The sequence below is a fragment of the Rheinheimera sp. KL1 genome, assembly GCF_001275035.1.
Lineage (GTDB): Bacteria > Pseudomonadota > Gammaproteobacteria > Enterobacterales > Alteromonadaceae > Pararheinheimera > Pararheinheimera tangshanensis.
In genome coordinates this window covers 57,672-115,342 of the sequence record NZ_LAMX01000018.1, presented here as the reverse complement: position 1 = coordinate 115,342, position 57,671 = coordinate 57,672, and the positions used below count along the sequence as shown (strand labels likewise).

50 protein-coding genes and 2 pseudogenes (2 of these 52 cut by a window edge) are annotated in these 57,671 nt (G+C 46.9%); 27 read left to right on the top strand and 25 right to left on the bottom strand.

The genetic code is table 11. From position 1 onward, the window contains the following. The 4 genes from ppk1 to WH43_RS09290 form a co-directional block, all read left to right on the top strand. Positions 1–1,925: the 3' portion of a polyphosphate kinase 1 gene (ppk1, locus tag WH43_RS09305; RefSeq protein WP_053424338.1), read on the top strand. 184 nt of this gene lie to the left of the window's left edge; 1,925 of the gene's 2,109 nt are visible here — the last part of the coding sequence; the start codon falls outside the window, past its left edge; it ends in the stop codon at positions 1,923–1,925. 8 nt (positions 1,926–1,933) lie between these two features. Next, positions 1,934–3,517: a Ppx/GppA phosphatase family protein gene (locus WH43_RS09300; protein WP_053424337.1), complete on the top strand. Its 1,584-nt coding sequence runs from the start codon at positions 1,934–1,936 to the stop codon at positions 3,515–3,517. A gap of 35 nt (positions 3,518–3,552) precedes the next feature. Beyond that, entirely contained in the window at positions 3,553–4,650 is a 1,098-nt protein-coding gene (locus WH43_RS09295) for an AI-2E family transporter (protein WP_053424336.1), read from the top strand. Between the two features lie 90 nt (positions 4,651–4,740). Then, on the top strand, positions 4,741–6,051 hold the full coding sequence (locus WH43_RS09290; protein ID WP_053424335.1) for an amidohydrolase: 1,311 nt from the start codon (positions 4,741–4,743) through the stop codon (positions 6,049–6,051). Here the strand turns inward: WH43_RS09290 and WH43_RS09285 are convergent. Beyond that, entirely contained in the window at positions 6,020–6,979 is a 960-nt protein-coding gene (locus WH43_RS09285) for a YeiH family protein (RefSeq protein ID WP_053424334.1), read from the bottom strand. The genes WH43_RS09290 and WH43_RS09285 overlap by 32 nt on opposite strands. A 95-nt stretch (positions 6,980–7,074) precedes the next feature. Between WH43_RS09285 and WH43_RS09280 the strand changes: the two genes are divergently transcribed. After that, a complete protein-coding gene (locus tag WH43_RS09280; RefSeq protein ID WP_053424411.1) occupies positions 7,075–7,929 on the top strand; it encodes a LysR family transcriptional regulator in 855 nt (284 codons plus the stop codon). Positions 7,930–7,933: 4 nt separating this feature from the next. Here WH43_RS09280 and phoR read toward each other — a convergent pair whose 3' ends face one another. The 3 genes from phoR to phoB are packed head-to-tail and all read right to left on the bottom strand — an operon-like array spanning position 7,934 to position 9,959. Then, positions 7,934–8,968, bottom strand: coding sequence for a phosphate regulon sensor histidine kinase PhoR (gene phoR, locus WH43_RS09275; RefSeq protein WP_286049618.1), 1,035 nt, complete (start codon positions 8,966–8,968; stop codon positions 7,934–7,936). A gap of 13 nt (positions 8,969–8,981) precedes the next feature. Beyond that, on the bottom strand, positions 8,982–9,254 hold the full coding sequence (locus tag WH43_RS20595) for a DUF3329 domain-containing protein (protein ID WP_286049617.1): 273 nt from the start codon (positions 9,252–9,254) through the stop codon (positions 8,982–8,984). 18 nt (positions 9,255–9,272) lie between these two features. Next, positions 9,273–9,959 (bottom strand): phosphate regulon transcriptional regulator PhoB, encoded by a 687-nt coding sequence (phoB, locus tag WH43_RS09270; protein WP_046518572.1) that lies wholly within the window; start codon positions 9,957–9,959, stop codon positions 9,273–9,275. A 390-nt stretch (positions 9,960–10,349) separates the two neighbouring features. Here phoB and WH43_RS20590 point away from each other — a divergent pair, with 390 nt between their 5' ends. From WH43_RS20590 to WH43_RS20570, 5 genes are all read left to right on the top strand, one after another. Then, positions 10,350–11,744 (top strand): beta-helix domain-containing protein, encoded by a 1,395-nt coding sequence (locus tag WH43_RS20590; RefSeq protein WP_286049616.1) that lies wholly within the window; start codon positions 10,350–10,352, stop codon positions 11,742–11,744. Between the two features lie 119 nt (positions 11,745–11,863). Further along, on the top strand, positions 11,864–13,030 hold the full coding sequence (locus WH43_RS20585) for a beta-helix domain-containing protein (protein ID WP_286049615.1): 1,167 nt from the start codon (positions 11,864–11,866) through the stop codon (positions 13,028–13,030). Between the two features lie 111 nt (positions 13,031–13,141). Continuing rightward, positions 13,142–13,693, top strand: coding sequence for a TonB-dependent receptor plug domain-containing protein (locus WH43_RS20580; RefSeq protein ID WP_286049614.1), 552 nt, complete (start codon positions 13,142–13,144; stop codon positions 13,691–13,693). Between the two features lie 92 nt (positions 13,694–13,785). Then, positions 13,786–14,595: a hypothetical protein gene (locus WH43_RS20575; RefSeq protein WP_286049613.1), complete on the top strand. Its 810-nt coding sequence runs from the start codon at positions 13,786–13,788 to the stop codon at positions 14,593–14,595. Further along, entirely contained in the window at positions 14,541–15,791 is a 1,251-nt protein-coding gene (locus WH43_RS20570; RefSeq protein ID WP_286049612.1) for a TonB-dependent receptor domain-containing protein, read from the top strand. Before WH43_RS20575 ends, WH43_RS20570 begins: the two co-directional genes overlap by 55 nt. Before the next feature lie 53 nt (positions 15,792–15,844). Here WH43_RS20570 and WH43_RS09255 read toward each other — a convergent pair whose 3' ends face one another. Continuing rightward, positions 15,845–17,320 carry a SulP family inorganic anion transporter gene (locus WH43_RS09255; protein ID WP_053424333.1) on the bottom strand — a complete coding sequence of 492 codons (1,476 nt, stop codon included), beginning with the start codon at positions 17,318–17,320 and terminating at the stop codon, positions 15,845–15,847. 277 nt (positions 17,321–17,597) lie between these two features. On the opposite strand from WH43_RS09255, the gene WH43_RS09250 reads away from it, so the two are divergent. After that, positions 17,598–18,305 carry a glutathione S-transferase family protein gene (locus WH43_RS09250; RefSeq protein WP_053424332.1) on the top strand — a complete coding sequence of 236 codons (708 nt, stop codon included), beginning with the start codon at positions 17,598–17,600 and terminating at the stop codon, positions 18,303–18,305. Here WH43_RS09250 and soxR read toward each other — a convergent pair. Then, on the bottom strand, positions 18,266–18,748 hold the full coding sequence (soxR, locus tag WH43_RS09245; protein ID WP_053424331.1) for a redox-sensitive transcriptional activator SoxR: 483 nt from the start codon (positions 18,746–18,748) through the stop codon (positions 18,266–18,268). The genes WH43_RS09250 and soxR overlap by 40 nt on opposite strands. Before the next feature lie 70 nt (positions 18,749–18,818). On the opposite strand from soxR, the gene WH43_RS09240 reads away from it, so the two are divergent. Next, positions 18,819–19,229, top strand: a complete 411-nt coding sequence (locus tag WH43_RS09240; protein WP_053424330.1) for a nuclear transport factor 2 family protein — start codon at positions 18,819–18,821, stop codon at positions 19,227–19,229. Here WH43_RS09240 and WH43_RS09235 read toward each other — a convergent pair. From WH43_RS09235 to WH43_RS09225, 3 genes are all read right to left on the bottom strand, one after another. Next, a complete protein-coding gene (locus tag WH43_RS09235; protein WP_053424329.1) occupies positions 19,226–19,963 on the bottom strand; it encodes a substrate-binding periplasmic protein in 738 nt (245 codons plus the stop codon). The genes WH43_RS09240 and WH43_RS09235 overlap by 4 nt on opposite strands. 168 nt (positions 19,964–20,131) lie before the next feature. Next, positions 20,132–21,037: a porin gene (locus tag WH43_RS09230; protein WP_082335731.1), complete on the bottom strand. Its 906-nt coding sequence runs from the start codon at positions 21,035–21,037 to the stop codon at positions 20,132–20,134. 215 nt (positions 21,038–21,252) lie between these two features. Then, on the bottom strand, positions 21,253–22,983 hold the full coding sequence (locus WH43_RS09225) for a phosphoethanolamine transferase family protein (RefSeq protein WP_053424327.1): 1,731 nt from the start codon (positions 22,981–22,983) through the stop codon (positions 21,253–21,255). Between the two features lie 335 nt (positions 22,984–23,318). On the opposite strand from WH43_RS09225, the gene WH43_RS09220 reads away from it, so the two are divergent. Continuing rightward, entirely contained in the window at positions 23,319–25,916 is a 2,598-nt protein-coding gene (locus tag WH43_RS09220) for a TonB-dependent receptor (protein ID WP_053424326.1), read from the top strand. 33 nt (positions 25,917–25,949) lie between these two features. Here WH43_RS09220 and WH43_RS09215 read toward each other — a convergent pair whose 3' ends face one another. Both WH43_RS09215 and WH43_RS09210 read right to left on the bottom strand, forming a co-directional pair. Further along, positions 25,950–26,882, bottom strand: coding sequence for a sensor domain-containing diguanylate cyclase (locus tag WH43_RS09215; protein WP_053424325.1), 933 nt, complete (start codon positions 26,880–26,882; stop codon positions 25,950–25,952). A gap of 137 nt (positions 26,883–27,019) precedes the next feature. Beyond that, complete coding sequence (locus WH43_RS09210; RefSeq protein ID WP_053424324.1) at positions 27,020–27,643, bottom strand: TetR/AcrR family transcriptional regulator; 624 nt, start codon at positions 27,641–27,643, stop codon at positions 27,020–27,022. Between the two features lie 466 nt (positions 27,644–28,109). On the opposite strand from WH43_RS09210, the gene WH43_RS09205 reads away from it, so the two are divergent. From WH43_RS09205 to WH43_RS09175, 7 genes and pseudogenes are all read left to right on the top strand, one after another. Further along, positions 28,110–29,354: an efflux RND transporter periplasmic adaptor subunit gene (locus WH43_RS09205; RefSeq protein ID WP_053424323.1), complete on the top strand. Its 1,245-nt coding sequence runs from the start codon at positions 28,110–28,112 to the stop codon at positions 29,352–29,354. Between the two features lie 9 nt (positions 29,355–29,363). Then, positions 29,364–32,542: pseudogene (locus tag WH43_RS09200) on the top strand (efflux RND transporter permease subunit). Next, complete coding sequence (locus WH43_RS09195) at positions 32,535–33,959, top strand: efflux transporter outer membrane subunit (protein WP_053424322.1); 1,425 nt, start codon at positions 32,535–32,537, stop codon at positions 33,957–33,959. The pseudogene WH43_RS09200 and the gene WH43_RS09195 overlap by 8 nt, the downstream one beginning before the upstream one ends. Before the next feature lie 196 nt (positions 33,960–34,155). Continuing rightward, positions 34,156–35,307 (top strand): PepSY-associated TM helix domain-containing protein, encoded by a 1,152-nt coding sequence (locus tag WH43_RS09190; RefSeq protein WP_053424410.1) that lies wholly within the window; start codon positions 34,156–34,158, stop codon positions 35,305–35,307. Next, entirely contained in the window at positions 35,307–35,765 is a 459-nt protein-coding gene (locus WH43_RS09185; RefSeq protein WP_053424321.1) for a PA2404 family protein, read from the top strand. Before WH43_RS09190 ends, WH43_RS09185 begins: the two co-directional genes overlap by 1 nt. 135 nt (positions 35,766–35,900) lie before the next feature. After that, positions 35,901–36,071, top strand: a complete 171-nt coding sequence (locus WH43_RS20560; protein ID WP_286049608.1) for a hypothetical protein — start codon at positions 35,901–35,903, stop codon at positions 36,069–36,071. 62 nt (positions 36,072–36,133) lie between these two features. Further along, positions 36,134–36,913 carry an alpha/beta hydrolase family protein gene (locus WH43_RS09175; RefSeq protein ID WP_286049607.1) on the top strand — a complete coding sequence of 260 codons (780 nt, stop codon included), beginning with the start codon at positions 36,134–36,136 and terminating at the stop codon, positions 36,911–36,913. On the opposite strand, the gene WH43_RS09170 is transcribed toward WH43_RS09175, so the two are convergent. Further along, positions 36,910–37,926 carry a GGDEF domain-containing protein gene (locus WH43_RS09170; RefSeq protein ID WP_053424318.1) on the bottom strand — a complete coding sequence of 339 codons (1,017 nt, stop codon included), beginning with the start codon at positions 37,924–37,926 and terminating at the stop codon, positions 36,910–36,912. The genes WH43_RS09175 and WH43_RS09170 overlap by 4 nt on opposite strands. A gap of 180 nt (positions 37,927–38,106) precedes the next feature. Here WH43_RS09170 and WH43_RS09165 point away from each other — a divergent pair, with 180 nt between their 5' ends. The 7 genes from WH43_RS09165 (at position 38,107) to WH43_RS09135 (ending at position 43,092) form a co-directional block, all read left to right on the top strand. Then, positions 38,107–38,535: a YybH family protein gene (locus tag WH43_RS09165; protein ID WP_053424317.1), complete on the top strand. Its 429-nt coding sequence runs from the start codon at positions 38,107–38,109 to the stop codon at positions 38,533–38,535. A gap of 9 nt (positions 38,536–38,544) precedes the next feature. Then, positions 38,545–38,889 (top strand): YciI family protein, encoded by a 345-nt coding sequence (locus WH43_RS09160; RefSeq protein ID WP_053424316.1) that lies wholly within the window; start codon positions 38,545–38,547, stop codon positions 38,887–38,889. Positions 38,890–38,966: 77 nt separating this feature from the next. Next, a complete protein-coding gene (locus WH43_RS09155) occupies positions 38,967–39,374 on the top strand; it encodes a YciI family protein (protein WP_053424315.1) in 408 nt (135 codons plus the stop codon). A gap of 1 nt (position 39,375) precedes the next feature. Next, on the top strand, positions 39,376–40,626 hold the full coding sequence (locus tag WH43_RS09150; RefSeq protein WP_286049605.1) for an RNA polymerase sigma factor: 1,251 nt from the start codon (positions 39,376–39,378) through the stop codon (positions 40,624–40,626). A 52-nt stretch (positions 40,627–40,678) separates the two neighbouring features. After that, positions 40,679–42,163 (top strand): NAD-dependent succinate-semialdehyde dehydrogenase, encoded by a 1,485-nt coding sequence (locus WH43_RS09145; RefSeq protein ID WP_053424314.1) that lies wholly within the window; start codon positions 40,679–40,681, stop codon positions 42,161–42,163. Between the two features lie 73 nt (positions 42,164–42,236). Further along, positions 42,237–42,530 (top strand): hypothetical protein, encoded by a 294-nt coding sequence (locus WH43_RS09140; protein ID WP_053424313.1) that lies wholly within the window; start codon positions 42,237–42,239, stop codon positions 42,528–42,530. Between the two features lie 82 nt (positions 42,531–42,612). Continuing rightward, positions 42,613–43,092 (top strand): hypothetical protein, encoded by a 480-nt coding sequence (locus tag WH43_RS09135; RefSeq protein ID WP_053424312.1) that lies wholly within the window; start codon positions 42,613–42,615, stop codon positions 43,090–43,092. Between the two features lie 174 nt (positions 43,093–43,266). Here WH43_RS09135 and WH43_RS09130 read toward each other — a convergent pair. The 13 genes and pseudogenes from WH43_RS09130 to WH43_RS09075 all read right to left on the bottom strand — a co-directional run. After that, positions 43,267–43,997, bottom strand: a pseudogene (locus WH43_RS09130) (substrate-binding domain-containing protein). After that, positions 43,997–44,275, bottom strand: coding sequence for a LacI family DNA-binding transcriptional regulator (locus tag WH43_RS20555; RefSeq protein WP_286049604.1), 279 nt, complete (start codon positions 44,273–44,275; stop codon positions 43,997–43,999). Before WH43_RS20555 ends, WH43_RS09130 begins: the two are co-directional and overlap by 1 nt. 35 nt (positions 44,276–44,310) lie before the next feature. Beyond that, on the bottom strand, positions 44,311–45,690 hold the full coding sequence (locus tag WH43_RS09125) for an MFS transporter (RefSeq protein ID WP_286049602.1): 1,380 nt from the start codon (positions 45,688–45,690) through the stop codon (positions 44,311–44,313). A 137-nt stretch (positions 45,691–45,827) separates the two neighbouring features. Next, on the bottom strand, positions 45,828–47,111 hold the full coding sequence (locus WH43_RS20015; RefSeq protein WP_053424310.1) for a hypothetical protein: 1,284 nt from the start codon (positions 47,109–47,111) through the stop codon (positions 45,828–45,830). A gap of 29 nt (positions 47,112–47,140) precedes the next feature. Then, entirely contained in the window at positions 47,141–48,394 is a 1,254-nt protein-coding gene (locus WH43_RS20010; RefSeq protein ID WP_286049601.1) for a cellulase family glycosylhydrolase, read from the bottom strand. Positions 48,395–48,411: 17 nt separating this feature from the next. Then, positions 48,412–49,974 carry a sodium/sugar symporter gene (locus WH43_RS09110; RefSeq protein ID WP_053424308.1) on the bottom strand — a complete coding sequence of 521 codons (1,563 nt, stop codon included), beginning with the start codon at positions 49,972–49,974 and terminating at the stop codon, positions 48,412–48,414. A gap of 96 nt (positions 49,975–50,070) precedes the next feature. Further along, complete coding sequence (locus WH43_RS09105; RefSeq protein WP_053424307.1) at positions 50,071–51,030, bottom strand: aldose epimerase family protein; 960 nt, start codon at positions 51,028–51,030, stop codon at positions 50,071–50,073. Continuing rightward, positions 51,027–52,181 carry a galactokinase gene (galK, locus tag WH43_RS09100; protein ID WP_053424306.1) on the bottom strand — a complete coding sequence of 385 codons (1,155 nt, stop codon included), beginning with the start codon at positions 52,179–52,181 and terminating at the stop codon, positions 51,027–51,029. The genes WH43_RS09105 and galK overlap by 4 nt, the downstream gene beginning before the upstream one ends. 5 nt (positions 52,182–52,186) lie before the next feature. Beyond that, positions 52,187–53,257, bottom strand: a complete 1,071-nt coding sequence (locus WH43_RS09095; protein WP_053424305.1) for a UDP-glucose--hexose-1-phosphate uridylyltransferase — start codon at positions 53,255–53,257, stop codon at positions 52,187–52,189. A 146-nt stretch (positions 53,258–53,403) separates the two neighbouring features. Continuing rightward, positions 53,404–54,423: a UDP-glucose 4-epimerase GalE gene (galE, locus tag WH43_RS09090; RefSeq protein ID WP_053424304.1), complete on the bottom strand. Its 1,020-nt coding sequence runs from the start codon at positions 54,421–54,423 to the stop codon at positions 53,404–53,406. 4 nt (positions 54,424–54,427) lie between these two features. Beyond that, positions 54,428–56,794, bottom strand: coding sequence for a glycoside hydrolase family 2 protein (locus tag WH43_RS09085; protein WP_053424303.1), 2,367 nt, complete (start codon positions 56,792–56,794; stop codon positions 54,428–54,430). Between the two features lie 41 nt (positions 56,795–56,835). After that, the gene (locus WH43_RS09080) at positions 56,836–57,543 is read right to left on the bottom strand and encodes an SDR family NAD(P)-dependent oxidoreductase (RefSeq protein ID WP_053424302.1); all 708 of its coding nucleotides are present in this window, start codon (positions 57,541–57,543) and stop codon (positions 56,836–56,838) included. A gap of 80 nt (positions 57,544–57,623) precedes the next feature. Beyond that, positions 57,624–57,671, bottom strand: partial view of a TonB-dependent receptor gene (locus WH43_RS09075; RefSeq protein ID WP_053424301.1) — the 3' portion only. 2,601 nt of this gene lie beyond the right edge of the window; 48 of the gene's 2,649 nt are visible here — the last part of the coding sequence; its start codon lies beyond the right edge, outside the window; the stop codon is at positions 57,624–57,626.

The following is a 57,671-nucleotide window of genomic DNA, read 5'->3' as shown; positions in this document are numbered from 1 at the left end:
TCGCGGATGTCAAACGCCGTATCCTGCTAAAAAAATACCATGCTGACGAGCAGGAAGACGCTGAACAGTTACTGCACGATATTCAGAATATAGTGCTGCATATGGGTGAGCGTTTTAACAAAATTTATGACGACTTACAGCAGGAACTGCGTAAACACAATATTGAGTTAATTGATAACTTTAAACTGACCGATGCTCAGGCGCAGTGGGCCAGAAGTTTCTATCGCAGCGAAATACAGCGGCATTTATCACCCATTATTTTATCAGCGGAAGAAGTCAAACTCGCCAAGCATTTAGAAGATAACGCCACCTATCTGATGGTCGAGATGACGGGAGCCAACAAAGCCGAATACGCCATAGTGCAGGTGCCTACCGATGCGATGTCACGTTTTGTTGAACTGCCGCTGCATTTAAACAAAAGCAAAAAGAAAGGCCGCTATCGCCGGCAGATTATTTTGCTCGACGACATCATAGTGCACTGCTTAAAAGATTTGTTTATTGGCTTTTTTGACTTCTGTGAAATTCAGGCCTTCTCACTGAAGCTGACCCGTGACGCCGAATACAATATCAGTGACACACTGGATCAGTCTTTGATTGACAAGATGTCCAAAGGCATTAAACAACGCTTAAAGTCTGAGCCTGTTCGTATGGTGTATGACAGCCATATGCCAGAACATATGCTGAAAATGTTGAAAAAGCTGCTCGGCTACAGCTCTTACGATTCCTTAATTCCAGGTGGTAAATACCGCAACTTTAAAGACTTTATCGGCTTTCCAAATATTGGCCATCCGTCTTTAGAATTTCCGCCTATGCCGGTATTAAAAAGCCCGGAATTTGAACGCCACACCACCAGTTTTGAAGCGATCCGTACTTCAGATATCTTGTTGTACTACCCTTATCACAGTTTTGGTTATTTCACGGAATGGGTGCGTCAGGCTTCTTTTGACCCCAAAGTCACCAGTATTAAAATGACCATGTACCGTGTCGCTAAAAACTCCCGGGTGATCCACTCTTTGCTGGATGCAGTGCGCAACGGCAAACAGGTCACAGTGGTCGTCGAGTTAAAAGCCCGTTTTGATGAAGAAAACAACATCAACTGGGCACGACGCATGACAGAAGCAGGTATTGAAGTGATCTTTGGTCTGCAGACCTTAAAAATTCACTCCAAGCTGTGTTTAATCACCCGGCAGGAAAAAGGCAAAACTCAGAAGTTTGCTCATGTAGGCACAGGTAACTTTAACGAAAAAACAGCACGTATTTATACAGATATGAGCTTGTTCACCTGCCATAGCGAAATTTGTGACGAAGTGGATCAGGTGTTTGAGTTTATTCAGTACAGCTACAAGCCGTTCCAATTTAACCATTTGATTGTCTCTCCAACCTGGAGCCGGCCTAAACTGAGTGCCTTGATAGAACGTGAAACCAGTTTTGCTACTTCTGGTCGAAAAGCCGAAATTACGCTGAAAATCAATAATCTGGTGGATAACCAGATCATAGATTTACTCTATAAAGCCAGTATGGCAGGAGTGAAGATCCGTATTATGGTGCGCGGTATGTGTTCGCTGATCCCTGGTATTAAAGGCTTGAGCGACAATATTCATGTCACAAGTGTCCTGGACAGATTCCTTGAGCATGCCCGGGTTTATGTATTTAACAATGGCGGCGAAACGGACTTGTATATCTCCTCCGCCGACTGGATGACACGAAATCTGGATCAACGGGTCGAAGTGGGTGTGCCTATTTACGATGCAGCTATTAAGCAGCAAATTCTGACCACACTGGATATCCAGTGGCATGACAACGTCAAGGCGCGGATTATTGATAAAGATCAAAGCAACCACTATGTAAAAAGAGGCAATAAGCGTAGCATTCGCTCCCAACAGGAAATCTATGACTACTTTGCTGTGTTGCAGCAATCCACTTAGGCCGGAACATGACCCATTGGACTAGCGCGGACTCCAGCGCAGATACCTCAAACGCCAACTATATGGCAGCTGTTGATTTAGGTTCCAACAGTTTTCATATGGTCATAGCCCGTGTTGTCGACGGTGCTTTACAACTACTACACCGCGAAAAACAAAAAGTGCAGCTGGCAGAGGGTTTAACAGAGGATTTACTGCTGACCGAAGAAGCCATGTTGCGTGGTCTTGCTGTGCTGACTCAGTTTGCCGACACTTTAAAGCCTGTCCCCACTGAATCAGTGCGGGTGATTGCCACTTATACCTTAAGACGGGCTAAAAACAGCGCTATGTTTTTACGCCGGGCTCAGGCGATATTCCCCTTCCCTATTGAAGTGATTTCAGGTCAGGAAGAAGCACGTTTTATTTATCAGGGTGTGGCGCATTTTGAACATTATCAGGGCAGGCGTCTGGTGATGGATATAGGCGGCGGTAGCACTGAGTTTGCGATAGGCGAAGGTTTTCAGCCATTGAAACTGGCCAGTCGCAATATGGGCTGTGTCAGCTATGCGCAACTGCATTTCCCCAATGGCCGGATCAGTAATAAGAAGTTTGAACGGGCTATTCTGCAAGCTGAGCAGGAACTGGAGCCTATAGTCTCGGCCTACCGTGAAACCGGCTGGCAACAAGTCGTCGGTACATCCGGCACGATAAAAACCATCCGCGATATTATTGTGGGGTTAGGCTGGCATCCGGTCTGTATTGAGCTTGAACACCTGTTGCAATTAAAAGACTTATTAGTCGCTCAGGAAAATAGTCTGCAGCTGGATTTACCTGGTTTAGCCGACGATCGTAAGTTATTGATTTGCTCAGGCTTAGCTATTCTGATCGCGGCTTTTAATATGCTTGGTATCTTGCAAATGTATTATGTCGATGCCGCACTTCGTGAAGGTGTGCTGTATGAGATGAGCGATCGTCTGCATCATCACGATATTCGCGAGCATACCATTCAAAGCCTCATCAAAAGATATAGCATAGACACAGCTCAGGCCGATAGAGTGCGCAGGACCGCACTGGAATTGTTTGCTCAGTTACGCACCAGCTGGAACTTAACAGATGAAATGGCCGATTTACTCAGTTGGGCTGCCACTGTTTATGAAATTGGTTTACACATCAATTCCTCCAGCGTGCAGCGTCACTCGTCTTATATTTTAAAAAATGCCAATTTGCCCGGCTTTAACCAGGAACAGCAGCAGTTGCTTGCGACCTTAGTCCGCTCTCACCGCCGCAAAATTAAAAGCGAAGATTTGTCGCAATTTTATTTGTACAACACAAGCACAGTCGTGTCCTTACTGGTGCTGCTGCGGCTGGCCGTTTTACTGAATCAAAAACGCCGTGACGATTTTTTACCCGAGCTCAAAGCTCAAGGCCAAAATCAACAGTTGTGCCTGCAACTACCCAAAGCATGGCTGGAACAACAGCCATTATTGGTCGCTGATCTCCAGCAGGAGCAATTGCATCTGAAAAAGATTGCCTTTGTGCTCGACTGCCCCTATTTAATAGAGTGCAGTTTGCAAAGCCCGGGGGTCGACCCAGCCAACCCAGAAGACGACTCGTAGTAAAAAGCCATAACAGGCGAAAGGAAAAGTTACAGATGCCACAAATTTTTAGTAACGACGCCATTAGCAGAGCCTTATTGCTGGTAATACTAGGTGCAGGAGTATTCTTTTTTATCGGTTTTCTGGTGCCTGTGCTGGCAGCTCTGATTATCTGCTTTGCCAGTTGGCCTTTGTATCGCCACTTACTGAACTATTGCCGCAACAATTCCACCTTAGCAGCTAGCGTCGCTATTGTTGCTATCGTATTAGGTCTGGTGATCCCGCTGGCTCTGGTATTCAGCTATGCGATGGAAGAGATCAAAGCCTGGATAGAATGGCTGAAATATGCCAATGAACATGGCGCTGCAGTACCTGAATGGCTTAAAGCCTTGCCCGGTATCGGTGACACCTTAGCTGGCTATTGGCAAATCTACTTAGGCGAGCCTCACCAGTTGGGACAAGTGGTCAGTCTGGTCAGCGGTGAACAAATAGGTGGCATTTCTAAATGGGTGCTGAATTTTGGCTGGACCACAGCAGGCTTTATGCTAACGCTGTTATTTATGTTAATCACGCTGTTTTTTCTGTACAAAGACGGTGAAAGGTTAGCCTGGCAGCTGGATACTGTCGGCGAACGTATATTACCAGACCGCTGGAACCGTTTTTCCCGCGTTGTGCCTGCGACGGTCAGCTCCACTGTTATAGGTATGACCATTATCGCTATAGGCGAAGGAGTTGTGTTAGGTGTTGCCTACTGGATTGCCGGCGTCCCTTCCCCTGTGGCTTTTGGCGTGTTAACTGGTTTTATGGCCCTTATTCCGGGCGGTGCGCCCTTGTCATTTAGCTTGATTTCGATTTATCTGATTGGCACCGGCGATTTAACCGCAGGCGTTGGCTTGTTTTTATGGGGCAGCATTGAGCTTTTTATTGTCGACAAAACCATTCGGCCTACACTAGTGGGTGGCCCAGTCAAATTGCCCTTTTTACCCACTTTTTTTGGTTTAATAGGTGGAGTGAAAACTATGGGTATGGTGGGTTTATTTGTCGGCCCTGTATTAATGGCGTTGCTGGTCGCGATTTGGCGCGAATGGCTCAGGGAACCAAAAATCATAGCGGACCCCACTCAAATAGCATCAACTTCTGCTAAGCACGAATAGTAGTGAAGTTGTCGAGCGCAGAGCTTCTGACGCTTTGCTTTTTTAACGACAAGCAGTATGGTAAGGCTCAAAGACCTTAAGGACCTTACCATGCTCAGAACTTTAGTTTCATTGCTGGTTGCCAGTGCGTTTTCAGCCCAGGCAGCTATTGATTTAAAACCTCAAACCGAACCAGCTATTAAAACCATTCAGCCACAAATGCTGCAATGGCGCCGCCACTTTCATCAATACCCTGAACTGTCGAACCGGGAAGTCAACACAGCGAAAAAAGTGGCGGAACATTTGAAGTCGCTTGGTTTGGAAGTTCAAAGCGGTATTGCCCATCATGGTGTACTGGGCGTATTAAAAGGTGCTAAACCAGGTCCGACGGTCGCACTGCGGGCAGATATGGACGCCCTGCCCGTCACAGAGCAAGTCGATTTACCTTTTGCCTCTAAAGTCCGCAGTACCTTTAACGGTCAGGAGGTCGGTGTGATGCATGCCTGCGGTCATGACGCTCACACAGCCATGTTGATGGCGACAGCTTCTGTGCTGACTCAGCTCAAATCACAAATTGCCGGTACTATTTTATTTGTATTCCAGCCGGCTGAAGAAGGCCCACCAGCAGGTGAGGAAGGGGGGGCCAAGCTGATGCTCAAAGAAGGTGTCTTTGCTCAATACAAGCCGGACGCTATTTTTGGTCTGCATGTGTGGCCAGGCCCTGCCGGACAGTTGCAGGTGAAAAGCGAAGGAATTATGGCAGCCGCTGACAGTTTTAACATCACAGTCAAAGGCAAACAAGTGCATGGCTCCAGCCCATGGCGTGGTGTTGACCCTATAGCAGTCACTGGCCAACTTATTACCGCCTTACATCAGATACCGGCCCGACAGTTGGATGTAACTCAAGCTCCGGCTGTGCTCTCTGTAGGTCAGGTGCATGGTGGCGTGCGCTGGAACATTATTCCGGATGAAGTGAAATTAGAAGGCACAGTCCGTACTTTTGACCCACAAATGCGCGAGCAGTTATTACAAAAAATGCAGCACACCTCAGAACATATAGCGGCCGCCAGTGGCGCTAAGGCAGAATTTCATCATCATGGTTTTGCAGCTGTGACCTGGAATGACGCCACACTGACAGAGTGGGCAATGCCAACTTTACAATGGGCTGCCGGCAAGGCTGGGGTCGCACCAATCAAACCCATTACCGCCTCTGAAGACTTTTCATTTTTCCAACAAGAGGTACCAGGCGTATTTTTCTTTTTGGGTATAGCACCGGACAATACCCCGGTCGACCAAACCGCCCCTAACCATTCCCCCTATTTTCAGGTCAATGAAAAGGCATTGGAAAATGGAGTCCGGGCTTTAACTGGTCTGGCGCTGGATTATTTAGCTAACCCGGCAAAAACAGATAAGAAAAGCTAAAGAGTAAAACCATCACCACAGCGGCAAAGCCAAAGACTTTGCCGCTACACTGCTTTAAATCCTGCCAGCAGGTTAAAAGCCCAGTCACTAACATCGCAAAAATCAGGCAGCTTTGTGAGAGCACTAAAGCGCCCTGACTGAACCAGACAGGTACTGTCAAACCAAGATTGATCCCCAATACCGCAATAAACCCCAGCACAAACCACGGAAATACAAAGCCCTCTTTGTTTTTGTTGTTAAAACTCAGCAGAAGTAAAAAAGGTACTAATAAACAAACCCGGAATAATTTGGCAATGACAGCTTGAGGTGCGGCATCGCCCAATTGACTGCCGGCAGCTACGGCTTGTGAGACTTCAGGTGCCGTGCTGCCAATCAGCCAGGCCAGTTGGTCTTCAGGCATAACACCAGCGTGCATCAACACGGAGTAACTCAGTAAGGCCAGCAAGCCCATCAACAACACCATAGCCAGACTTTGAGTTAAAGTCGCTTCATCACTTTTGCGCACAGACCAGGTAGCAAAAATAGCGGAAGTACCGCAAAAACTTAAACCACAGCTGACTAAAAGTACCAGTTCTTTCGGCAGTTTAAAGACTTTGAACCCAAGCCATAAGGCTGCGGCCAGCACCAGCAATACCAAAGCTGCCAGCTGCAATAAAGCCAGCGGGCTGGTTTGCAGTACCAGTTCAGAATCAACACTAAAGGCAAATAAAACGATGCCAAAACGCAGTGCTTTTTGCTGCAACATCGCCAGTTTATCCAGTTGGGAAGCCAGCAACTCACGGGGTTGAACTGAACATAAAGGCAATACAAAAGCGGCTGATAATCCCAAAAGCAAAGCCACAAACACAGGGCTGACAAACTGATGCAACACAGGCACCGCCAGATAACAGAGCTGTAACAGCAAACTAAGCAGAAGTAATACCAACATAATGATGCCATCTTTGTTGTAGAAACGGCGCTATTGTAATGGCCAATAAAAATAAGAATAATGGATTTATCTTATATCTCAGATTAGATAAACAAATGAATTATCCTAGTCCACGCCATTGGTTGTTATTAGATGCGATTTGCCGTCAGCATAGCCTGACCAAAGCCGCCGATCTTTTGGCGTTAAGTCAATCGGCAGCCAGTCAAGCATTAAAAGAACTGGAACAACGCTTAGGTCAGCCATTGTTTTTACGACAAGGCCGACAACTGATCCCCACTCAACATACATTGGACCTGTTACCAAAACTGCAGGTGTTTCTTGATTTACAGCAAGAGCTGGTGAGTTCAGAGCCTGATAAAGGTGAATTACGGCTGGTGGCCAGTGAAACTGTAGGTTGTTATTTATTGCCGGCTTTACTGGCACAGTTCACCAGGCTGTATCCACAGATTGATTTTAAATTGCGGCTTTGCAACAGCAGCGAAGTCTTGCAACTGATGCACCAGCAGCAGGCTCAGCTTGGATTCGTCGAAGGACCGGTTTTAAGTGCGGAATTTGATATTCAGCATTGGCGCCAGGATCTGACCGTACTATTTGGTCACACCAAATTGCATCAACATTTATCAACAGAGCAATTATTAGCCCAGCGCTGGATAGTACGTGAACCTGGTTCAGGCACCCGTGCAGTGCTGGAACATGAATTGGCACGCTTACAGTGGACTCCCCAACATCTGCTGGAACTGGAGCGACCTGAAGCTATTAAACAGGCCGTTAAACAAGGATTGGGTATTGGCTGTTTGCCTTTACTGGCCGTGCAGGATGAAATAAACGCAGGTCAGCTGGTGCAGCTGCAAAGCCCTTTGCAACTGCAGCGGCATTTCAGACTGATACAACATAAAAATTATCAGCCACCTGTGCTGCAGAAGTTTTTACACTTTCTGCAGCAAGAGTAGCCAGTTAACGGGCTTGAATAGCTTTACGCTTAGGTTGAGATTCGGCAGGCAAACTAAAAGAAAAACTACTGCCTTTTTTCGGTTCACTAAAAATCATCAGCTTGCTGTTATGGCGTTGCAGTACATGTTTTACTATAGCTAAACCTAAGCCTGTGCCACCAGTAGCGCGGGCTCTGGCTTGATCAACACGATAAAAACGTTCAGTCAGCCGTTTTACATGCTGTGGCGCTATACCTTCACCGTTGTCGCTGACACTAAATATAGCTTTTTGATGCTGTCTTAACCAACTGACCTGAATTTGACCGCCATTCGGCGTGTATTTAATTGCATTGGTGATCAGGTTAGAAAAGGCACTGCGTAACTCTTCACGAATACCAGACACCACTAAATCAGGATCCACTGAAAAACTGATCTGATGCTGTTTATCGCGATTCAGTGTCTGAGACTCCTGCTCCAGCATCGCTAACATAGCGGGCACGTCTATATGCTCTTCAAACTGTACTTTGGCTGCGGCCTCGATACGGGACAAAGTTAAAAGCTGTTGCACCAGCGCATCCATACGTTTGGTCTGCTCCAACATCACCGTATGAGCTTTTTGCCAGATGCCGGCATTAGGCAAATTATCAGCATCCATCACTTCCAGATAACCTTGCAGCACAGTCAAAGGTGTACGCAGTTCATGGGAGACGTTAGCGACAAAGTCTTTACGCACTTGTTCCAGTAGTTTTAATTGTGTGATGTCCCGCACTATCAATAAATGCTGATCCTCACCGTACTGCAGCATACGGTACTCCAGCACCAGATCTTCATTAACCGGAGAAGATAGCTCCAGTGGTTGGTCAAATTGTTTTTGCTGGATATAGGTCTGAAATTCAGGGTTACGGATCAGGTTATCAATGCGCTGACGTTCGTCCTGTGGCCAGCGCAGTCCCACCAGTTGCTGTGCCAGTTTATTGCACCAAATAATGGTCCAGTCGTTATTCAACACCACTATGGCGTCAGGCAAGGCTTCAGCGCCGTCGCGAAAACGCCGGATCAAGCCACGTAATTCCTTATTTTTTTTTTCGGGCTTTGCGCTGACGATAGTAAATACCATCAAACACTTGCTGCCAGCTACCATCGCCGGCCGGAGGTGTCAGCTTTTTATCGCGCCAAAGCCACTTGTCCAGGATAAAAATATGCCTGTAGTTCCAGCCCAGCAGAAGTAAAGAGGTGGCAAACAAAGCAGGAAACAGCAGGTCAAGCAACCAGCCCATCAATGCAACGACAAAAAACAAGAGGAAGATTTTGCTAAAAATCTTCCTCTTCGATAATAACAAACGCATAGTACTCACTTTTATCGGTCATTTAGCTGAGAAACGATAACCTGAACCCCGTACAGTTTGCACTAAACGGTCATGTCCAGCCAGTGAAATAGCTTTACGTAACCGGCGGATATGCACATCTACTGTTCTGTCTTCCACATACACATTAGTGCCCCAGACGTGGTCCAGCAATTGCTCACGACTATAGACCCGTTCCGGGTGCGTCATAAAAAAGTGCAGTAAACGGAATTCTGTAGGTCCCATATCTACGGCTTGCTCAGACGCAGTAACGCGATGAGACACAGGGTCAAGTTTTAAGCCCTGCACTTCAATCACATCATCCAGACTGGTGGGGGCAACACGACGGATCACAGCTTTAATACGCGCCATCAACTCTTTGGGTGAAAAAGGTTTAGTCACGTAGTCATCCGCACCTACTTCCAAACCACGAACTTTATCTTCTTCTTCGCCACGAGCGGTAATCATAATAATAGGGATGCTGCGGGTTAGCTCATGCCCTTTCATTTTTTTGGCAAACTGAATACCGCTGCCGCCAGGCAGCATCCAGTCCAATAAAACTAAATCAGGATATGGTTCGACCAGCATGTTTACAGCAGAATCAAAATCTTCTGCCGTGCTGGCTTGATAACCATTTTGTTCGAGCACAAAACATAACATGTCACGGATCGGTGCTTCGTCTTCTACGACCAGGATTTTTCTAGACATAACCCTCTACCAATTCAAGCTAATTTATTGATTGTGACCAGTATGGCGCTAGTTTATGACATTTTTATGAAAGCAAAACAAGCAATCTGCCCCTAAATGACTCACAGACAGGTTCAGCAACACAACGACAATTGAATCTAAATCTGCTACCACAACCGCTCTAACAGCCAGCAATTTAGTTACATTTTTTTAATAAAGACAAAAGTCTTTCAGATGACAATTTAGTGAACCTTTTTTGACACGCTCTCTGCAATGCCACGCCAGTCGCGGTCTGCTCTTTAAGTTCCGTCACATGCGCATTCACTGTAATAAAACAGTCATTAAGCCTGAGTATGGTTGGCCCCAGCTTTTTATAACAACAGCATTCATGTGATTATTGGAGATTAAGTGATGGCTTTACGTAACTTTTTAAAATTGAGCGCAATTGCCTCAGCTTTAGTTCTGGCTGGTTGCGGCGGTGGCGATATTAATATCGACACTGGCTCTGGCGGCAACGACGGCGGTAATGGCGGTGTAACTCCTCCTGTCAGCTCTTGCCCGGCTTTTGCTACTGAAGCAACAGCTTTAGCAGGCGTCACTACTCCGGTCTGTGAAATTAAAGGAGTGATCACCAGCGATGTCACTTTAACAGCGGACAGAGCATGGGCTTTATCAGGCAAAGTGACAGTAGGCAATGATAACGCCAATAGCGCAACCATAACTATTCAGCCTGGCACTAAAGTCTTCGGTAAAAGTGGCGCTGACTATTTAGTTATTGCCCGTGGTTCTAAAATTCAGGCAGTGGGTACTGCAACTAATCCTATCGTCATGACCTCAGTCAATGACATGTTAGGCTTGTCCGACGAAGAGTCCTCAGGCCAATGGGGTGGTTTAGTCTTATTAGGAAAAGCTCCAAGTAATAAGTGTGATCAGGCAAATTTAGCCAATTGCGCCCCTCAAGCAGAAGGGGAAGCTGGTCCTTACGGTGGTGCTGATCCGGAAGATAACAGCGGTGCTTTAAAATACGTACAAGTACGCTACGCTGGTTTTGAAGTGCTGCCAGGTAACGAGTTAAACGGTATTACCTTTGCCGGTGTAGGCCGTGGCACTACGGTAGATTACATTCAGGTTCACAATAATGTGGATGACGGTGTCGAATTTTTTGGTGGCACTGTGGACTTAAAACACGTGGTGTTAACTGGTAACCGCGATGATTCGTTAGACTGGGCAGATGGCTGGACTGGCCGTATGCAGCACGTGTTAATTCGTCATAATCCCAATAATACTAAGGCGAACCGGGCCATAGAAGCGGACAACAATCCAGATATTTTAGGCGCAACCCCTATCAGTAAACCTCGTATTTCAAACCTGACCATTATTGGTAATAACTTTGACGGTGATGAGGACTCAGAAGGTATTTTATTACGTGCCGGTACTTCTGCTGAACTGTACAACGTCATAGTGACCGGGCCAGAAAAAATGGGCGAGTGCTTTGAAATCAATACCACTGAGACGGCTAACTTCGCCAATAGTGGTGACTTAATATTCCGTAACTCCATCATCGACTGCGCAGAACCTTTTGCAAACATTAAAGATGCCAATGGTAATGTTACTTTTGATGCCAATGCCTGGTTTACGGCTCAGCCAAATAACTTAGTGGGCGATGCTTTATTGGGTGGTTATATCCCTGCACCTAACTCTCCTGCCATAGCAAATGGTTTTGATGTAGGTAATATCGACGGTTGGTTTGATGATGTGAACTATATTGGTGCTTTTGATGGCACGACAGACTGGACTAAAGGCTGACCATAAGCCTGCATCCTGAAACCGGCTCAGGCTTAGCATCTTGCCCAACAGGCACCACTGAAGTTGCCAGCTTAACTGGTAAGCTCAACTGCCAGTTAACAGGTGATATTACAACCAACGTGACTTTAGCTGCAGGTGCAGACTATGTGTTAAGTGGCCGCGTTCGAGTAGGTGTGGATAACACCACCAGCGCTACGTTGACTGTAGCCCCGGGTGTAACTATTTACGGCAAATCAGGTGCTGATTTCCTGGTAGTGACCCGTGGTTCAAAAATTGTTGCCGAAGGTACTGCAGCTAACCCTATCACTATGACTTCTGTACAGGACGTGATTGGTTCACCAACAGCCGAAGGTCAATGGGGTGGTTTAGTGCTGCTGGGTAAAGCACCTACCAGTGCTTGTCCGGATCTGAACAATTGTGGACCTTTATCTGAAGGTGATGCAGGCCCATACGGTGGTCCAGATGCAGCAGACAGCAGTGGCTCTCTGAACTATGTCATCGTAAAACATGCTGGTTACGAAGTTCTGCCAGGCAATGAATTAAATGGCATTACCTTCGCTGGCGTAGGTTCAGGCACTAAATGTTCAAATATTCAGGTCCACCAAAACCTGGATGACGGTATAGAGTTTTTCGGTGGTAGTGTGAACTGTAAAAACGTGGTCCTGACCTCAAACGGTGACGACTCAGTCGACTGGACTGATGGCTATAACGGTAAATTACAGTTTGTATTGGTTAAACATGCTGCTGATAACACGAAAGCGAACCGTGGTATTGAAGGTGATAACAATTCAGACAATCTGACAATAACGCCTGTATCTAACCCAACCATCGCCAATATGACCATCATAGGCAACACCTTCACTTCAGCTGACGCTGATTCAGAAGGAGTATTGTTGCGTGCAGGCACGAACGCTCAACTGGCGAACTTCGTGATTGCAGGACCTACAGGTATGGGTGAGTGCCTTGAGATTGAATCTGCTCCGTCTCAGGCATTAGCTACGTCTGGCGCTTTAACCATGACCAACTCTGTGATTGCCTGCCCTACTCAAGCTGTCAAAGGCAATGTCGCTACTGGTGTAACAACTGAATCATGGTTCCTAGGACAAACAGCCAACAAGCTGGCTGCGACTCAAGCAGACGTCTTAAAAGGTATCTTCACTATTGACGCTACTCCGGCAAAAGACATGAAAACTGTGGATGCTTTCTTCGATGCCACTAACTTTGTTGGTGCTGTTTCAGAAAGCAATAACTGGACTGCTGGTTGGGCTGTGGGCCTTAACGACTAAGCATCCATAAACTGCCAGCTTGCTGGCAGTTATGCATTCACTTAGTGCCGGGCCTCCGTAGGATAAGCCCGGCACATTGATGTACGAATTAGCTGATAGGACCAAGTTCAAATGAGCAGCAAGCAAAGTTTTAAAATCAGTCAGGTTGGTCGTAGCGTGCTGCTGGCTTTAGCAGCAACAGCCAGCATGATGCCTGTATTAGCCCAGGAAACTCTCGCCAAAACGACAGAAGACAACAAAGAAGTAGAGCGAATTGAAGTCTCTGGCCGTCTGATGAGTTCAGCCGCCTCAGCTGCCGCAGAACGTCGTGAACAACCTTATGTCGCAGAATTATTGGGCATGGAGCAAATCTCCAGAGCCGGCGACAGCAATGCAGCAACGGCTTTACGCCGGGTTACAGGTTTAACTTTAGTCAAAGACAAGTTTATTTATGTGCGTGGTTTAGGGGAGCGTTATTCCAGCACCTTATTAAACGGCGCTATGGTACCAAGCCCGGATCCTACTCGTAACGTGATCCCATTGGATATGTTCCCTGCCGGCATTATCGAAAGTTTAGTGGTACAAAAAGCCTATTCACCTGAACTACCAGCCGCTTTTGGTGGTGGTAGCGTCAATATCCGTACCTCCTCTATTCCATTACAACGCAGTTTAATCTGTCTGTAGGTACTGGTTATAACAGTCTGAGCAGCGATGATGCATACAGCTACAACGGTGGTGGTGATGACTGGAAAGGCAGCGACGATGGCACTCGCACTATGTCGCCTGAATTACGTGCAGCTTTGGATCAATATGGCACTATTAACCAGATCAATATCGCAGAAGCTCTGGGAGGAGTGAATCAGAGTAATCTGGCTCAGGCTGCCACTATAGTGCGGGAATTAGGTTTAAGTTTTAATCGTGATGTTGATGTACAGCGTGAAAATATCAAACCCGACTTTGATGGTAGTGTATCTTTTGGTGACAAATTTGATATTGGTTCCACAGTCTTTGGTGTGATGGCAGGTGTTAGCTACGACAGATCGACTCAGAATATTGAAGAGCAGGAACGCTACTTTTCTATCTCTGGTGACGGCTTAGTACCTTTGAATATTTATGATGATATTAAAGGTACAGAACATCAGGTGAAGCTATCTGGCATGCTAAACTTTGGTTTAGAGCTGGATGAGAACCACAGATTCGAAACCGCCTCTATTTATCTGCGTGATACCAAGGATGAAATCAAAGTTAAAAACGGTGACGGCATAGACACTGTGAATGAAACTGACCGTTTTAATACCGATACTTCTATTCGTTATGAAGAACGTTCCATGTTAAGCAATCAAATTCGTGGACGTCATAATTTACCCTGGTTGTATGATATCAGTGTGGATTGGCAATACACAGACGCCAAAGCCGAACGTGACGCTCCGGGCGAAATCGAATATCGCAAGGTCAATGAGCTTCAGGCCGATGGTTCTTTCACCTCCTTCCTGCGTCGTAACCAAAATGCGGTGAACTACAGCTCGGTAACATGGAAGACAATACCGAAAACGGCAGCTGGAATGCCAAACTACCTTTTACCTTAGGCAAAGCTGAAATGGTACTGAACGGTGGTTACTCTTATTTTGAGCGTACCCGTGACTCGGAAACCAACCTGTTTAACTTTAGCACTGTCGGTTATAGCCTGGAGCAGTTAAGTCAAAGTTTCTCAGATATATTCTCCGATGAAAGTATTCTTAACACAGCCAACGGTTTCCAAATCTCTAACGTCACGACGCAGGCCGATGATTACATAGCGGCGCAGCAAATTGACGCAGCCTATGTCGGTATGGAGATGAACTACGACTATCTGTATCGCTTAAACTTTGGCGTACGTTACGAGGATTTCCGTCAGATTTCTGTACCATTAAATGCTGACGGAGAGATTAGCGGTAATATCGAAGAATTCCCTTTACTCGAAGATGGGTTTTATCCTTCTTTATCCTTCACCTGGTTTGTCAGTGAAGAACTACAGGCTCGTTTTGGTTACAGCAGCACAGTGGTTCGCCCAGACCTACGTGAAGTAACACCAGTTCTGTTTATCGACCCTCTCACTGACTTTAAAATCACGGGTTTTTCTGGCCTTAAAAGCACTGATGTCACCAGTTATGATGCCCGTTTAGAGTGGTATTACGACGAAAGTAACTACAGTATCGGTGTCTTTTACAAAGATTTAGAAAACCCGATTGAATCCATTGAGCTGCAAGGTTCAGACGGCAACTTGCTGATGTCATTCCGTAACGCCGACGCTGGTGAAGTCTACGGTGTGGAGGCTGAATTCCTGCAACAGCTGAATATGTTTGAAGGTCAAAGCTACAACTGGTTGGATAACTTCTTTGTTGCAGGTAACTTCACCTACAGCGAGTCAGAAATTACCATCCAGCAATTTGCTGGCACCAACCTGACTAACTTAACACGTCCACTGAATGGTCACTCCAAACATGTCGTAAACTTCCAGTTAGGTTTCGACTCAGATAACGACGAGCACAATGCAACTCTGACGTATAACGTGTTCGGTAAACGTATCGCCTTTGCTGGTGTAAACGACAAAGACGATGCCTACGAGCAACCGTTTAACTCGTTAGACTTTGTCTATTCCTACACGCCTTTTGAATCGACATCAGTCAAGCTGTCGATGAAAAACTTGCTGAATGAAGATGTGGAAATTATGCAACAAGGCGAGTTATTACAACGCCGCGTTGAAGGCCAAAGCTATGGTGTAAGTTTTAGCTACAAATACTAAGTAAGTATTTGTCTACAAGGGTCAGAACTTTGGTTCTGACCCTTTTTTATTTTCTAGTGCATCAGCTGTTCTATAGCTTCCGGCTTGTTATGAATGGCAAACTTGTCGACTAAAGTGGCACTAGCCTGATTCAGCCCTATCACTTCAACTTCCGCTCCAGCCTTTCGGAATTTCAAAATCACTTTATCCAGTGAGCTGACGGCTGTGATATCCCAGAAATGCGCATGAGTTAAATCAATCTGCACCGTGCTCAGTCGTTCCTTAAAATCAAAAGCTGCGACAAAAGGTTCCGCAGAGGTAAAAAACACTTGGCCTGTCACCAGATAACGGCGACTTCTGCCATCGGCAGAGAGTTGTGACTGTATCGCCAGCAACTGCCCTACTTTGTTAGCAAAAAATAACGCACTCATCAGTACACCCACAAAGACGCCATACGCCAGATTGTGAGTAAAAACTACCACCAGCACAGTGATCATCATCACCAGGCTAGAGCTTTTAGGATGAGTCGTTAAATCCCGCACGGACTGCCAGTTAAAGGTGCCAATGGACACCATAATCATCACGGCCACCAAAGCGGCCATAGGGATCATACCGACCCACTCACCTAAAAACACTGCAAAAATAAGCAGCAAAATACCTGCCAGTAAGGTCGATAAACGAGTACGACCACCGGATTTAACGTTAATCACCGACTGACCAATCATGGCACAACCGGCCATACCGCCCAATAAACCTGAACCTATATTGGCGATACCCTGCCCTATACATTCACGGTTTTTGTTGCTGTTGGTATCTGTCATATCATCGACAATAGTGGCCGTCATTAACGACTCCAGAATACCGACTAAGGCCAGGCCCAACGCATAAGGGAAAATAATTTGCAGAGTGTTCAGGGTAAGAGGCACATCTGGCCATAAGAAGATTGGCAAGCTATCCGGTAATTCGCCCATGTCCGACACAGTACGCACATCAATCTGGAAATACAGTGCTATGGAGGTTAACACCACAATACAGACCAAAGGCGAAGGCACTGTTTTAGTGACATAAGGAAACAAATAAATAATAGCTAAACCCGCAGCTGTCATCGCATAGACATGCCAGGTGACATTAGTTAGTTCAGGCAGCTGCGCCATAAATATCAGAATAGCCAACGCATTAACAAAGCCCGTCACCACGGAACGAGACACAAACCTCATCAGCTCACCGAGTTTGCATAAACCAAACACAATTTGCAGTAAACCTGTGAGCAAAGTAGCCAGCAACAAATACTGCAAACCATGTTCTTTCACCAGGGTGATCATCAAAAGCGCCATAGCACCAGTGGCAGCAGAAATCATCGCAGGACGACCACCGGCAAAAGCTGTGATCACAGCAATAGCAAAGGATGCATATAAACCGACTTTAGGGTCAACACCAGCGATAATAGAAAAGGCGATAGCTTCTGGAATAAGCGCCAGAGCTACCACTATGGCGGATAACACATCGCCACGAATATTGGACAGCCACTGCTGTCGTATCGATTGAAACATCAGGAATTCCTTTGTGACAGAGTCTTTTTAAACGCATTTTTTCAGGCATAAAAGTTGTAACGCCCAAAATCGCATTTTCACTTTTATAAATGGAAAAAACGGCTTAAACACTACATCGGCGAGAAAGTTCCTTGCATCAATGGGAAGAGGTTGGGGCAAAAACGGCGCGCAGTATAACGCAAAAATCTGGCTGAAAAAACCACAGACACCATATCCGGTTTCTCTGATACAGTATTCAGGACTTAGATGACTCATTCCCACTGCAGCGGAGGCTTTGATGTACCAGCTTTATATTGCCAATAAAAACTACTCGTCCTGGTCGTTGCGCCCCTGGGTACTCATGCACGCTTTAGCTATACCTTTTGAAGAAAAGCAGGTGCAGTTTCAGTCCAATGACAATAGCGCACAATTTAAAGCTTTTGCGCCCAATGCCAAGGTGCCATGTCTGCATCATGACAACTGGGTGGTCTGGGATTCGCTGGCTATAGTAGAGTATTTAGCTGAGCGTCATAGCGGAGTCTGGCCAACAGATGACAAAGAACGCAGCTGGGCACGTTCTGCTGCCGCTGAAATGCATTCAGGTTTTACAGCGCTTCGCAGCTATTGCCCTTTTCATGCGGCTGGTCGTTTTGATAAAACACCATTACCCGATGCAGTCTTAACTGATTTACAACGTATTGAACAACTGTGGCAGGAAGGATTGCAAGGTTTTGGCGGCCCTTATCTGGCTGGAAAGCAGTTTACAGCAGTAGATGCATTTTATGCCCCAGTCTTATTTCGCATCCAAAGTTACCAGTTACCTGTCTCAACTGCAGTTTTACCTTACTTCAGGCTGATGATGAAGTTGCCTGCGATGCAACTCTGGTATCAACAGGCGCTCTCAGAACCCTTTTGGGATGACGAACACGAAATCGCAGCTCTGGGTTCAGGCAAACTGATTGCAGATCACCGTTCTGGTTCTTCCAGTTCCTCTGACGTGGGGTAAAAATGTGCACCAGAACCTTGTGCCGCCAGCTTATCCTGTGGGTTGCGCAAGGGGCAGTGCGCCATAGATAAACAACCACAACCTATGCACATGCTCAATTGATCCCGCAAGTCTGTCAGTTGAGCTATACGCGCATCCAACTCAGTTTTCCACTGTTCCGACATCTGCTGCCAGTGCTGCTGATCGGCATTTTGCCCTGGCGGCAATACCGATAAGGCTTTGCCTATTTGTTCCAGCGGAATACCAGTGCGCTGCGCCACTTTAATAATGGCCACCCGCCTTAATACATCCCGCGAATAACGACGCTGATTTCCGGCGTTACGCTGGCTGTGGATCAAGCCCTTTTGCTCATAAAAATGTAAGGTCGCCACAGAAACACCACTACGTTTTGCCACCTCGCCCACCGACAGCACCAGTTTTTTTGCATCGCATTTTACAGACATAAAAAACACTTGACCTTAACCTTGCTTGAGGTTTTAGCATAACCTTAATTTCATCACCGGAGAAGTTTTTATGCTGGAACATGCGGTATATGCGATAGGTGCGGCGTGCCGTTCAGAACAAGACTGTGCACAGCAATTATTAACCCGGTTGCAGTGCGCTATTAACCAACGCAACTGGGCTTTATTTGGCGAGTGTTTTACAGAGAATGTACTGTTGGTCAATTTATTAGGTCAACGTCTGTCAGGCCGGGCCGAACTCAAAGTTTATTTACAACAATTACTGGAGTTACATCAGGACAGAGTCTGGGCCTATCAGCTACTGCATTTGCAGCAACTGGATTTCGATACCTTTTTAATCAACGCACAACAGCTGTGGCAACATAAAGAAGGACAGCACAAAGTGGGTTTGTGCAGTACTCCGCTTTATGTAGTGAAACGACAAGGCCATCAATGGCAGATCTGCGCTGGCAATATGCTTTAGAGAGAAGTGTGAGCCCAGCGTTTCAAGGCTTTATCCACAACACCTTGCTGGCGCATCAAAACAAAAAGCTGTTGGATTTGTTCAATCTGCAATGCGTGATGTGGATTTAAAGCACAGTAGACTTCAGCGGGTTGAGCCCAGAGTGGCTCAGCAGCAAGCTTAGAACTGTCAAACTGTTGCTGGTAATGGCCGTAACTTAAATCAACCGTCATCACCAAATCGACCCGGCCTTGCTCCAAACGCTGGATATTTTTCTCCAACGACTCAGCATCATCCCGCACTGCAGCATTGGTTTCAAACAAGGGTTGGAGCTCAGGGTAAGAAAATCCTCTGGTGGTGCCTATACGTTTGTGAAATAAATCTTGATTTGAGCGCACCGGACTGTCTTCGAGACGACGCACTATATATTGCCGGGTGTGAAACAATACGCCAGTCCAACTCAGTTTATAGCTGGCAGGTACCCACTGAGGATTGAGGAAGCAAGCAATGTCAGCTTTGTCTGTGAGCAGCCACTCCACCACACGACCTCTGGGTAAATCCAGATACTGCACTGGTCTATTTAATCTGGTGGCGAGTGCATCCAGTAAATCTTTCGCTATACCGTCGACTAAGCGCTGCTGCGGATCAAAAATAGCATAAGGTGCAGTATTGGTTTGACTGACTACAGCACGTAAAGGCTCTGCTGCAAAAAGCAGACTGGGCACCATCAATAGCAAAGACCACCACTTCCACATCAGAGCTTACTCTATTGTCTGCTTCGGCTTTCTATCCATCATAACCAAGGCTTTACAATTTAAACAGTAAGTGACCAATCAAAGTCAGTTTTTTATCTCACAGCGTTGCGCTAAAACAAAACAGGCAGCTCGATGGCTGCCTGTTTTGATCTGTGGCTTGGATTGACATCAGAACTTATGTTCTATGCCGACCGCAACATAATCGCTGTCAACTTTAGTATCAAAGTCAAAACTACTGTACCAGCCAAACAACTTGGTATTTTTACCCAATTTGTAATCTGCACCAGCGGAAATACCATCGTCATCCTCTAAAGTCTGGTATTGAGCTTTTAGCTCCCACTTGTTCAGTGGATAAGCAATATTAGCCATATAACCATCGGCCTTTTCGCCTGTTTCCACTTCTTCCTGTTGCTGCACCATAGCGCCTAACTTAAAGTCAGCGACTTTAACTTGCACAGTTGCACGGCTGGCATCATAGCCATTCATCTCGCTGTCCATAGCGATTGATGCATACCAGGCCGTGTCTTTTAAACTTTCGTCACCGTAGACAACAGCATAAGACTGAGCACTTTTTGCGTCTGCTTCATCTTCCATTACATGAGTCAGCAACAACTTAAAGCCTTGAAAAGAGGGGGAGCTGTAAGCGACTGAATCACTCATACGGTTTTCACCTTTCCACAAACTTTTCAGATCCGCTTCATAGTCGTTAAACAGGTCAAGTTTGCCTTGCGACAGTTTTAAGGCTGTATCGTGACGGCCAGCGGTTACAGTACCGAACACACCTTGCAGACCAATAAATTGGTTACGGGATTTGATATTTTTCTCGTTTGCCTCGTCAGACGGGTCCACTTCCCATTCCAATTGGTAAATCAGTGTCAAACCTTCTTCAAGCGCATAATCGCCCTGAATGCCAAAACGGGAGGCATTACTTTTTAATTCGCCGAACGATCCTTCGCCCTCATCAGACTGTTGTGCTGAAACGTTAATTTTTCCATAGATTTCCCAGTCTTTGGCCTGGGCCGTTGCAACACAACTTAAAGCCAATGCAATACTTATGAAAGTTTTTGCAAACATGATTTTTTCCTTTCGTAATAGGAGATTTGGGCTACCAAATACTGTTTAGCTGATAAACATTCATTAGATACGGGACACTCAGTACCCGGCATCCATCAGGAAATGCTCTGTTGCCGGGCTATTGAAATATGACAATAAAGCTTCCGCAACATGACGTTTCGGAGGCTATTTTATGAATAAATAATGACACTATTATGACAGTGAAAAAGTAATGATTAAGGTGCCTTCAGTTCCTGGCACTCTCCTACCCGAGTAGCTTTATCAAAATCCAGCCCCTGCTGCAGGATCCGGGATGAGGGTCGCCAATCCGGGCTGAGCCAACTTTTAGTCAGCTTTTGCTCCGGGTATTCAATACCCGCCAAATCCAGGAAAGAATGGAAAACGTTAGTGGTTACTAGAGGTTGTTCTCGACGTTGTTCTGCAAGGGATTTTTTCTGTGGATACTGCAAATTGTATAGCTCAGAGGTCCAGAGGATAGAGGCCACTCTATAGTCCCGCTCGGTATTGTGACCGTGACCACTTTTGTTACATTGACCGTCAAAAATATTTTCACCATGGTCAGAGACATAAAACAGACCACTGATACTTTGGCTTTGTTCAAGCTGCTTAATCAGGTTAAACAGAATAAAATCAGTATATGCAACACTGTTGTCATAAGCATTGTTCAGTAGGAGTTTGGATTTTTGATCATGCATACTGATCGACTGGCCTTTGCCTGATGGCGTAAATAAGTCAAAGGCTTGTGGGTATCTGTCGGCATAACTAAAGTGACTGCCCAGTGTGTGCAACACGATCAGTTGTTTTTGTTCGTTTTGTTGCAGCACACGCTCAAAAGCAGGTAACAGGATATCGTCGTAAAACCCTTCTTTTTTATAACCCACAGGGTTTAGATACTGCACCTGATCGGCCTCACTGGCATGCAACGCAATAGAGGAGTCGTGCACACCTAATGGGCTTTGGGTCGACAACCAGGCTGTACTAAAACCCGCCTCTTTAAAAGCGGCAACTACAGATGTTTCAGTTGGAAAATAACGCTGATCCGTTGCGCTTTTACGCGACAGGATCACAGGGACAGACATACGGGTCCAAGCCCATGGACTGACCATGTTGGTGTAACTAATCACATTTTTAGTGCCAGATAGCCGCGGAGTTGTGGCTCTGTTGTAGCCATTGAGCTGCAATCTGTCAGGCCGTAAAGTTTCCCCTATCACCAGCACATAAATTTGTCGTTGAGCCGGAATATCGGTCTGACGGGCAGAAAATTTAAACAAGGCTGTAGATTCAGCAATATCAGCTACGGCTTGTTTTTGTTTCACAAATTCATTGACAGCGATCAGTATATTTAACGGATAAGTGGCATGAAACTTTTCATAGCTGTAGGGCAAAGGACGCTGCACAAAAACATTTTCTTCCGGGTTGCTGCGCTGCTTTGCTTTGTTAATTTGCTGATATTGCCACTCGTTCCAGCTCAGGCTAACCAGCACTCCGATACAAATCAGCCAAATCACAGGCCTAAGTCCACTTTGCCATTGCCAATGACGCTGCCAGGCGCTGCGTACCAGATACCACCAAAGCAACACAATAGCGACTACAGCCAAAGCTAAAAACACGCCTATACCAGTCAAATAACCTAAGGCTTCATTCAGGTCAGTTTCCGCCACTATAGCTATAGCATGAGCATCGGTATTCTTCTGATAAGTCAGGAGATAAAACACTTCTTGCGGCACCAGCAAAGCAGCGGGTAATAACAACACCAAACCTGGCCATAAAGAGCGGAATAACGACAGTATCAACATATAAAACCAGACTGCTGCTATCAGCTTCCATTGCAAATAGGGCACCAGATCCTGCTCTGGCCATTGCACCAGCACTGGAGATAACAACAGCAAGCCAAAAACGACTAATCCAACAGCACGAAACAACGAATGCACTAACGACTGGTTCACTCAAAAGCCTCCAGGCTCAATATCAAAACATAGCGGATCTGAAAAACTGGAATTCTGAGCGCATTTTGCGGTTTTTACCAGCACGATGATGCAGGAAATAGTCTGAGCTCAGCTGAATAATGGAGAAGACAATCCTCTCGCGACAGTCAAAACAGAGATGGCGTCACGTTCAAAGATTTTTGTTACAAATCAATGTGTTTTATACAAATTTTACATTAAAAACTCATTTACAAAAGGTCTGTATTTGTACTATATCTAAAACGCCTGTTTTAACGGGTACTACTAATATTTATAAAGAATGCAACTACAAAAATCCAGCTAGGAAGCAATAAAATATGAATAATAACAAAATAATACGATTAAGCCGCTGTGCTATAGCCGTTGGAGCTGTACTGTTGAGCGGGCAAAGTTTTGCTCAACAAGCTGAAGATGGTCAAGATGTTGAACGCATCGCAGTCACGGGCTCTCACATTAAAAGAACCGATCTTGAAGGCCCTTCACCTGTCACTATTATTAGCCGCGACGATATCGACAAATCAGGTTTTGATAACCTTCAACAATTACTGGAACGTTTACCTGCAGCAGGTTCAGGCACATTCTCCACCCGGGGTAACAGCCAGGACTCGACAGCCAACGGTGCAGCAGCAGTCAGCTTAAGAGGTTTTGGAGCAGATGCAACCCTGGTGTTAATCAATGGTCGCCGAGTGGCCAGCAGCCCTTTTGCTGAGGGCATAGTCAACAGCTTTGTTGATATCAACAGCATCCCTATGGCTGCGATTGAACGTATCGATATTTTAAAAGATGGAGCCTCTGCCATTTATGGTTCTGATGCAGTGGCAGGTGTAGTGAATATTATCTTGCGTAAAGATTTCACTGGCACGGATGTTACCGCAGGTTTTGGTGGCACAACAGGCCCGAACTATGACGAAAAAACCTTCTCCACGGTCTGGGGCACTGGAGATGATAAAAGCAATGCGACTCTGATCCTGGACTACTTCAATAACTCTCAAATCGACAACTATGAGTTAGGTCGTTTTGGCACCGCCAACCAAGCACCATTTGGTGGCCAGGATACCCGCTCTTCACGGGGCTATCCAGGTCGTTTTATCGTGGATGGTGTAGTAACTATTGACCCAGGTTGCCCAGCAGATCAGCGCGCTGGTGCAACCTGTTTATACGATTACGGCCCGTCCTCTATTGCAGTTCCGGAAGCAGAACGTATGGGGGCTATTCTTAGTATGAATAGGGATGTCAATGACAGTGTCGAGCTCTTTGCAGAAATTGCAGCTCAGCACAACACCTCTAACGCCGGTGGTGCTGCGACGCCATTAGATGAAGGCGCTGGTTTAACAGTGCCAGGCACTCATCCAAATAACCCTTTTGGTCAGGACGTTGAAATCAGCCGTTACCGCACTGTAGATGCAGGTAACAGACGTTGGGATATTACCTCAGATACCTTGCGGGTACTGGCAGGGTTACGCGGCAATATCAATAACTGGGACTGGGAAACTGCTGTGCAAAAAGGCCGCAGCGCATCCTCTCAAACCGGTGATAAGTCACAAGGTTGGGTTCGTACCGACTTCCTGCAGCAAGAAATTAATGCTGGCCGTTACAATCCTTTTGGCGGTGTGCAAAATCCACAATCTGTGATTGATGCTATTACCACTAGTTTAGTGCGTCGCGGTAAATCCCATATGACCTCGGCGGATGCGCGTATCAGTGGTGAGCTGTTTGATGTCAGTCATGGTGCAGTGTCTTTAGCTGCGGGTGTTGAATACCGTAAAGAAGACGCCACCGATACGCCAGATGATCAGTTCCAGCGTGGTTTGATTTTTGGTACTGAATCTGTATCTGCTGCAGCCAGCCGTTCGCAAAAAGCTGCTTATGTTGAGATTTCAGTGCCGTTGCTGGAAAATCTGGAAATGCAATTAGCTGAGCGTTATGACCACTACAGTGATTTTGGTGGCACAGCTAATCCTAAAGTCGCCTTCCACTTTACCCCTACCGATGAGTGGTCACTTCGTGCTTCATGGAGTCAGGGCTTCCGAGCGCCTTCACTGGCACAAGTGGGCTTAGGTCCATCTCAGGAATCACAATTCTTCGTTGATACTTTCCGCTGTCCAACACCTGACGCCAGCAACCCGGCTTGCGCCTCTACCGACTACACCATAGTGTTTGCTGGTAACCCAAATTTAGAAGCTGAGGAATCAGAAAGCTGGAACGTCGGCGCAATCTGGCAGGTCACTGAAGACTTAGATTTCAGCCTGGATGTCTGGAGCATTACTCAGGACAACAAAATCGATGAAGTTCCTTTCGGTGATGTTTATGCGGCAGAATGCGGTAACCAGAATAGCACTATCTGTGTACGCCGGGCACCGTTACCAGGTCAGACTTTAGGTGAACTGGACAGGATCAACAACACCTTCTTTAACGTAAGCTCTCAGGAAGCAGACGGTATCGATTTATCCAGCCGCTATAAAATGGATTTAGACGGTATGGGTAAACTGAAATTTAACCTGGAATACACTTACCTGAGCAACTTCGAAAAAGATGGTCAGGATTACACAGGTGAATACCGTTACCCGCAACACCGCTGGACTGGAACTGCAGATTGGACCTTAAACGACTGGGGCGCAGCTACAGTACTGAGTTATATAGGTGAGTTTGAAGATACACCAGATATCAATTTTGATGGTGCCCTGGACTTTGAAGAGAATGAATCTCGCAAAGTGAAAGCTCAGGTACTTGTTGATGTTCAGGGTTATTACAACCTGAACGAGAAAACCAAAATTACTATTGGTATCAATAACCTGTTTGATGAAGATCCGCCATTTGCTATAGGCGACGGCGATGGTGATTTGTATGGTTATGTCACCAGTATGTACAACCCTCGTGGCCAATACATTTACGGTAAAGTGAACTATAAGTTCTAACAATCTGCTTCAGTAAAGGGCCTTCGGGCCCTTTTATTCATCGAGCAACCTAAATAACTCAGCTCTGTTACGACCATTACGTTTAGCCATATAAAGCGCCGAATCGGCTTGCAGATACAATTCCTCAAAATTACTTTCTCCCTGAGTCAAAGCTATACCAATTGACGTGGTTACGCATAGCTCAACACGACCAGCTTTGATCGGAAAGTCAGCCAGGATCCCTCTTATTCGCTCAGCAACATGTAAAGCTGTCGCCAGATCAGTTTCTGTTAAAAATACCGCAAACTCTTCACCACCAATACGGCCAAAAATATCGTATTCACGAAGCGCTTTTTTGATTCTGTTCGCGGTCGCTTTTAACACTTCATCCCCAGCCTGATGACCATAAGTGTCGTTGACTGATTTAAAAAAATCTAAGTCCAACAACAGTAAAGCGGCAGGTTTATCTACACGCTGGCAACGGGCTAACTCGGCTTCGACTGAATCGACAAAGCAGCGACGATTGGCCACTTTAGTCAGCTCATCTGTCAAAGCCAACTCGCTTAAAGTCGCGACTTTGCTATGGAGCTGATGCTCCAATACTTTCTGTTTAGTGATTTCTTTGGCTTGGATCAACATCTCGCCCGTTGGTAAAATCTGTTCAGACATTAAAAACCAACGGTCATCCGTTAAATTCACTTCAAATAACTGAAACGGATTTTGTCGTCTTTTTTGCTGCACCTGAGCCAACCATTCATCAATGGTTTCAGTTTCAAAACGTATCCCCTTGCCTTCACTAAAAGATAAACGCATCAGTTGCTCAAAAGAAAGCCCCTGTATTTTGCGTTGGTCCTGATAAAAAATACCAGCGAAAGCCTGATTACAACCAAGCATCTTGTCATCGGCGCTTAAAATGGCATAACCATCGTTACAAACTTCTATAAATTCCAATAGCTTTTGCTGAAATTTGTGCTGAGAAAGTGACATACCAACCTCAGACGAAAGGTGTATGGTTAAACACTAGCAGAAGGGGATAAAGAGTGACAAAGGAGATGATAGAACTTAAGTTGAAGCGGAAATTAAATAACCAAAGAGGCTTGCTGTAGCCCCTTTCATCAGAGTCATTAAGCTCTTTTACCAGGCCATGCACTCAGCACAGTTTCAGCCACCTGCTTTAACTCGGCGCAGTTTGCGCCACTGGTCGCTTGTACGGCCATCCCCTGCAATACTGCACCTATGTAGCGAGCTAAGGCTGCAGGATCAGAATCTGCAGGTAAATCGCCTTCGTCCTTGGCTTTTTGCAAGCGTTCACGCAGAGCCACTTCGCCGGCTCTGCGTTTAATAATCAAGGCCTCTTTAACAAAAGCGGCTGACTCGCTGCAAGCCAGGGCTCCCTGCACTATGACGCAACCCGGTGGGTTATTTGGATCGGCATTGGCACTGGCTGCACCACAAAGCATGTGTTTGACGACTTCATAAGAAGTCGCATGCTCCAGAGCCGGATAATAAAATGCACAAGGCCGGTTTTCGTACAACTCAATGGCTTTTAAAAACAATTGTTCTTTGTTACCAAAAGCAGCATACAAACTGGGTTTGTTGATGCCCATGGCTTCACATAAATCAGGTAAAGATGCGCCTTCGTAACCTTTACGCCAGAAAACTTCCAGCGCCTTTTGTAAGGCCTTTTCCATGTCAAAAGCGCGCGGGCGTCCCACTGTTGGCGCTGGTGTAACCGCTGATGCTGACATTTCAAACTCCGGATTAAAAAGGATGCACTAGCATAAACTGCTTGGCAACACATGTCCAGCAAGGAATATTTACCAATCGGCACAATATAGTGTAAGCTAGCAACTTATCGTGACAGACCAGTTGCCTGCAGTGCGTTTGACTCTGTAACCCAGAAATAGTTTTAGGCAATCTTCAGCGGCTTTTAGATATTCAGTAAACACAAGGCCCGACTTATCCTGCACTCAAGTTAACAGCCCTTCGAGCAGTAGCCCCTGCTAACCCATTAACTTCGGCTTATAACCAAAGTTTTTTGTTAAGTTCTAAAGATTCTACATTTATTTACCAAACGGTACAAAATAATGATTGACTCTGAAGTGGACTTCTATATATTTACCGACCAGTACAAAACTAACAGATGAAACTAGTTTGTACAACAAAAGTTGAAACCAAATTTCTTTATTGATCGAACTGAACGAGGAACATGTCATGAGCAGCAACAGCACTATTCGTACCTTTGTCTTGGGAAGCATCGCCGCCTTAGTGTTATCCGCTTGTGGCAGTCCTGAAGCCGCAGCACCGGGCGCTATGGCCGCACCGGAAATTAATGTAGCGACAGTAGTACAGGAAAAAATCACAGAGTGGGACGAATTTACTGGTCGCTTACAAGCGCCGGAAACAGTCACTTTGGTGCCAAGGGTATCAGGTTATATCGAACAGGTATTTTTCACTGAAGGCGCTTTAGTGAAACAAGGCGACTTGTTGTTCCAGATTGACGCACGTCCCTTTGCTGCTGAAGTAGCACGCTTAAAAGCTGAATTAACGAATGCTGAAACTGCACAGAAACTGGCTGATAACGACTACCGTCGTGCCGCAGCGCTGAAAAAACAGCGTGCTATCTCTGAAGAAGTATTAGACACCCGTCAAAGCCGTAAACTGCAATCAGCCGCTACTGTGGCTTCTGTCAAAGCAGCACTACAACGCGCTGAACTGGATCTGTCTTTTACCCAGGTCAAAGCGCCTATTTCAGGCCGTGTCTCTTACGCTCAAATCACAGCAGGTAACTTTGTTCAGGCCGGTAGCAGCCAACTGACCACTTTAGTCAGCACCAGTAAAATGTACGCGTACTTTGATGCTGATGAGCAAACTTATCTGAAGTATGTGCAACTGGCGACAGCAGGTAACAGAGCTGAACAGCGCACAGCCCACAACACCGTCTATATGGCACTGGCTGGTGACAGCGAATTTGGTTATGTCGGCAGCATCGACTTTATCGATAACAGCATCAATGCCCAGACCGGTACTATCCGTGCCCGCGCCACCTTTGAAAACGTCGATAACAAATTAATCCCGGGTTTATTCGCCCGCTTAAAACTGGTTGGCAGCAATGCCTATCAAGGCATTCTGATCGACGACAAAGCCATAGGCACAGACTTAAGCAACAAGTTTGTACTGGTGGTGAATAACGAAAACCAACTGGAATACCGCCCTGTCACTTTAGGTGAGAAGGTCAACGGCCTGCGCATCATCAGCAAAGGCTTGAATCCATCCGATCGGATTGTGGTGAATGGTCTGCAACGTGTACGCCCAGCCATGACGATCCAGCCTAAATTGGTGGAAATGGCCACATCTCAGCAACTAACCAGTTTAAAAGCTGAACAGCAGCAGTTAGAGACAGACAGCAAGCAAGAACTTACCGCTGCTGCAGAACAAGCAACGGCTAACCAGGGTTAAGGAACGGATATGTTATCGCAATTTTTTATCAAAAGACCTATTTTTGCCGCCGTGCTGTCGCTGCTGATTTTTATCGGAGGCGCCATCGCCGTCTGGCAACTCCCTATCACTGAATACCCTGAAGTGGTGCCACCTACAGTAGTAGTAACAGCTAACTATCCGGGTGCTAACCCTAAAGTCATAGCGGATACGGTCGCTTCGCCTTTAGAGCAGGAAATTAACGGTGTCGAAGACATGTTGTATATGTCTTCGCAGGCCACTTCTGATGGCCGTATGACCTTAACCATCACCTTCGCTATAGGGACTGATGTGGACCGTGCTCAAACTCAGGTCCAAAGCCGGGTTGACAGAGCCAGACCACGCTTGCCGCAGGAAGTACAACGTTTAGGGGTAGTGACTGAGAAATCATCACCGGATTTAACTATGGTGGTGCATTTAACCTCGCCGGATGACAGATACGATATGTTGTATTTGTCTAACTATGCAGCGCTGAACGTCAAAGACGAATTAGCCCGTATTGAAGGTGTAGGCGCTGTACGTTTATTTGGTGCCAGTGAATACAGCTTACGTATCTGGCTGGATCCAAATAAAGTTTCAGCTGTGGCTTATCGCCAGCTCAGGTATTAGCTGCAATCCGTGAACAAAACCAACAGGCTGCAGCCGGTTCTTTAGGCGCTCAACCTGCGGGTGACAGTGATTTCCAAATTCTGATCAACGTCAAAGGCCGTTTAACCACGGAGCAGGAATTTGCTGACATTATTGTTAAAGTCGGCGAAGACGGCGAAATCACCCGCATCCGCGATATAGGCCGGGTCGAATTAGGCGCTCAGTCTTATGCACTGCGTTCTTTGCTGAATAACAAAGACGCTGTGGCTCTGCCTATTTTCCAGGCTTCAGGTTCAAACGCTATTCAGATTTCTGATGATGTACGTGCCACTATGGCCGAACTGTCAAAAGGTTTCCCTGAAGGTTTAACTTACGACATCGTCTACGACCCAACGGTATTCGTGCGTGGCTCTATTGAAGCTGTCGTCAAAACCTTGCTGGAAGCTATTTTACTAGTGGTGCTGGTGGTGGTGTTATTCCTGCAAACCTGGCGAGCTTCTATTATTCCTTTAGTGGCTGTGCCTGTGTCTTTGGTCGGTACCTTTGCTTTTATGCATATGCTGGGCTTTTCATTAAACGCTTTATCCTTATTTGGTCTGGTATTGGCCATAGGTATAGTGGTTGATGACGCCATAGTAGTGGTCGAAAACGTCGAGCGGAATATCGCTGATGGCTTATCTCCTGTGGCCGCCACACAAAAAGCCATGAAAGAAGTAACAGGCCCTATTGTCGCAACTACCTTAGTACTGGCCGCTGTGTTTATTCCTACTGCTTTTATGTCCGGTTTAACAGGCCAGTTTTATAAGCAATTTGCGTTAACTATTACCATATCTACCTTTATCTCAGCACTGAACTCGTTAACCTTAAGCCCTGCTTTATCAGCACTGCTGTTGAAACCTCATGGCGCTAAACCAGACGGCTTAACCCGTGTACTGAATAAAGCTTTTGGCAGCTGGTTATTTGATCCCTTTAATCGCCTATTTAACAGAGCGTCCAAAGGCTACGGCCTGATGGTACGTAAAGTCATTCGTTTTGGCGGCATTATCGGTATTCTGTATATTGGCTTAGTCGGCTTAACTGCAGTGCAGTTCCAGCAAACCCCTACAGGTTATGTGCCTGGTCAGGATAAACAGTACCTGGTGGCTTTTGCTCAGTTACCGGACGCCTCTTCTTTAGACCGCACCGAAGCTGTGATTAAAGAAATGTCCCGTATTGCGGCCGAACATCCGGGTGTAGCGAACTCTATCTCCTTCCCTGGCTTGTCGATCAACGGTTTTACCAATAGCCCAAGCGCAGGCATAGTCTTTGTCGGTCTGGATGACTTTGACAAACGTGGTTCACCAGAGTTGTCAGGCAATGCTATTGCAGCCGCTTTAAACCAGAAATTTGCTGGTATTCAGGACGCCTTTATCGCCATATTCCCGCCACCACCAGTGCAAGGTTTAGGCACCATAGGGGGTTTCCGTCTGCAAATACAGGACAGAGCCAACCTCGGTTATGAAGAACTGGCTGCTGTGTCTATGCAAGTGATGCAAAAAGCCTGGGCAACGCCTGAACTAGCTGGTGTGTTCTCCAGCTATCAGGTGAACGTGCCACAGCTTGATCTGGATGTTGACCGTACCAAAGCCAAACAACAAGGCGTCAATCTGGACGAAATATTCCAGACGCTGCAGGTGTATATGGGCTCGGCTTATGTCAACGACTTCAACCAGTTTGGCCGGACCTATCAGGTCAATGTGCAGGCTGATGAACAATTCCGTCAGGACCCTGAGCAAATTCGCCAACTGAAAGTACGCAACAACGCAGGTGAAATGATCCCACTGGGCTCTTTCATCAACGTGAAACACTCAGCTGGTCCTGACCGCGTCATGCACTACAACGGTTACACCACAGCTGAAATTAACGGTGGCCCAGCACCTGGTTACAGTACAGGTGAAGCTCAAGCTGCTATTGAGAAAATTCTGGCTGAAACCTTACCACAAGGCATGACCTACGAATGGACAGAACTGACTTATCAGCAAATTCTGGCTGGTAATACCGAGCTTTTGGTCTTCCCGCTGGTGATACTGCTGGTGTTTATGGTGTTGGCAGCTCAGTACGAGAGTTTAACTTTACCGCTGGCTATTATCCTGATTGTGCCTATGACCTTGTTATCAGCCATGACAGGTGTCTGGATCTACGGTGGTGATAACAACATCTTCACTCAGATAGGCTTGATCGTACTGGTGGGGCTCGCGACTAAAAACGCCATCTTAATAGTCGAATTTGCCAAAGAGTTGCAGGACCATGGCATGAAAACTATGGACGCCATTCTGGAAGCTGCCCGCTTACGTTTGCGCCCCATTTTAATGACCTCCATCGCCTTTATTATGGGTGTGGTGCCTATGGTGTTCTCAACAGGTGCTGGTGCAGAAATGCGTCAGGCCATGGGTGTAGCAGTATTCGCAGGTATGATTGGCGTCACTATCTTCGGTCTGATTTTAACACCACTGTTTTATTACACTCTGGCCAAACGCCGTGATCGCCAACTGGCCCAAGGCAGTTCAGAAGTAACAGCTACAGAGGAAAATCATCATGCGTAAAAGTCTTCGTTTGACCGCTATCAGTATGGCTTTAGCGTCCTTGTTGTTTGGTTGTGCTTCGGTAGGACCAAGCTATGCGGCTCCTGTAACTGCCAATCAGGTGCAACTGCCTGCCGAATACAGAGCTGCAGATAAAGCCCAACACTGGTGGCAACAATTTAATGATCCAGTATTAAATCAACTGATAGAAAAGGCTTTGCTGAATAACCAAACCTTAGCTGCGGCAGAAGCCAACGTAAAACGTGCTTACGCCGCCTTTGAAGACAGCGACAATGATAATCTGCCTCGTATGGATATCACCGCCAGTCAGCAAAACAATCAGGTGCCGGACAGTGCGGCGCAAAACGCCGGGCAAATTCAGCGCCGAGCCAATTTAGGCGGTGCTTTAAGCTGGGATTTAGATTTGTTTGGCAAGCTGCGTCGCGCAGCTGAAGCCGCCAATGCCAGAGCACAAGGTGCTGAACTGGCCTGGCAGGAAGCTAAAGTGCAGTTGTTGGCACAGGTCGCCGCCAGTTATGGCGACTACCGCGGTGCACAACTGCGCTTATCTGTGGCCGAACAAAACCTCGGCAATTTACGTCGCACTAAACAGATTATTCTGGCTCGCCGTGATGCAGGTTTCGCTTCCGATCTGGAAATCAGCCGTATCGACGCACAGATTTATCAGCTGCAAAGCACAATACCGCAGTTTGCTTTTGCCAAAGCTCAGGCCAACGCCACTATAGCGGCTTTAGTAGCCCAACCTGCAGAGCAGTTTGTGGTTGCAACGAAAAGCGAAGCTTTGCCTGAGCTGAATAAACCTTTGTCTTTTGCCAATCAGCACAACTACTTAAAGTTCAGAACTGATGTGGCAGTAGCCGAGCGGGAACTGGCAGCCAGCACTGCAGATATAGGCGTTGCGACTGCAGAGCTGTATCCGGAAGTGTCTGTAAGTGGGTTTTTAGGTTTTATTTCCAGCCCAGGCCTAAGCCTGGGGTCACAAAATGAAGCCTGGAGTATAGCGCCTAGTTTACGCTGGCAAGCTACAGAGCTGAGCTCTATTCAGGCCCGTATTCGCGGCGCTGAAGCAGAGCAGCAAATGGCCTTTGCCCGCTTCCAGCAGACGGTGTTTGATGCGCTGGCGCAAATGCAGACCTCACTGCAAGGCTACAGAACCAGCCGTGAGCAGCAGTTAAGTGCTCAGCAACAAGTGGCTGCTACGGAACAGGCAGTGCAGCTGACCCGAGCTCAATACGAAGCCGGCACTACTGAGTTTCTTGACTTGCTGGACGCCGAACGCGAGTGGTTAGCAGCCCGCGATCAACAGGCGGTGCTGTCGGCGCAAAGCTTCCAGCGTATGGTCTCTGTCTACCGTGCTTTTGCAGGGGGTTTAGAGTTGGAGCCAAACACACCACAAATAGCCTTAGTGAAAGAATAAATAGCCTGCAAGCTGGCTGCCGCGTCAGCTTTTATTAACGAGTAACTTTTGGGCGTCCGGTTAGTCCCATTTCCCAACGGACGCCCTTTTTTATCTTCGCATGAACGCCAGTCATCGCCCAGCTATTGATAACCATTCTTATCCGCATTATTATTAAGAACATTTTCATCCCTTGCTGAATAAGGCTGATTTTCCGGTGTTTAAGCTCAAACAACGTTTCTGGTTTTTATTACATGGCTGGGTAGGTTTGCCTGTCTGGTTAATTTTTTGTGCTGTGTGCTTAACAGGCACTATTGCGGTGTTTAGTCATGAACTAACCTGGCTAACCAACCCCAACTCCAGAGCAGAAAATCCACAAAATCTGCCAGTCAAACCTGCTACTGAACTGATTGCCGCCGTCAAAGCTGAAGTACCTGATGCTGAAGTAGGCAGTGTGATGGTGATGGAACCTTATCTGGTGAACGCTGTGATATTTTCCACAGCAAAAGCACCTTTTGGTATCGCTTACGTCAACCAGTACACAGGCAAAGTACAGGAGCTAAACTACGGCCTGAATTTTATTAGCTTTATGCGTTCGTTACACGGTTGGTTATTGTTCCCATGGCAGAGCAGTTACAGTGTTGGCTATTACCTGGTCAGTGGTATGGCTATCCTGATGCTGATGTCGTTAATCACTGGTTTAGTGATTTATAAAAACTTCTGGAAGTCTTTCACCCAACCTAAAATACGGTTCAATCAAGGACGTAAAACCTTATTAACTGATTTACACCGTCTGGCTGGGGTCTGGTCGATTTGGTTTTTGGTCGTGATGAGCTTAACCGGCTTGTGGTATCTGTTGCAGGCAATTTTATGGCATAACGATATTGAGTTTTACCAGGAACCGAAAATTCTGACGGCAGCTGAAGTACCGGCTGCAGGACAAAAACATACAGCACCTTATTCACTGGAAGATGCACTGGTGATTGCCAAACAAACTTTGCCAGAGCTGGAACCGGCTTACATCATGATGCCGGAGCATAACAGAGATTTGTATCGTATTTCAGGTTCTGGTGATTCTGTCTTCTTTGATCAGTATTCTTACACAGTGTTAGTGAATCCATGGACAGGCGCAGTCACTGATGTACACACCCCAGCGCAAATGTCCGGTCTTGAAGTCATTAGCCACATAGCAGATCCGCTGCATTACGGCACCATTGGCGGTATCTGGACGAAAATTATCTGGTTCCTGTTTGGTTTATTGTTATCTGGTATGTCGATTACAGGCTTTATGATTTGGGGCAGCCGCACTATTAAAGCGGCCCGTAAAGAACCTGTCACCAGTTACACAACTTCAGAGGTAAATTCCTGATGGCACAACGTTCAGACAACTGGTGGCAACGTAATAAATTTAAACTCAATGGTCTGGTATTAATTCTACCTTTCTGGTTTTTGTACGAAGCGATGAACCCTGTGTTTCCGGCGTCCTGGCCGACACAGACCATTGGTACTTTTGAAGTAACACCCACTCCACTCACCAACGATGCACCTTACCAGCATCACGGCGATTGGGTAAAAGATTTCAGCCTGCAGTTTTGTGAAGGTTGTGTCGCTAATATCCGTCAGGCTTATATGGCCATAGCCGCAGAGCAACCCGCGATAGAGGACTTCGCCGAAGCCGACTTGAGTATCCTGCACGGTAGCTCTTTTGCTCAGCATGTGCATGCCAAGGCAACAGCACAACCTAAAGCCGGCGATAAAGTCTGGTTATTGATTGAAGACTGGCAGGGTAAATTACATGTAGGTTCCTGGGACTGGCCACAGTCTTAGGATGAACGGCTCGGAGTCAGATTAAACTCTACGGCTTGATTTGACTCTGAGCTGAATTAACTTTTGTTACAATCCTAAGCACAAATTAATCAGCCAAAGCGTTACACTCAGACGGCGTCTTTTATGAGGTTGGTTATGAAACTGTTTTGGTTCGCATTGCTGCTTTCTTCTCAAAGCCAAAGCATGGCGCAGAGCTGGTCAGGCTTTGCCACACAACAATCCTGCCTCGAACTTTATCCTGATTATCAACAACTGGTGAACCAGGCTCGCCAACAGACGCCTGGTACAGTCTGGATTATTGGTTAGCGCCATGGCTGTTACCGGAAAAACAGTTTGAGAGCACCCAACAACTGTTGGATTGCGCCCAGTTGGAATACCACTCTGATCAGTTTTTGGTGCAAGCCTGGGGTCTGCAGCCCAAAGCACCTGAGCCACAAAAGCGGCCTGTGATTATCTACAACAGAGGCGGAAATTCGGCGCTGGGCCGGCTGGATTTTGTTTCAGTGTTGCGCCAATTGAGCCCTTTGGCTCAACAAGGTTTTATCGTATTAGCCAGCCAATACCGGGGTTCTGTACCACAAAACCAACAGACCTATGGTAAAGATCAGTTCGGCGGCGCTGATGTACAGGACATTCATCAACTGATTGAACTGGCGAAAAAGCTACCTGGTGCAGATGCAGAGAATATCTTTTTATACGGTATCAGCAGAGGCGGCATAATGAGTTATCTGACTGCCCGTCAGCGTGATGACATCCGGGCCCTTGCTATCACAGGCGCTCCGACAGATTTAGTGACTGAACTATCACGTTTACCAGAGATGGAGCTTGTGTTTCGTAGTCTGATCCCAAACTACGATCAGAACAAACAACAAGAGCTACGGCAACGTTCAGTACTGTTCTGGGCGGAGGAATTACCAGCCACTTTGCCTGTATTGCTGATGCATGGCGGACAAGATAAAAGAGTGCATCCAGATAATTCAAAACGTCTGGCTGCCAGACTGACAGAGCTACAACGACCGGTACAGCTGATTGAATTTAAAGAGGCTGACCATTTATTAACTGATTACAAAGAGCAGGAGCGTCAGGAAATGCTGAACTGGTTTCGGCAGCACCAGCATGGAAGCGAAAAACCTGTAGCGGCCCCTTAGCAAGCGAGTTCAACCCTATCCCGCCCCAATTCTTTGGCTCGATACAACGCCTGATCGGCACGTGGTAACAGCTGATCCAAAGCACTTTCTGCTGTGCTTGCGATACCTATACTTAAACTGCTTTCTAAACCAGACTGCCGCATCTGCTGTTTAAACTGCTGCTGTACCCGCTCTGCCAGATGCAATAACCCCTGCGTATCCGTATCCGCTGCAGCCAACACAAATTCATCACCACCCAGGCGACAGGCTATATCACTTTGTCTTGCCACAGCAGATAACACCGAACCCAGTTGTTGTAGGGCCAGGTCACCGGCTTCATGCCCATGCTGATCGTTTAACTGTTTAAACTCGTCAATGTCGATCATCATCAAAGCTAAAGCTGTGCCCTGCATTTCTGACTGAAGTTGGTACTGCTCAAATTTAGCCTGAAAGGCCCTGCGATTATCCAGGCCGGTTAATGCATCGGTATGAGCCAGAGTTTCCATTTGCTGGGCTTGCTGGTACAGCTTATCTATGGTTTTTTCAGCGACCTTCACTCGTTTTTGTTGCAACTGCATCTGCTGGTCCAGCGCCAGTTGATAAGCCATTGCATCGGCAATCAGTTTCAGGCTGGTTAAGGTATGCTGTTGAATATGAACGGATTCAGTACTGGCGCCACACAAAGTTCCTATGGTTTGTCCTTCCGACAACACAGGGATGGCAAAAAAAGTTTGCATACCTAAAGCTGCGCCTGCGGACCCCGGAAATGTGGAGGGAACAGAATCTGAGTAGCTGATATTGGCATCAAATAGCACTCGGCACATCGAGTCGGACCAGTTCACAACTGGACCTTCCTCAATAGGCAGATGCAAAGGCCCTTCCACTAAAATCACTTGCTGAGTCAGTGCATTCCAGTCGATACGGGTTAAAAAGGTAGTATCCAGCCCGGTTAAATGCTGCACCAACAGCAGTAAGGGCCGGGCAGCGTGCTCAAGAGCCAGACTACTATAACGTTGACGTTGACGTTGTGGCATAAATACTCTGGTCAGTTGCTGGACTCAACATGTTTTTTAGCACTGTTTTCTTTTGAATCTTTAATTTATACGTCACTTTTACTCAGCAAGAGCAAATAAATTCAAATTATTTTGTTCAAAGGGTCGAATTCAGCCTGGCCGCTTCGACTACAGAGTCATTCAACCCAAAGAGGAAACAACATGACTCAGTCTATTCAACAGTTATCTGCTCAGTGGGCGCAGGCAGTGGTCAGTCAGAACATCAGCCAGGTTATGGCATTTTACGCTGATGAACTTACTGCTTATGACGCAGTTGCTCAACTACAGTTCAAGGGGAAAGTTGCCTATAAAGCTCACTGGCAACGCTGTATGGAGTTCTGCGCTGGCGGCCATTCAAAGTTTGAAATGCATGATTTAACTATTCAGCAAAATGATCAGATCGCCTTTAGCCATGCGTTGGTTTACTGCGAAGGCAGTAATGAAAAAGGCGAAACTCAGGGCTGCTGGATGCGCCTGACCCAAGGCTGGCAAATGCAGCAAGGCCAATGGCGTATTCTTCATGACCATTTTTCCGTGCCTTTTGATATGGTATCCGGAGCGGTATTATTTGAACTGAAACCAGAGGCCTGAGGAGCAGCGATGAAATACTTATGTTTGGTCTACAGTGATGAGAAATTGCTGCACTCCTTGCCTGAAAGTCCGAAAGACGAGGAATGTTTCGCTTACGCAATGAGCGTACAAAACAGTGGCCGCATGCTGGCAGCCGAAGCACTGCAGCCTGTAGACACGGCCACCACAGTGCGGGTGCGTGCCGGTAAAACCTTATTAACAGATGGGCCTTTTGCCGAAACTAAAGAGCAACTGGCTGGTTTTTACCTGGTCGAAGCCAAAGATTTAAACGAAGCGATACAGCTTGCCTCTGGTATTCCGGCAGCTCGTGTAGGTTCTGTTGAGGTTCGCCCTGTTCGGCAATTGGAGGTGTAACATGGATTGTATGCTGCTGACGCCGAAAGTGATCATTAGCCGAAGTGCGATACCGTCAAGACAACTGGAGGTATAAGATGCGGTTTATGCTACTGATGATCCCTAAAGGCTATGAAAGCGCAGTCCCAGGCACTATGCCAGAAGCAGCTGCGGTAGAGGCCATGATGCAGTACAACAGAAGACTGCAGGACGCAGGTATTTTAATGAGCTGTGAAGGTTTGCATCCGCCTTCCATGGGTGCTCGTGTCAGCTTCAGTGCAGGCAAGCCATTGGTCACTGACGGGCCTTTTACTGAAACCAAAGAAGTACTGGGCGGTTTTTGGATAATCAAGGTAAAGTCTAAAGCCGAAGCCATTCACTGGGCCAGTTTATGTCCGGCTGGTGATAACGAAGTGATCGAAGTGCGACAAATTCAGGATATGGACGATTTTCCTGAAGATATACAGAAGATTGCCGCCGACTTCGCCAACATGCAAAGTCCATAAGTTGTTGCATAGCCGGGTCACAGCCGAAACTATTTCGGCACTGTACCAACAAGAAAGTCGCAGGGTGCTGGCCACCCTGATCCGGCTTTTGGGTGAATTTGAACTGGCCGAAGAAGCTCTACAGGAGGCCTTTGCCTGTGCTTTACAACAATGGCCCGTCGATGGGCTACCGGAGCAACCCAGAGCCTGGCTGGTCTCCACAGGACGCTTTAAAGCCATAGATAAAATCCGTCAGCAGCAAACCCAACGCAAATATCAACAGCAATGGCTTAATGAACTGGATGACGAGGCTGAAGCTTTTCAGGCCAATGAAGCCACGAGTCAAAACTGGCAAGACGATGAGTTGCGACTGATTTTTACCTGCTGTCACCCGGCTTTATCCACCGAAGCGCAAATTGCGCTCACCTTACGCGAAATTTGTGGCCTGACGACAGAGCAAATTGCCAAAGCTTTTTTAACCAGCCCTGTCACCATAGCCCAGCGCATAGTGCGGGCGAAAAACAAAATTCGTGACGCCGCTATTCCTTATGAAATACCCACTCCAGAACAATTGCCAGAGCGGCTGGATGTCGTGCTTAAAGTGATTTACCTGCTGTTTAACGAAGGCTATAGCCAAAGCTCGGGCGATCAGTTGCTGTGTGCAGAGCTGTCAGCTCAGGCGATACGACTTGGGTATTTATTGCTGGAGTTGCAACCCGACACTGAAACTATGGGCTTATTGGCCTTGTTGTTATTGCAGGAATCGAGGCGTTTTGCCCGAATCGACCAACAAGGTGATCTGATTCTGCTGGCCGATCAGAACAGAAGCTTATGGGATCAATCCCTTATCCAACAAGGAGTTCAACTGGTCGAACGCTCTTTAACAGGCCGTCGTATTGGTCCTTATGGCTTACAGGCCGCTATTGCAGCACTGCATGCACAAAGCCCGGATGCTGCAAGTACCGACTGGCCACAAGTTGTCGCTTTGTACGATGTGCTCTATCGCTTCGAAGCCTCGCCTGTGGTGCTGTTAAATCGCGCTGTTGCCATCAGTATGGCGCAAAGCCCGGCCGTGGCATTACCACTATTGCAAGTGCTGGAACAAAGTGGCGAACTGGCACAGTATCACCTGCTCGACGCCGCCTTAGCAGATCTGCATCAAAAGCTAGGTCATACTCAACAAGCAAGGCTGTATTACCAACAAGCACTGAGTAAAACCGCACAACAGGCGGAACAAAGGTTTTTGCAAAGGCGTTTAGAGACATTGGGTTAACGCTTAATTCAGGCTACACTGGCAAAACCAGACCTACTCCGGAGTTAAGCCCATGACAAACCAAATAAATAGCCTGTTCTCTTTGCTAAAAGACAGCGCTTTGGTGCATCACAGCAGTTATATAGCCGGACAATTCCAAAGTGGCCGCAGTGGTCATTTTGCTGTGCATAACCCTGCGGATGGCAGCTTGCTGGCCTTAGTGGCTGAAGCAGGAGCTACAGAAGCAGAACAAGCGGTCACAGCGGCGACTGCTGCTTTTGCTGGCTGGTCTGGTCTTACTGCTGCTGAACGTTCTGCAAAGCTGATGCGCTGGAGCCAATTGATGCTGGAGCATCAACAGGACTTAGCCCGTATTTTAACGCTGGAGCAAGGCAAACCTTTAGACGAAGCTGCAGGTGAAATCAGCTATGGCGCCTCTTTTGTCAGTTGGTTTGCTGAAGAAGCCAAACGTATGAATGGCGATATTATTCCTGCGCCTAAAACTAATCAGCAAATTCTGGTACTGAAACAAGCCATAGGCGTTGTGGCCGCTATTACGCCGTGGAATTTCCCTAATGCAATGATTTTACGTAAAGCCGCCGCAGCTTTGGCCGCAGGTTGCACTTTTGTGGTGAAGCCTTCGGAGCTGACGCCTTTATCGGCTTTGGCTTTAGCTGAACTCGCGACCCGTGCCGGTATTCCGGCTGGTGTGTTTAATGTAGTCACAGGGACAGATGCCAAAGCCATAGGACAGGTACTGACCAAAGATAGCCGTGTAGCTAAATTTAGTTTCACCGGCTCAACCTCAGTTGGCAAAACCTTGCTGGCGCAGTGCGCTTCTACCGTAAAAAAAGTTTCGATGGAACTGGGGGGCAACGCGCCTTTTATTGTCTTTGATGATGCCGATTTGCCATCTGCGGTGCAGGGTTTACTGGCAGCGAAATTTCGTAATGCCGGTCAAACCTGTGTTTGTGTGAATCGTGTTTTTGTGCAGCGCCCTGTGTACGATGCTTTTTTAGCCTTGTTAATTAAAGCCACAGCGCCGCTGAAACTAGCCAACGGTTTAGAAGCGGGTTGCCAGATAGGCCCGCTAATTAACCAGGCTGCGGTGGATAAGATCTCCCGTTTGTTAGATCAGGCGCTGGATCAAGGTGCCGAACTCTTGCTTGGTGGCGCTATTGATGCCGACTTAGGACCTTTGTTTTTCCAGCCAACCATAGTCACAGAAGTCCGCCCTGATATGCAAATCAGCCAGACTGAAATTTTTGGCCCTGTGCTTTGCATCAGCGTATTTGATACAGAGCAAGAGGCGATAGAACTCTCCAACAATACCCCAACAGGCCTTGCCAGCTATTTTTACAGCCGCGATATAGGCCGGATTTTCCGTATCGCCAAAGCGCTGGAATACGGCATGATAGGCATCAATGAAGGTTTAATTTCCAATGCCGCCGCGCCTTTTGGCGGCGTCAAAGAGTCAGGTTTAGGCCGCGAAGGCTCCAGTTATGGCTTGGATGATTTTACGGAGTTGAAGTATTTGTGTTTGGGTGGATTGGGCTGAAGGGGGCTCCGGTGAGGCTGCGTTCGAGCCAAGAACACTCGCTTAGCCTCACTTCAAACAATGATGAAACGTAATGAATAAAAATAGATTTACCTGGAAAAACTTTTCTATTAGGCAGCTTGAATTGTATGCGGTAACTGGTTTTTTGTTTTACGTTATGTGGAATAGTCTAGAGCTTGCTCAGTATGTTTTTGAGTATTTCGGAAGAACACTTGAGGGATATGGCCCGCCTCAACAACGTTGGCATAGAGTTATTGCAGGTGGTTTTCTTGTCTGGGCATTAGTCATTACGCTTATGGATATGATCAGCGTATGGCATTACACCAAGAATCCAGATGAAATCCCCAAAGATGTTGACTCCCAATAATCAGAAGGCATTAGAATCAGAACCAGGAGAGAAAAGGCGTAGCCAATGTCTGCTCTTGGCATTTTTCTTAAGGAGATGATTTATGGACCATGCTCTTGAAAACACAGTGACATTAAACCTAGTTCAGCATGGAAAGGTTACCAGTCCACTGCTGATCGTCTATTCAAACCTAAACGGCCAGGATTTTGCTCAATTGGATGTCCACGGATTTCTCAGCAAAAATTACCAGTTGGGTGATCACTTTGATAATTTTTTAGCATTGCGAGCTGATTTGGAAGCGCAGGAAATACTGCTGGCATGTAAGGGATGTTTAAAGAATGTTTTTCCATCTGGGATGTCAAGAAGTATGAGTTTTGGCTTAACCGCTTATGAAACAGATGAAGCCACATTGGAGACAGAACCTGTATGCATTTATCGGCCAATAGTACAGAATGAGTACAAAGATTTAATGACGTACGAGCAGCAAGTCATTTATCGCAAGAAGTTTCTTGAAGAGAATAAAGCGAGATTTATTGAGCGTAACAAGCTTTACGAAGCACAAAAGACGGCATCTCAACGCTAGGTCTTGCGTCTTACCTCAAAGCAATAAACGGTTTAGTATCAATGAATTTACCGAAAAAAAGCTGGAAAAAAGCATAGAAAATAGTTAACACTTCTATCACTCAGAAGCGGGGCAAAAGACAAAACCTTACCCCACTTTAATTTCTGAGTGACCACCATCCCCTTGTCGCGCCTACTAACTTTTTGGCGCATCCGCCACCGAATCCCGCTCTACTAACTGCGGTATAAACAAGTGCGTTCGGCTTTCGGGTTCGATGCTGGTATCACTGAGTTGTATCGCCAGTTTAGTGGCGTAGCTGGCCATTTCTTCGACCGGATAATGCATAGTGGTTAAACGTGGGCGGCAAGCTCGGCTGACGATGAGATCGTCAAAACCTATCACTGAGACATCTTCCGGCACCCGCAGCCTGCGGCAAATAAGGCGTGAATAGCGCCTATCGCCATTAAGTCGTTATAGGCCAAAAGTGCGGTAAATTGAATGCCTTTATTCAGCAAGGCCTGTACTGCTTGCTCGCCCCCTTCCATATTGGCGGTGGATTCTTCAATAGCAGCCTCAGAGAGCTGCAAACCCGCCAGTTTGAGCGATTCGCGAATACCCTGCAGTCGAAAACCAGGGTCGCCGTTTTGGTAAATACTGGTGATCACCGCAAAATTTTTATGGCCTTTATTGATTAAATAATCCGTCGCTGTGCGGGCGCCTGCGACGTTATCCAGCCAGACACAGCGGTTGGCGATAGCAGGCATATAGCGGTTGATCAGCACCAGGCCTGGAATTTCGTTAGCCAGCTTCAGTAAGGTTTTTTCATCGGAATATTCGCTGTGCAGAATAATAGCCTGACAGTTATGATCCCGAAGTGAATCAATAGCCTCCTGCTCCGACTTGGTCTCGTATAACGAGTTACTCATCAGCAGTTTGTAGTTGTTTTCACGCGCGCCTTTTTCAACACCACTGGCGAGACTGCCAAAAATGGCATCGACAATTTAGGGGTCACTACCCCTAAGGTATTGGTAGTTTTACTGACCAGAGCACGGGCATTGCTGTTGGGTCTGTAACCTAATTCGGCAATGACCTTTTTTACCCGGGCACGGCAGGCTTCACCCACCTGATGACCGTCGTGGATCACCCGGGACACTGTAGCTATCGATACACCAGCTACTTTTGCGACATCTTTAATTGTGACCATAATTTTTTCTTTTTTTATTGATTATCTACAGCGAACTAAATCGCTTCTGAACCCTGATTTTTTGTTTTAGCTAAGGCCAAACTGATTTGTTGACTGGCTTGGGCATCCAGATGATAGCCCCGCACGACCAGCAAAGAGCACAAGGCAAAGACCATAGTGCCCAGTGCCAAAATAACCCGCATCGCCAGAATACTGTCCGGGTTTTGCGCTGCAGAAAGCTGTGCATCAAAACCAATCAAATTCAGCGATAAACCAGCCAGCAATAAGGCCAGTGCTGCACTTAAACTGGTGACCCAGCTATGAATAGCCACAAAAACACCTTCACGGCGCTGGCCATGTCGTAATTCATCCTCATCACATAAATCGGCCATCATAGACGGAATTAACATGGTCATAGCAGTCCAGACTGCGGTACAGAATAATGCATCCAGCCAAATCCAGCCGTAGCCCTGGGGCGTAAAAATAAACCACTTACAAGCGCCACCTACCAAGGTGACAACATAAATCAGCTGCAGCGCTTTGATTTTTCCAACACGGGACGATAAAGCTGCGATCAATGGCACGGTCAGAAAACCAAAAGCAGCATAAGCCATCGACAACCAGCCTTTAAAAATGGCCCCCTGCGCTATATCGCCATCAGCAATAAAATACACCAGAAGGTAATAATCCATGCTGGCGGTAAAAGCGCCTCCGGCCATCTGCAACACAGTCAGCAGCAATAATACACGTAAGCCTTTGTTTGTTCTTAAGGTTTTTAAACTATGCCTTAAAGTGACAGGCGGAAAAGTAACAGCAGAGCGGTGCACAACTTCCTTGCTGTAACAGGCTGCTAAAGTGCCAAGCAGACCAAAAATAAACAAAGCGACGCCCCAGCCGACATAACGAATACCGACAAAAACCGAACTGAAAATGGCCAGCTGCGCCAACGGAAATAACCACTGATACAGCAAAGAACCCAGCTTCAGAAAATAGGTGGTAAAACCCATAATTTCAGTACGCTGGTGGTAATCCGGGCTTATTTCATAGGATAAGCAGGTCATAGGCACAGACATAAAAGTGGCGGCGATATAAAACAGTAGCGAGAAAACGACAAAGTACAGCAGATGAGCCAGTTCGCCCCAGCCTGTCGGCACCATCCAAATCAGACCAAAAAACAGACAACAGGCCCAACTGGCGATCAGAATAAAAGGCCGTCTGCGGCCAAAACGGCTGTGGTGATGATCAGATAAATGCCCGACCCAGGGGCCTAATAAAGTACCGAGTAACAAAGGTAAAGTAAGAGCCAGTCCCAGTAAAAATGGGTCTACCCCTAAGGTCATCTGGTAAAACGGAATAGCCAGTACGCTGACACTTTGCTGGGCAAAAAACATCGCAAAAAAGCCAGCGCCAAGGGCTAGCTTTTGAGTTCCTGACACCCGTATCGATCCTGATGCCGATGCAGATGTTGTTGTGTTTTGGTGCAGTGGCTTTGCCATAGCACTCCTGTTTTGTACTAAAAACAAAGCCGATTATAGGCCTGTGCAGAAAACTGACGCAACACAGGCCTTTTAAACTATGGCTTTTGGATCAAACTCACTTCCGCCAGTTCCACTCCATGCCAGCCTTTCGCTGCTGCTGGGCTATAAGCACTCTGATTAAACATCAGCTGTATGCCTTGTAACTGCTGCAGTTCGTTCAGATCCAACTCTGAGCCCTGCTCCACTTTGGGCGCAAAGACCGGCATAAACATAGGGTAGGCCTGAGTGATCAGCGTATCGGTGCGCTTGAGTTTATTCAGCGGCACTAACAGATACTGCCAGTCAGTGCCTACTTTCAGCTCTGTGCCATAGGCGATGCCGTCTTTATCCAGCACAGCAAACTTCAGCTGCTCCGGTTGTTTCACCGCACGGATTTTCAGCGCCACTGTGTCATAACCTTTCAAATTACGTTGTAGCAGGCTGTTGTCGGCAGACAAAGTGGTTTTCAGGATAGCTGCAGCTTTAGGATTTTCTAACGAATCCACACCCAATTGCATCGCTAAACCAGCGCCTGAACTATCAGCAACAAAACGTTGCGTCACAGTCGCATCTTTTGGATACAGGCTATTTTGTCTGTCCAGTGTTGCGTCGAATAACGCCACAGGCTGGCCTTGTGGTTTAAAAGCCACTGTCCAGTACGGTGCTTTGCTGACAAAATCCCAGTCCTGTGGAGAACCTGTTGCTGCACCGGGAAAGGTCAGGTTTTTGCCACCAGCTGTGACCACAAAGGCATATTCCAGCAGGCCGGTCTGAGTCCAGTCCACTGGCATGGCCAGCTGATAACGGCCACTACTCTGAGGGCTTGGTTGCATCTCAAAGGCAGTAAACTTGCTCTCGCCCAGATAACGTAACATCAGCTGCACTTTTTCAGGCTTGTTCAGAGCACCAATATCTACTTCAAAGCTAAAGGGGTCGCCCAACTGGATTTGACGCTGATTCTGATGCACTAAAGCCAGTTCTGTTGATTGAGGTTTGGGCAGATAAAAATCTGTCTCCACTTTATTGGCATACTGTTGTGCCAATGCAGCTTTGGCGGTCAGTAAGTACACACCGGGGCGCACTGTCACTTCGCCATCAGTGGCAGTTGCAACGGCCGTATTGCCGCTATTGAGGCCTTTTAGTTGATAGCTTTTGCCCAAATCAGCAAGGGTCAGTTTCAATTGCTGAGCAGCAGGGTATAAACGCCCTGCTTCACGGCTTAAACTGGAGTTCTGATAAGGATCCTGCAAAGTCAGCAAGTCCGGATACACCTCTAAACGCCAGACACCCTCTGAGACTTTGTCGAGAAAATAAGCACCAGAACCGCTGTATTTCGCCACAGCAGACGAGCCAACACCTGCAATGCTACTTAGCTTAGCTGCAGCTTTTGGCTCTGTTTGGGTGCTGTTGCTGTAGAAGACTGCGTTGGGGTATTGAGCACAGATAAATTCTGCTGATAATCCAGAGTCACAGCGCCGAAGCTGTTGCTGGCCGGGTAATCCGCCACTTTTTCAGCCCGCTTTTGACTACGGAATACTTCAGCGGCAATTTTTAAACTGATGGCTTTAGACGGGGTATACAACAGGTTCAGATGATGAGTGTTGTATTCAGAGTTGGTATGAGCCACAGCCGCAGCATCATAAGCAAACTGAGTGGCCCACTGAAAACCTGCTTCACGGAAACTGCGCGCCATAGCAGGATACATCACTGAGCTTGCCACATCGGCCGCATCAAACTCGTACACCATTTTGGCTTTAGTCGCACATTCACTGATACCGGCAAAAGGATTGGTGTAGTGCGCGACCGCTGGTAGCATATTGCCATTGATCACACTGCCTTTGACCAAACCGGTTGGATACCACTGATAAGACACGCCATCTATGCTGGTATTGCATAAAGCTTTGGCAAAAGGCTGATCATCCCCCTGCTCGCTGGTGTTGTAAAACAAAGGTTTAGTCACGCCAGCTGCCCGAATGGTACTGATTAAGTCCTCAATATAAGCCGCGCTTTGTTGTGGTTTGATCTCATGTTTAGGTTCGTTAAAGATCTCAAAAGCAATAATGTTATCGTCTTGCTGATAACTTTTGCCAGTCAGCGGGTTGACGTGTTTAAACAGCTGGGTCAGATAATTTTTCTGCGCTTTGATAGCATCTGGCGACTGGTTCATCTGGCTTTTGCTGTAAAAAGTTGAAAAACCATATTCCACCGGATCCGGCTCAGGGTAACCACTGCCCCACCAGCCAATAGGGGTAATAATTACCTTGATGCCTTTTTCTTTTAAGCGCAGCAGCAAGTAATCAAAAAGTTGCAGGTGAATATTGTCCTGCAGGTTACCCTCTTTATCGGCAAGTAATCTATCCCATAAATGCACGCGATAAGCATCCAGCCCTAAACGGGCAATATGGTCCACATCCATATCAATGGCAGCGCGGTGATCAACACCCAGACGTTCAATAGAACGATAACCGTAAGCAAAAGGCGCACTGTAATTGACACCAAAAAGTGCCACTTCAGAACCATTCTGCCACTGCAATACACCGTCTTTTACAGAAACCGGATTAGCCGTCGCAGCGGCGCTAAAAAGCGCTGCTACTGCTGTTGTGCAAAGAAAGGCTGTAGACATAAATCTCTGCTGCATTGTTACCACCAGGCGATATAAAAAGCAGCCACAATCAGAGTGATCAATACGGCATACAAATTAAAGCTTGGACGGGTTTCAAAGCTGATGTCGCTCAGTTCCACCGCATGAGGATGTTTGCCCTGACGCTGGAATAAAGTCACCAGCACAGCTAAAGCTAAACAGCTCAGGAAGACTAAACCTACGCGGTCCATAAATGGCATTTCTGGCAAAGCCACTTTGAAAATCCAGCTCAGTACAGCTGAGCTGATAGCTGCCACTAAAGCCGCTGTAGCAGTAGTACGGGACCAGAACATACCTAATAAAAACAACACCACTATGCCCGGTGTAAAGAAGCCAGTGAATTCCTGAATATACTGGAAGGCCTGGTCGAATTCGCCCAGCAATGGCTTAGCAGTAAAGACTGCAATCACCAAAGCTACCAGGCTGACTAGACGACCTACTTTGACGTAATGCTGCTGGGTTTGATCTTTGTTAAACTGAGAGTAAATATCCATAGTAAAAATGGTCGCGACGCTGTTGGTCATCGAAGCAAGGCTCGACAAAATTGCAGCCACTAATGCCGCAAAAATCAAACCTTTAATACCGGATGGCATCATGCTTAGCAGTTGTGGGTAAGCCTGATCCGGCTTGCTTAAATCTGGCAACAACAACACTGCTGCTATACCTGGCAGCACCACGATCACCGGCATTAACACTTTCAGGAAGGCCGCAAACACAATACCTTTTTGCGCTTCGGCTAAGTCTTTTGCAGCCAAAGTGCGCTGGATAATATATTGGTTAAAACCCCAGTAACTCAGGTTCATAATCCACATACCACCTAACAGCACAGACAAGCCTGGTAAGCTGACATAATGTGGGCTGTCCGGCGTTAAAATCATATCGAATTTATCTGGCACTTCAGTCAGTAAGCGGTCAAAACCAGCCCATAAGCCATTGCCCTCGCCTAACATATCCAACGACATAAAGGACAGGAATAAACCACCGCCGACCAACAACACCACCTGAATAATGTCGGTGTAAGCCACAGCTTTTAAGCCACCGTACAAGGAATAAGCCACTGACAAAGTTGCTAAAATAAACATGCTGGTGGTCATATCGACACCAGTGACTGTATTGATAGCCAAAGCACCTAACCACAAGACTGCAGTTAAGTTCACAAACACATACACCGCCATCCAGAACAGCGCCATGGTGGTGCGCACTCTGTTGTCAAACCGCTGCTGCAGGAATTGCGGCATAGTATAAATTTTACGTTTCAGGAAAATCGGTAAACAGAATTTACCGACCAGCAACAAGGTGATAGCTGCCATCCATTCGTAAGCGGCTATCGCCATACCTATGGCATAACCAGAACCCGACATACCAATAATTTGTTCAGCCGAAATATTAGCGGCTATCAAGGACGCACCAATAGCCCACCAGGGTAAGGTATTGCCGGCCAGAAAATAGTCATTGGTGTCTTTGTTATGTCCCTTTTCTTCCCGGGAAATATAATAAGCCAGCCCGACCAGGCCAAGCACATATATGGCGAGGATCGCCAAATCTAAATTACTTAAAGTCATCTTTATCCTTACCCTGTTTTACCCGTCGCTGATGTTGCTGCGCTGCAACATCAGAACAGCCGGGCATGTCTTGTTGTTATGGTTACCAGTTTTTAGCTAACTGAATTTATACACTATTTGTTGCTGATACAACTCACCTGCTTTGAGCAGAGTGCTGGGAAAGCCAAGTTGATTAATCGCATCAGGCCAGCCCTGGGCTTCCAGACAAAGCCCCTGTCGTGGCGCAAAAGGTGAAGCCAAAAAGTTACCCGTGTAAAGCTGTAAACCGGGCTGAGTACTAAATACTTCTAACTGACGGCCACTTTGAGCCGAGCTTAATACCGCCATCCGTTTGAACTCTGCAGCATCAGCACCTTGCCAGATAAAACAGTGATCAAAACCATTGGCCAAGGCCAGCTGTGGGTCCTGCTGCAAAAGTGCAGATCCGACTAATTTAGCCTGGCTAAAGTCAAAAGCTGTGCCTGATACTGCACGGCGCTCTCCTGTTGGAATAGCATGCTCATCTGTAGGCAAGTAATGACTTGCTGTCAGCTGCAACTGATGGTTTTCAATTGAGCTGCCATCACTGTTCAGATTGAAATAACAATGATTGGTTAAATTCAGTACAGTGTCTTTGTTGGACATGGCTAAAAAGGACAACTCCAACTGCTGATCAACAATACGGAACTGCTGCCAGACCTGCACTGCGCCCGGATAGCCCTGATCACCATCTGCTGAGTGCAGATACAATTGCACCGAGTCAGCTTGCTGCTTCAGCACTTGCCAGTGTTGACGGTTAAAGCCAGCAACACCACCATGCAAGTGATTGGGGCCATTATTACAATCGAGCTGATAGCTTGTGCCATTGAGTTCAAAACGGCCTTTGGCAATACGATTAGCAACACGACCTGCGGTAGCGCCCAGATAAAACTCATCTGTTTGATAATCTGCCACTTGCGGATAATTCAGCGTCAACTCCTGACCAAACAGGCGGATAGAGCGGATTGTTGCCCCAAAAGGCAACAACTCTACTTCTAAACCTGTGCCTTTATCTAAGGCTATTGGGCTCTGGTTCATGCCAGAATCTGCTCTGCGCCCTGACTGGCGGTACAAACAAAAATACCGGCTGTTAAACCGGTTTGTAGCGGGTACTCACGTTCAACCAAAGCACGAATGTCATCTACACGGCCTTGAGGTACTAAAGCCACCACACAACCACCAAAACCACCTCCTGTCATCCGCACACCGCCTGTATCACCCAGCGTGTTGCCAATCATTTCCACCAGCGCATCAATGGCAGGTACAGTGATTTCAAAGTCGTTTTTCATCGACAAGTGAGATTCAGCCATTAAGCGGCTCAAAAGCTTAATATCGTGCTCAGCTAAAGCTTTAGCGGCTAATTCAGTGCGATCGTTTTCAGTAATCACATGGCGGGCACGTTTGGCCACTACGGGATCCAGTTCACCTTGCTTCGCAGCAAAAGTAGTCCAGCTAACATCCCGTAAGGCTTTGACACCAAAAATGGCGGCAGCTTCTTCACACTGACGGCGGCGGGTATTGTATTCGCTGTCGACCAAACCCCGTTTTACATTGGAGTTGATAATCATCACAGCCATATCTGTGGGCACTGAAACTGCTGTGCTGTCGAGGCTGCGACAATCAATCAATAAGGCATGAGCGGCTTTGCCCTGCGCAGAAATCAGCTGATCCATAATGCCGCAGTTGCAGCCAACAAAGTGGTTCTCTGCATGCTGACCATTGAGCGCATTGTCACGGCTGGAGAGTTCAACGCCCGCCAAAGTGCTGTAGGTCAGGCCCAAAGCGACTTCTAAGGACGCTGAAGAGCTTAAACCTACACCTTGTGGCACATTGCCGCTGATGGCTAAGTCACAACCGACCAGGTTAAAACCTTTTTGCATCAGGCTGTTGGCCACACCACGGACATAGTTGGCCCATTGGTACTCAGGGTGTTTAGCCAGCGGAAAGATCAATTCAAACTCATCGACTTGCTGCTGATAATCCAGCGCCAGCACACGAACTTTGTTGTCATTACGAGGTGTAGCTACAACCACAGTGTCGTAGTTAATAGCGCATGGTAAGACAAAACCATCGTTGTAGTCTGTATGTTCGCCAATCAGATTGACACGGCCCGGTGCTCTGAAGGCAAATTCACCCTGCTGCTGATAATGTTCGGCAAATGCCTGCTGTACTCGCTCTAATAATTGCATCTGTATTAAACCTTGCTCTGCTGTTTGTAATGCACAGGGCTTTGCTCTTTTAAGCGCTCAGCAGCCTGTTCAGGAGTCATATCACGTTGGGTTTCGGCCAGCATTTCGTAGCCGACCATAAACTTTTTAATGGTGGCAGAACGCAATAACGGCGGGTAAAAATGGCCATGCAGCTGCCAGTGTTCGATGCTTTCTGACGTCTCAGCGCCAGCATCATTCTGATAAGGCGCACTATGCCAGCCCATCGAATAAGGGAAAGAACACTGGAACAAGTTATCGTAGCGAATAGTGATTTGCTGCAGAATGTCCGCCAGCGCCGCCTGCTGCTCTGCACTTAATTCTTCCATCCGGCGCACATGAGCTTTTGGCAATACCAGAGTTTCAAAAGGCCAGCTGGCCCAGAATGGCACTACGACCAGCCAATGCTCGTTTTCCACTACAGTACGTTCGCCACTTTGTTGTTCCAAAGCGGCATAATTTAATAACAGGTTTTTGCCATGCTTGGCTAAATACTCACGCTGCGCCTGATCGGCTTTGGCTGGTAAGGTAGGCACAGTGCTGTTGGCCCAAATCTGTCCATGAGGATGCGGATTAGAGCAGCCGTTAATAGCGCCTTTGTTTTCAAATACCTGCACCCAGTTGTAAGTTTTGGACAAGTCTTTGTACTGACGGATCCATTCTTCCACTATGTTCTGAATATCAGTAACACTCAGTTCTGGCATCGTCAGGCTGTGATCCGGTGAATAACAAATCACTCTGCTGGTACCACGCTCTGCTTTTAAAACAAATAAATCATCGTCTGAGCGCTGATAAAAAGGTGTATCTGCGGTTAAAGCTGCAAAGTCATTGGTAAAAACATAAGGCTTTTTATAGTCAGGATTGATGTCACCGGAAATACGGCTGTTGGTTGGACATAAAAAGCAGCTATGGTCATACGACGGATTCTGCTCGGTAGCTGCAGTTTCAATCTGACCTTGCCATGGTCTTTTCGCTCTGTGTGGCGATACCAGCACCCAATCCCCGGTCAAAGGGTTGTATCTGCGGTGCGGATGATCTTTTGCATTAAATTCAGACATTTATAACTCCAACCTTTCACTTAATTCCTACGTTTTACATACCCTAAGTAATTGCCGTTGCAGCGAGGCGACAAGTGTTCAAGACCCCAGGAGCATAGTTACCTATGTGACTGGGGCTTGAACACGCAGTCAACAAAGCTGCAGCGTCAAGAACGACGGGTATAACCATTGGGGTTTAATTTCTGCCAATTCCAGCTATCAGCTACCATCTGATCCAAACCCCGCTCTGCTTTCCAGCCGAGTTTTTCCGCCGCTAAAGAAGGGTCACCGTAATAACAGGCGATATCACCGGGACGACGTGGCGCCACCTGATAGGCGATCAGCTGGCCTGAAATACGACGGTAAGCATCGACCATTTCCAGCACAGAAACGCCCTGGCCAGTGCCTAAGTTAAACACATGAAAACCAGCATTCTGATGCAGAGTTTCTAAAGCTTTGACATGGCCTGAGGCTAAATCACAGACATGGATATAATCCCGCACGCCCGTGCCGTCCGGCGTGTCGTAATCATCACCAAACACAGATAAATGCGGTCTGCGGCCTATAGCCACCTGATTAATAAAAGGCATCAGGTTATTTGGAATACCGTTGGGGTCCTCACCAATCAAGCCTGACTCATGTGCACCTACAGGGTTAAAGTAACGCAGCACTATGGCGCTGAAATCATTTTGCGCCACAACCAGATCAGACATGATCTGCTCCACCATCAGCTTAGAACGGCCATAAGGACTTTCAGGGTGGACGGCAAAATCTTCCCGTATCGGTGAAGATACTGGCTCGCCGTAGACTGTGGCAGAGGAGCTAAATACCAGGGTTTTGACCTGGTGCTGCAACATCACCTGCATCAGTAAGCCTGAAGCGCTGACATTGTTTTCATAATAAAATAGCGGTTTAGCCACAGATTCACCAACAGCTTTAGAACCGGCAAAGTGAATAACTGCATCTACGTTTTCAGCGGCAAAAATAGCAGAAAGCGCTTTTTCATCACGGATATCGGCCTGATAAAAAGTGATACTCCGGCCTGTCAGTTGCTCAACGCGCTTTAACGCTTCGCTACTACTATTGCTCAGGTTGTCGACCACCACGACCTGATGGCCAGAATTGAGTAACTCCAGACAAGTATGAGAGCCTATATACCCAGCGCCACCCGTGACTAAAATACGCATACTGTTATTCCTTTGTTATAGAGATAGCTTCGCTTTGGATAGCCAGAACTTTTGAACTGGCTTCAAGCTTAGCCTGGCTAAATTCAGCACCTAGTTTCACTAACACAGCGGCTTTGCCTTGTTCAGTAAAAGCAGGTTCAGGGTTGATCACTTCAATATCACCACTGGCTTTAAATTCAATAATTTGGTTATTTAAAGGTACCAACTGGCCGTTTTTATCCAACACTTGTGCATACACAAAGACTAAATCACCAGCCACTGGCGCCACACCACTGGTATCGACGGTCAGCTTTAAGCTCTCAGCAGCTTCAGGGGTCGTCACCTGATGAGTCGCCACTTCTTTGCCGGCAATATAAGCTTTGGCCACTAGCTGCCCAGCCTTGAACTCTTTTACATCAAACTCAAAAGGCGGATGTGGCAAATGGGTCGAAAATTTATCTGTCGATGGCTTATTACGGCTAACCAGCACGCCATTTAAAAACAGCTCAACCTCTTCAGCATTACTGAAAACGCGCACTTGTGCACTGGAACCTTGTTGCCACTCACTGGCGATAAAGACCATAGGACCAGACTGATATTTGTCTGACTGCTCAGAAGCGTCGCGCTGGCTTTGGTAAAAGTAGTAGCTGTATTTAGGTAAACGGTAAATGCTCATAAGACCGGAGGCTTCCAGATCATTGGCATAACCCCTGTTGTAATCGAACATTACCCAGTAGCCATCGGCATAAGCAGGTGTCGTCAGGTTGTCATTATGAGCTTCTTGCAGATTGCGGGCTTGCTGCAATAAACGCGCTTCGCCATGGCTTAATAATTGACGACTGGTGCGGGCTTCTTCTTTCAAATCGCCCCAGCTGTCCTGATTAAAACCGGCATTTTGCGCATAATATTCCCAGTCGCCATACTCAGACACATTGTAAGGCACTGTGGGTGTCTCATAATGCATCTGACGGTGCTGACGCGCTTGCAGGTACATATCGTAGCCATGCTGCCAGCCGGCAGAATAAGCACCAGGAAACTCTTGTTTGACTGTGTTGTGTAAGGTTGCAACAAATTCATCCGGCATAGCAGATTCATTCAGTGAACATTCCCAGGCCAAGACGCTGGCGTGGTTACGATCACGGCGGATTAAATCACGGCAACTCTGTATCGTCTGAGCACGGAAAGCTTCGGTTGGCTGATAATACTGCCAGCCTAAAATCGCATTCATCAGCACTAAACCCAGTTCATCTGCTGCTTGCATAAAAGCTTTGGAATGTGGGTAATGCGATAAACGTACATAATCAAAACCAGCAGATTTAATTTTCACCGCGTCGCGGTAGTCGGCCTGAGGCGAAGTGGCATACCCCACATGAGGGTATTCCTGATGGCGGTTTACGCCGCGTAAAAAAGTAAGCTCGCCGTTAATCAGCAGTTGGTGTTTGTCGTTAAAAGCAAAACTGCGAATTCCAATCTGTTGCTGCTGACGTTCAATCACGTCGCCATTTTGTTTCAGTACTGTGTTCAGGCTGTATAAAAACGGACTAGCCGGGCTCCACAGGCTCGGATTTTTCACCATCAGCTGTTGCTGCTGATCCACCTTAGCCCCGGCCGCCAGTTGAATGGGGCCTGAGCTGACTTCTGTCACTAACTGCTCACCGGCAAACAACTGCTGCACTAATTCCAGTTCTGCACTGGCAGTAGATTTATTCACTAACTGAGTTTTTACCGCAACCAAAGATTCAGCTTTATCCACTTTTGGATAAGTGACAAAAATACCTCCACCCGCCACTTCATTGGCCAGCATTTCATCTGTGATATGCACAGGGTTTTTAATCAGTAAACGCACGTCACGGTATAAACCGCCATAAGTATTAAAATCCAGTTGAGCCAAAGGTTTAGGCCCTGTCACTTCATTGTCTCTGTTATCCAGTTTGACGGTCAGTTGATAAGTCTGACCTGCAGCGACATAAGGCGTTAAATCAAAAGTAAAAGGTAAGTAGCCGCCCAGATGCTCGCCTATCAGTTTATCGCCTAACCAAACGTGTGCATGATTCATCGCCGCTTCAAAACGGATCAATAGCTGCTTACCTTGCCACTCTGGCGCTATGGTCAGAGACTTTTGGTACCAGGCAAACCCCTGCCATTGGTTGTTCACCAGCAAAGGCTCAATCTGTGGCGTATGAGGTAAATTGACCTGCTGCCAATCTTCTGGTTTTGCCGTTAAATCAGCAGACTGACTTTTATAAAACTGCCAGTCCGCATTTAAATTCTGCTCTGTGGCTACTGCAACTTTCGCTGACTGTCCGTCTGTCGGCGATTGTGAGACTGGGCTGCATGCATACTGCAGCAGCAAGGCCAACACAGCCAAAGATTGTATGAAGTACTTCAACACTGGAGAATTCCTTTTAATACGCCTGCTTTACTGCACAGGACTTAGCAAAAATTAGTTTCAATCGAAGGCCTGACCACCAGCTCGTGAATATGAGCTTTGGCTGAGCTTGCCAGCATCAGCAAAATGGCGTCAGACACATCTTCAGCAGACAAATAATCAGGTCTGCTGGCAACACGAAATTCGGTATCTACCCCACCCGGATACACAGACAGCACCTTCACACCAGTGCCGTTTAGCTCTTTACGCAGCACTTTGCTGTAACTATCAAGAGCAGCTTTGCTGGCGCTGTAAGCGGAAATACCGGGGTTAGAAAATAAACACACTGTGGATAGCACATTCAGCACTATGCCTTTTCCTTGCTGCTGCATCCCCGGCACCAACTGCTGGATAAAATGCAGCGGCGCATAAAAGTTCAGCTGCATCATCTGCTCAAGAGCGGACCAGTCCGGTTCTATTGCAGTACTTCGACTACTATTAGCACCGGCGCAATTGATCAGCACATCGACCTGACCAAACTGCTGTGTGGCCTGTTGGCAAAACTGTTGGATAGCGGCTGGTTCTGTCACCGAAAAACACTGGCTGAACACTGGCGAATCTTTTGGCAGCAAAGCGAGGGTCTGAGCTAACTTGATAGGATCACGCCCACATAAACTTAAGCTGTGGCCTTGCGCCGCTAAAGCCACAGCTAAAGCACGGCCTATGCCCGATGAGGCACCAGTCAGCAGAATATGAGAGGGAGATAAGGACATCAGTCTGGCTTCCGTGAAAATGATTTTCTTCAGAAAACCCGGCCCTAAGGCCGGGTTTTATCTGCTGAATAACAAGCAACTTACATGGAGTAAGAGAAACCTAACAGGAAACGACGGCCCCATTCCTG

Coding starts and splice junctions, on each gene's coding strand:
- WH43_RS09300 (WP_053424337.1), top strand. CDS start 1,934: ATGACCCATTGGACTAGCGCGGACTCCAGCGCAGATACCTCAAACGCC.
- WH43_RS09295 (WP_053424336.1), top strand. CDS start 3,553: ATGCCACAAATTTTTAGTAACGACGCCATTAGCAGAGCCTTATTGCTG.
- WH43_RS09290 (WP_053424335.1), top strand. CDS start 4,741: ATGCTCAGAACTTTAGTTTCATTGCTGGTTGCCAGTGCGTTTTCAGCC.
- WH43_RS09285 (WP_053424334.1), bottom strand. CDS start 6,979: ATGTTGGTATTACTTCTGCTTAGTTTGCTGTTACAGCTCTGTTATCTG.
- WH43_RS09280 (WP_053424411.1), top strand. CDS start 7,075: ATGAATTATCCTAGTCCACGCCATTGGTTGTTATTAGATGCGATTTGC.
- WH43_RS20595 (WP_286049617.1), bottom strand. CDS start 9,254: ATGCGTTTGTTATTATCGAAGAGGAAGATTTTTAGCAAAATCTTCCTC.
- phoB (WP_046518572.1), bottom strand. CDS start 9,959: ATGTCTAGAAAAATCCTGGTCGTAGAAGACGAAGCACCGATCCGTGAC.
- WH43_RS20590 (WP_286049616.1), top strand. CDS start 10,350: ATGGCTTTACGTAACTTTTTAAAATTGAGCGCAATTGCCTCAGCTTTA.
- WH43_RS20580 (WP_286049614.1), top strand. CDS start 13,142: ATGAGCAGCAAGCAAAGTTTTAAAATCAGTCAGGTTGGTCGTAGCGTG.
- WH43_RS20575 (WP_286049613.1), top strand. CDS start 13,786: ATGTCGCCTGAATTACGTGCAGCTTTGGATCAATATGGCACTATTAAC.
- WH43_RS20570 (WP_286049612.1), top strand. CDS start 14,541: ATGGAAGACAATACCGAAAACGGCAGCTGGAATGCCAAACTACCTTTT.
- WH43_RS09255 (WP_053424333.1), bottom strand. CDS start 17,320: ATGTTTCAATCGATACGACAGCAGTGGCTGTCCAATATTCGTGGCGAT.
- WH43_RS09250 (WP_053424332.1), top strand. CDS start 17,598: ATGTACCAGCTTTATATTGCCAATAAAAACTACTCGTCCTGGTCGTTG.
- soxR (WP_053424331.1), bottom strand. CDS start 18,748: ATGTCTGTAAAATGCGATGCAAAAAAACTGGTGCTGTCGGTGGGCGAG.
- WH43_RS09240 (WP_053424330.1), top strand. CDS start 18,819: ATGCTGGAACATGCGGTATATGCGATAGGTGCGGCGTGCCGTTCAGAA.
- WH43_RS09235 (WP_053424329.1), bottom strand. CDS start 19,963: ATGTGGAAGTGGTGGTCTTTGCTATTGATGGTGCCCAGTCTGCTTTTT.
- WH43_RS09230 (WP_082335731.1), bottom strand. CDS start 21,037: ATGTTTGCAAAAACTTTCATAAGTATTGCATTGGCTTTAAGTTGTGTT.
- WH43_RS09220 (WP_053424326.1), top strand. CDS start 23,319: ATGAATAATAACAAAATAATACGATTAAGCCGCTGTGCTATAGCCGTT.
- WH43_RS09215 (WP_053424325.1), bottom strand. CDS start 26,882: ATGTCACTTTCTCAGCACAAATTTCAGCAAAAGCTATTGGAATTTATA.
- WH43_RS09210 (WP_053424324.1), bottom strand. CDS start 27,643: ATGTCAGCATCAGCGGTTACACCAGCGCCAACAGTGGGACGCCCGCGC.
- WH43_RS09205 (WP_053424323.1), top strand. CDS start 28,110: ATGAGCAGCAACAGCACTATTCGTACCTTTGTCTTGGGAAGCATCGCC.
- WH43_RS09195 (WP_053424322.1), top strand. CDS start 32,535: ATGCGTAAAAGTCTTCGTTTGACCGCTATCAGTATGGCTTTAGCGTCC.
- WH43_RS09185 (WP_053424321.1), top strand. CDS start 35,307: ATGGCACAACGTTCAGACAACTGGTGGCAACGTAATAAATTTAAACTC.
- WH43_RS20560 (WP_286049608.1), top strand. CDS start 35,901: ATGAAACTGTTTTGGTTCGCATTGCTGCTTTCTTCTCAAAGCCAAAGC.
- WH43_RS09170 (WP_053424318.1), bottom strand. CDS start 37,926: ATGCCACAACGTCAACGTCAACGTTATAGTAGTCTGGCTCTTGAGCAC.
- WH43_RS09165 (WP_053424317.1), top strand. CDS start 38,107: ATGACTCAGTCTATTCAACAGTTATCTGCTCAGTGGGCGCAGGCAGTG.
- WH43_RS09160 (WP_053424316.1), top strand. CDS start 38,545: ATGAAATACTTATGTTTGGTCTACAGTGATGAGAAATTGCTGCACTCC.
- WH43_RS09155 (WP_053424315.1), top strand. CDS start 38,967: ATGCGGTTTATGCTACTGATGATCCCTAAAGGCTATGAAAGCGCAGTC.
- WH43_RS09145 (WP_053424314.1), top strand. CDS start 40,679: ATGACAAACCAAATAAATAGCCTGTTCTCTTTGCTAAAAGACAGCGCT.
- WH43_RS09140 (WP_053424313.1), top strand. CDS start 42,237: ATGAATAAAAATAGATTTACCTGGAAAAACTTTTCTATTAGGCAGCTT.
- WH43_RS09135 (WP_053424312.1), top strand. CDS start 42,613: ATGGACCATGCTCTTGAAAACACAGTGACATTAAACCTAGTTCAGCAT.
- WH43_RS20555 (WP_286049604.1), bottom strand. CDS start 44,275: ATGGTCACAATTAAAGATGTCGCAAAAGTAGCTGGTGTATCGATAGCT.
- WH43_RS20010 (WP_286049601.1), bottom strand. CDS start 48,394: ATGTCTACAGCCTTTCTTTGCACAACAGCAGTAGCAGCGCTTTTTAGC.
- WH43_RS09110 (WP_053424308.1), bottom strand. CDS start 49,974: ATGACTTTAAGTAATTTAGATTTGGCGATCCTCGCCATATATGTGCTT.
- WH43_RS09105 (WP_053424307.1), bottom strand. CDS start 51,030: ATGAACCAGAGCCCAATAGCCTTAGATAAAGGCACAGGTTTAGAAGTA.
- galK (WP_053424306.1), bottom strand. CDS start 52,181: ATGCAATTATTAGAGCGAGTACAGCAGGCATTTGCCGAACATTATCAG.
- WH43_RS09095 (WP_053424305.1), bottom strand. CDS start 53,257: ATGTCTGAATTTAATGCAAAAGATCATCCGCACCGCAGATACAACCCT.
- galE (WP_053424304.1), bottom strand. CDS start 54,423: ATGCGTATTTTAGTCACGGGTGGCGCTGGGTATATAGGCTCTCATACT.
- WH43_RS09080 (WP_053424302.1), bottom strand. CDS start 57,543: ATGTCCTTATCTCCCTCTCATATTCTGCTGACTGGTGCCTCATCGGGC.